Origin of the sequence: Treponema zioleckii (assembly GCF_014737315.1) — a bacterium.
Taxonomy (GTDB): domain Bacteria; phylum Spirochaetota; class Spirochaetia; order Treponematales; family Treponemataceae; genus Treponema_D; species Treponema_D zioleckii.
Map to the genome: position 1 here is coordinate 1 of NZ_JPUF01000018.1, position 57,671 is coordinate 57,671.

Annotated in this window: 48 protein-coding genes and 1 pseudogene (1 of these 49 running past the window's edge); 34 read left to right on the forward strand and 15 right to left on the reverse strand. The window is 39.9% G+C overall.

Translation table 11 applies throughout. The features are described 5' to 3' along the window. Positions 1-206: 206 nt before the first annotated feature. The 12 genes from JI65_RS06285 (at position 207) to leuA (ending at position 16,411) form a co-directional block, all read left to right on the forward strand. Positions 207-1,796 (forward strand): type I restriction-modification system subunit M, encoded by a 1,590-nt coding sequence (locus JI65_RS06285; RefSeq protein WP_191014531.1) that lies wholly within the window; start codon positions 207-209, stop codon positions 1,794-1,796. Between the two features lie 45 nt (positions 1,797-1,841). Next, the gene (locus JI65_RS06290; protein WP_191014532.1) at positions 1,842-2,315 is read left to right on the forward strand and encodes a CdiA C-terminal domain-containing protein; all 474 of its coding nucleotides are present in this window, start codon (positions 1,842-1,844) and stop codon (positions 2,313-2,315) included. A gap of 222 nt (positions 2,316-2,537) precedes the next feature. After that, on the forward strand, positions 2,538-3,638 hold the full coding sequence (locus tag JI65_RS06295) for a PDDEXK nuclease domain-containing protein (RefSeq protein WP_191014533.1): 1,101 nt from the start codon (positions 2,538-2,540) through the stop codon (positions 3,636-3,638). 212 nt (positions 3,639-3,850) lie between these two features. Beyond that, a complete protein-coding gene (locus JI65_RS06300) occupies positions 3,851-5,248 on the forward strand; it encodes a restriction endonuclease subunit S (protein WP_191014534.1) in 1,398 nt (465 codons plus the stop codon). A 29-nt stretch (positions 5,249-5,277) separates the two neighbouring features. Further along, positions 5,278-5,805: a restriction endonuclease subunit S gene (locus JI65_RS06305; protein ID WP_277950589.1), complete on the forward strand. Its 528-nt coding sequence runs from the start codon at positions 5,278-5,280 to the stop codon at positions 5,803-5,805. Next, positions 5,802-7,742 (forward strand): DUF262 domain-containing protein, encoded by a 1,941-nt coding sequence (locus JI65_RS06310; RefSeq protein WP_191014535.1) that lies wholly within the window; start codon positions 5,802-5,804, stop codon positions 7,740-7,742. Before JI65_RS06305 ends, JI65_RS06310 begins: the two co-directional genes overlap by 4 nt. 15 nt (positions 7,743-7,757) lie before the next feature. Beyond that, on the forward strand, positions 7,758-10,877 hold the full coding sequence (locus JI65_RS06315) for a type I restriction endonuclease subunit R (RefSeq protein ID WP_191014536.1): 3,120 nt from the start codon (positions 7,758-7,760) through the stop codon (positions 10,875-10,877). Between the two features lie 15 nt (positions 10,878-10,892). Continuing rightward, positions 10,893-11,420 carry a macro domain-containing protein gene (locus JI65_RS06320; protein ID WP_191014537.1) on the forward strand — a complete coding sequence of 176 codons (528 nt, stop codon included), beginning with the start codon at positions 10,893-10,895 and terminating at the stop codon, positions 11,418-11,420. A gap of 95 nt (positions 11,421-11,515) precedes the next feature. Beyond that, positions 11,516-12,571, forward strand: coding sequence for an RES family NAD+ phosphorylase (locus tag JI65_RS06325; protein ID WP_191014538.1), 1,056 nt, complete (start codon positions 11,516-11,518; stop codon positions 12,569-12,571). Between the two features lie 464 nt (positions 12,572-13,035). Beyond that, positions 13,036-13,164 (forward strand): YraN family protein, encoded by a 129-nt coding sequence (locus tag JI65_RS17360; protein ID WP_242457179.1) that lies wholly within the window; start codon positions 13,036-13,038, stop codon positions 13,162-13,164. 439 nt (positions 13,165-13,603) lie between these two features. Continuing rightward, positions 13,604-14,245: a hypothetical protein gene (locus JI65_RS06335; RefSeq protein ID WP_191014539.1), complete on the forward strand. Its 642-nt coding sequence runs from the start codon at positions 13,604-13,606 to the stop codon at positions 14,243-14,245. A 486-nt stretch (positions 14,246-14,731) separates the two neighbouring features. Further along, positions 14,732-16,411 (forward strand): 2-isopropylmalate synthase, encoded by a 1,680-nt coding sequence (gene leuA, locus JI65_RS06340; protein ID WP_191014540.1) that lies wholly within the window; start codon positions 14,732-14,734, stop codon positions 16,409-16,411. A gap of 214 nt (positions 16,412-16,625) precedes the next feature. Here the strand turns inward: leuA and JI65_RS06345 are convergent, their stop codons facing one another. Further along, positions 16,626-17,909 (reverse strand): O-acetylhomoserine aminocarboxypropyltransferase/cysteine synthase family protein, encoded by a 1,284-nt coding sequence (locus JI65_RS06345; protein WP_191014541.1) that lies wholly within the window; start codon positions 17,907-17,909, stop codon positions 16,626-16,628. A gap of 324 nt (positions 17,910-18,233) precedes the next feature. Here JI65_RS06345 and JI65_RS17765 point away from each other — a divergent pair, with 324 nt between their 5' ends. Beyond that, a complete protein-coding gene (locus tag JI65_RS17765) occupies positions 18,234-18,443 on the forward strand; it encodes an arsenate reductase/protein-tyrosine-phosphatase family protein (RefSeq protein WP_191014542.1) in 210 nt (69 codons plus the stop codon). An 83-nt stretch (positions 18,444-18,526) separates the two neighbouring features. Then, positions 18,527-18,781 carry a hypothetical protein gene (locus JI65_RS06355; protein WP_191014543.1) on the forward strand — a complete coding sequence of 85 codons (255 nt, stop codon included), beginning with the start codon at positions 18,527-18,529 and terminating at the stop codon, positions 18,779-18,781. 203 nt (positions 18,782-18,984) lie between these two features. On the opposite strand, the gene JI65_RS06360 is transcribed toward JI65_RS06355, so the two are convergent. From JI65_RS06360 to JI65_RS06390, 7 genes are all read right to left on the reverse strand, one after another. Further along, on the reverse strand, positions 18,985-19,722 hold the full coding sequence (locus JI65_RS06360; protein ID WP_191014544.1) for a hypothetical protein: 738 nt from the start codon (positions 19,720-19,722) through the stop codon (positions 18,985-18,987). Between the two features lie 6 nt (positions 19,723-19,728). Then, on the reverse strand, positions 19,729-20,049 hold the full coding sequence (locus tag JI65_RS06365; protein ID WP_242457180.1) for a Trp family transcriptional regulator: 321 nt from the start codon (positions 20,047-20,049) through the stop codon (positions 19,729-19,731). A gap of 89 nt (positions 20,050-20,138) precedes the next feature. Further along, positions 20,139-20,288, reverse strand: coding sequence for a hypothetical protein (locus JI65_RS06370; protein ID WP_191014546.1), 150 nt, complete (start codon positions 20,286-20,288; stop codon positions 20,139-20,141). Then, positions 20,272-20,592 (reverse strand): DUF2147 domain-containing protein, encoded by a 321-nt coding sequence (locus JI65_RS06375; RefSeq protein ID WP_191014547.1) that lies wholly within the window; start codon positions 20,590-20,592, stop codon positions 20,272-20,274. Before JI65_RS06375 ends, JI65_RS06370 begins: the two co-directional genes overlap by 17 nt. A 41-nt stretch (positions 20,593-20,633) precedes the next feature. After that, entirely contained in the window at positions 20,634-21,074 is a 441-nt protein-coding gene (locus tag JI65_RS06380) for a hypothetical protein (RefSeq protein WP_191014548.1), read from the reverse strand. Between the two features lie 13 nt (positions 21,075-21,087). Next, positions 21,088-22,062 carry an oligopeptide/dipeptide ABC transporter ATP-binding protein gene (locus JI65_RS06385; RefSeq protein WP_191014549.1) on the reverse strand — a complete coding sequence of 325 codons (975 nt, stop codon included), beginning with the start codon at positions 22,060-22,062 and terminating at the stop codon, positions 21,088-21,090. 118 nt (positions 22,063-22,180) lie between these two features. Continuing rightward, entirely contained in the window at positions 22,181-23,716 is a 1,536-nt protein-coding gene (locus tag JI65_RS06390) for an acyl-CoA carboxylase subunit beta (RefSeq protein ID WP_191014550.1), read from the reverse strand. 838 nt (positions 23,717-24,554) lie between these two features. Between JI65_RS06390 and JI65_RS17365 the strand changes: the two genes are divergently transcribed. Both JI65_RS17365 and JI65_RS06400 read left to right on the forward strand, forming a co-directional pair. Beyond that, entirely contained in the window at positions 24,555-25,253 is a 699-nt protein-coding gene (locus tag JI65_RS17365) for a hypothetical protein (RefSeq protein ID WP_242457181.1), read from the forward strand. Further along, a complete protein-coding gene (locus JI65_RS06400; protein ID WP_191014551.1) occupies positions 25,238-25,798 on the forward strand; it encodes a hypothetical protein in 561 nt (186 codons plus the stop codon). The genes JI65_RS17365 and JI65_RS06400 overlap by 16 nt, the downstream gene beginning before the upstream one ends. Before the next feature lie 342 nt (positions 25,799-26,140). Here the strand turns inward: JI65_RS06400 and cbiD are convergent, their stop codons facing one another. Next, the gene (gene cbiD / locus JI65_RS06405) at positions 26,141-27,331 is read right to left on the reverse strand and encodes a cobalt-precorrin-5B (C(1))-methyltransferase CbiD (RefSeq protein ID WP_191014552.1); all 1,191 of its coding nucleotides are present in this window, start codon (positions 27,329-27,331) and stop codon (positions 26,141-26,143) included. A 102-nt stretch (positions 27,332-27,433) separates the two neighbouring features. On the opposite strand from cbiD, the gene JI65_RS06410 reads away from it, so the two are divergent. The 5 genes from JI65_RS06410 to JI65_RS06430 all read left to right on the forward strand — a co-directional run bounded on the left by JI65_RS06410 (position 27,434) and on the right by JI65_RS06430 (position 34,643). Continuing rightward, positions 27,434-29,179, forward strand: coding sequence for a hypothetical protein (locus JI65_RS06410; RefSeq protein ID WP_191014553.1), 1,746 nt, complete (start codon positions 27,434-27,436; stop codon positions 29,177-29,179). A gap of 137 nt (positions 29,180-29,316) precedes the next feature. Then, positions 29,317-29,892: an LPP20 family lipoprotein gene (locus tag JI65_RS06415; RefSeq protein WP_191014554.1), complete on the forward strand. Its 576-nt coding sequence runs from the start codon at positions 29,317-29,319 to the stop codon at positions 29,890-29,892. Positions 29,893-30,085: 193 nt separating this feature from the next. After that, the gene (locus tag JI65_RS06420) at positions 30,086-30,853 is read left to right on the forward strand and encodes a hypothetical protein (protein WP_191014555.1); all 768 of its coding nucleotides are present in this window, start codon (positions 30,086-30,088) and stop codon (positions 30,851-30,853) included. Between the two features lie 140 nt (positions 30,854-30,993). Continuing rightward, on the forward strand, positions 30,994-32,727 hold the full coding sequence (locus tag JI65_RS06425) for an ABC transporter ATP-binding protein (RefSeq protein WP_191014556.1): 1,734 nt from the start codon (positions 30,994-30,996) through the stop codon (positions 32,725-32,727). A gap of 14 nt (positions 32,728-32,741) precedes the next feature. Beyond that, positions 32,742-34,643, forward strand: coding sequence for an ABC transporter ATP-binding protein (locus tag JI65_RS06430; protein ID WP_191014557.1), 1,902 nt, complete (start codon positions 32,742-32,744; stop codon positions 34,641-34,643). A gap of 165 nt (positions 34,644-34,808) precedes the next feature. Here the strand turns inward: JI65_RS06430 and JI65_RS06435 are convergent, their stop codons facing one another. Next, positions 34,809-37,601, reverse strand: coding sequence for an ankyrin repeat domain-containing protein (locus JI65_RS06435; protein WP_191014558.1), 2,793 nt, complete (start codon positions 37,599-37,601; stop codon positions 34,809-34,811). Between the two features lie 52 nt (positions 37,602-37,653). Continuing rightward, positions 37,654-38,115 (reverse strand): Fur family transcriptional regulator, encoded by a 462-nt coding sequence (locus JI65_RS06440; RefSeq protein WP_197971918.1) that lies wholly within the window; start codon positions 38,113-38,115, stop codon positions 37,654-37,656. Positions 38,116-38,604: 489 nt separating this feature from the next. Between JI65_RS06440 and JI65_RS06445 the strand changes: the two genes are divergently transcribed. After that, positions 38,605-39,513, forward strand: a complete 909-nt coding sequence (locus JI65_RS06445) for a hypothetical protein (protein ID WP_242457182.1) — start codon at positions 38,605-38,607, stop codon at positions 39,511-39,513. Positions 39,514-39,667: 154 nt separating this feature from the next. On the opposite strand, the gene JI65_RS06450 is transcribed toward JI65_RS06445, so the two are convergent. Continuing rightward, complete coding sequence (locus JI65_RS06450; RefSeq protein ID WP_191014560.1) at positions 39,668-40,063, reverse strand: helix-turn-helix domain-containing protein; 396 nt, start codon at positions 40,061-40,063, stop codon at positions 39,668-39,670. Between the two features lie 155 nt (positions 40,064-40,218). Here JI65_RS06450 and JI65_RS06455 point away from each other — a divergent pair, with 155 nt between their 5' ends. The 4 genes from JI65_RS06455 (at position 40,219) to JI65_RS06465 (ending at position 43,130) form a co-directional block, all read left to right on the forward strand. Continuing rightward, a complete protein-coding gene (locus tag JI65_RS06455) occupies positions 40,219-40,650 on the forward strand; it encodes a hypothetical protein (protein WP_191014561.1) in 432 nt (143 codons plus the stop codon). Positions 40,651-40,766: 116 nt separating this feature from the next. Next, positions 40,767-41,837: a hypothetical protein gene (locus JI65_RS06460; protein ID WP_191014562.1), complete on the forward strand. Its 1,071-nt coding sequence runs from the start codon at positions 40,767-40,769 to the stop codon at positions 41,835-41,837. A gap of 574 nt (positions 41,838-42,411) precedes the next feature. After that, positions 42,412-42,666: a Bax inhibitor 1 family protein gene (locus tag JI65_RS17370; protein WP_242457183.1), complete on the forward strand. Its 255-nt coding sequence runs from the start codon at positions 42,412-42,414 to the stop codon at positions 42,664-42,666. After that, complete coding sequence (locus JI65_RS06465; protein ID WP_242457185.1) at positions 42,657-43,130, forward strand: Bax inhibitor-1/YccA family protein; 474 nt, start codon at positions 42,657-42,659, stop codon at positions 43,128-43,130. Before JI65_RS17370 ends, JI65_RS06465 begins: the two co-directional genes overlap by 10 nt. Positions 43,131-43,144: 14 nt before the next feature. Here the strand turns inward: JI65_RS06465 and JI65_RS06470 are convergent, their stop codons facing one another. Continuing rightward, positions 43,145-43,813, reverse strand: coding sequence for an SAM-dependent methyltransferase (locus tag JI65_RS06470; RefSeq protein ID WP_197971919.1), 669 nt, complete (start codon positions 43,811-43,813; stop codon positions 43,145-43,147). Positions 43,814-44,094: 281 nt separating this feature from the next. On the opposite strand from JI65_RS06470, the gene JI65_RS06475 reads away from it, so the two are divergent. Beyond that, complete coding sequence (locus JI65_RS06475) at positions 44,095-45,123, forward strand: hypothetical protein (protein WP_191014563.1); 1,029 nt, start codon at positions 44,095-44,097, stop codon at positions 45,121-45,123. 1 nt (position 45,124) lies between these two features. Then, positions 45,125-45,958 (forward strand): sugar phosphate isomerase/epimerase family protein, encoded by an 834-nt coding sequence (locus tag JI65_RS06480; RefSeq protein ID WP_191014564.1) that lies wholly within the window; start codon positions 45,125-45,127, stop codon positions 45,956-45,958. A gap of 103 nt (positions 45,959-46,061) precedes the next feature. On the opposite strand, the gene JI65_RS06485 is transcribed toward JI65_RS06480, so the two are convergent. Beyond that, positions 46,062-46,376, reverse strand: coding sequence for a hypothetical protein (locus JI65_RS06485; RefSeq protein WP_191014565.1), 315 nt, complete (start codon positions 46,374-46,376; stop codon positions 46,062-46,064). A gap of 140 nt (positions 46,377-46,516) precedes the next feature. Beyond that, positions 46,517-47,857, reverse strand: a complete 1,341-nt coding sequence (locus JI65_RS06490; protein ID WP_191014566.1) for a DUF763 domain-containing protein — start codon at positions 47,855-47,857, stop codon at positions 46,517-46,519. Between the two features lie 103 nt (positions 47,858-47,960). Between JI65_RS06490 and JI65_RS06495 the strand changes: the two genes are divergently transcribed. From JI65_RS06495 to JI65_RS06520, 6 genes and pseudogenes are all read left to right on the forward strand, one after another. Beyond that, positions 47,961-48,824, forward strand: a complete 864-nt coding sequence (locus tag JI65_RS06495) for a PD-(D/E)XK nuclease family transposase (RefSeq protein WP_191014567.1) — start codon at positions 47,961-47,963, stop codon at positions 48,822-48,824. 650 nt (positions 48,825-49,474) lie between these two features. Continuing rightward, positions 49,475-51,385: a hypothetical protein gene (locus JI65_RS06500; protein WP_191014568.1), complete on the forward strand. Its 1,911-nt coding sequence runs from the start codon at positions 49,475-49,477 to the stop codon at positions 51,383-51,385. Between the two features lie 404 nt (positions 51,386-51,789). Then, a complete protein-coding gene (locus JI65_RS06505) occupies positions 51,790-53,733 on the forward strand; it encodes a glycoside hydrolase family 36 protein (protein ID WP_191014569.1) in 1,944 nt (647 codons plus the stop codon). A 232-nt stretch (positions 53,734-53,965) separates the two neighbouring features. After that, positions 53,966-55,336: pseudogene (locus JI65_RS06510) on the forward strand (DUF6938 domain-containing protein); the annotation flags it as partial. Next, a complete protein-coding gene (locus JI65_RS06515) occupies positions 55,317-56,009 on the forward strand; it encodes a TetR/AcrR family transcriptional regulator (RefSeq protein ID WP_191014570.1) in 693 nt (230 codons plus the stop codon). The pseudogene JI65_RS06510 and the gene JI65_RS06515, both read left to right, overlap by 20 nt. Positions 56,010-56,218: 209 nt before the next feature. After that, on the forward strand, positions 56,219-57,671 hold the 5' portion of the coding sequence (locus JI65_RS06520; protein WP_191014571.1) for a hypothetical protein. The gene runs 140 nt beyond the window's last position; the window shows 1,453 of its 1,593 coding nt (coding positions 1-1,453); it begins with the start codon at positions 56,219-56,221; its stop codon lies beyond the right edge, outside the window.

The window sequence follows — 57,671 nt, forward strand, 5'->3', positions numbered from 1 at the left end:
CAGTTTTATAAAGGGGGGGGCGAATTCAAGAATTTGTTTTACAATCTCAACAGCTTCTTTTTGCTTATCCTTTGATAAATCTTCTAATGTTTCGAAAAGTGTCAATTTTGTGCTATAATGCTTTATTACTGATTTGAGATTTTTTTTAACGTAGTGTCATTCTTTGACACAAATGGGATATATAATTCTCTTGTAGGATGATAAAAATGGCAGACAACAAAAAAGAGACTGAAAGAGCGGAACTCCACCGTACAATCTGGGGTATTGCAAACGACCTTCGTGGAAGTGTAGACGGATGGGATTTTAAGCAGTATGTGCTTGGAATGCTCTTTTACAGATATATTTCTGAAAACTTAGACCATTATATTTCAAAAGGTGAATGGGAAGCAGGAAACAAAGATTTCCGTTATTCAAAACTTTCTGACAAAGAGGCGGAGACAGCAAAAGACGATATTGTAAAAGAAAAAGGATTCTTTATCCTTCCTTCGTGGCTTTTCTGCAACGTACTTGAAAAAGCAAATAAAGATAATACAGACCTGAACGAAAAGCTTGAAAAAATCTTCAAGGAAATTGAAGGCTCAGCTCTTGGAACTGACAGCGAAGACGACTTTAAAGGCCTGTTCGATGATATTGATGTAAACTCAAACAAGCTTGGTGCAACTGTTACAAAAAGAAATGAAATGCTTGTTAAGCTGATGAACGGCATTAACAGCATGAATCTTGGTAACGGTGATTATAATGACAATACAATCGACGCGTTCGGCGACGCTTACGAATACCTTATGGGCATGTACGCTTCTAACGCGGGAAAGAGCGGTGGCGAGTATTACACCCCGCAGGAAGTCAGCGAGCTTCTTACAAAGATTACGCTCGTGAACGGCGACGGAAGCATGAAAAAGAGCGTGAACAAAGTCTATGACCCCGCGTGTGGCTCAGGCTCGCTTCTTTTGAAGTTCGCAAAAATCTTGGGTGCTGATAATGTTCGTCTTGGATTCTACGGGCAGGAAATAAACATCACGACTTACAACCTTTGCCGTATCAATATGTTCCTGCATGATGTAAGTTATGACAAGTTCAATATCAAGCTTGGCGATACGCTCATAGACCCAAAACATTGGGATGATGAGCCTTTTGAAGCAATTGTCTCAAATCCGCCGTACTCGATAAAATGGGAAGGCGACGACAACCCGATTCTTATAAACGACCCGAGATTTTCTCCTGCGGGCGTTCTTGCTCCGAAGGGAAAGGCCGACCTTGCTTTTATCATGCACTCACTTTCTTGGCTTGCAACTAACGGAACTGCGGCCATCGTTTGTTTCCCTGGCATTATGTACCGTGGCGGAGCTGAGCAGAAAATCAGAAAGTATCTTATTGATAACAACTTCATCGACTGTATCATTCAGCTTCCTGACAATCTTTTCTTTGGAACTTCTATTGCAACCTGCATCATGGTTTTGAAGAAAGGAAAGACAGAAAGTAAAACCCTCTTTATTGATGCTTCAAAAGAGTGCGTAAAAGTTACCAACTCAAATAAACTCACCGAACAGAATATTAAAAACATTCTCAAAGTCTTTACCGAACGTAAAGAAAAAATAGACTATGTAAGCCGTCTGGTAAATAACGATGAAATTGCCCAGAATGAATACAACCTTTCTGTTTCAAGCTACGTTGAAGCCGAAGACACAAGAGAAGTAATTGATATTAAAGTTCTGAACGCTCAGATTGCAGAGATTGTGGAAAAAGAAAACAATCTCCGTGCAGAAATCGACAAGATTATTGGGGAGATTGAAGCATAATGAGCAAGCAAATGCAATTCATAATGCACAATGGAGAATAGAGAATTGAATTTTATAGACATTTCTTTTGACAAAGCAACAGAATTATTTCCAGACGAAGTTTGGGCAGAGGAATATAAAAATGTTTTTGTCGCAAAAAGTCGGCAGCCCAAAAACAGCGAGCAAAAATCTGTTTTTGAAAAAGAAATGCTTATGGCTCGTATAGCAAGCGATAACGGTCATACAGTATATCTTTTGCCAGAACTGCCAGAGCAAAAAAATGCAGATGCAGTTATGGACGGCATATTAACGGAATTTAAAGCTGTCACAGGCGGAGAAAATGCTGTTTCTCACCGATTTCGCGATGCTCTTCATCAGGGGTACAATGTGTATCTGAAAATTGACAGCGACATAAAAGAAAAGCGTGTCAGGCAGATTTTGCACGGAGTTTTAAAAGAAAAAGATTGTGACGAACTTGTTTATTGCTATCTTACAGTAAAGAATAAAATGTATTGCTGGAAAATGAACGATTTAAAATAAATACGGCATCGACGAATCGATGCCATTCCGTTGCCTCAGGCTGGTTTCCCAGAACTCAGACAACTATATATTACAATAAGAATGGAGAACTGTCAAATGAGCAAGTTAGATGAACTGATTGCTTCGACTACATCGACTTGCTTCGACAAGCTCAGCAACCGATGAGCAACCAAGAAATGCGGTCATTGAGCGGAGTCGAAATGACAAATGAGGAATTTAACTATGTCTAAACTTGATGAACTGATAAACAAAGAAAGTGATTTTTCAGAATATAAAGGTTGGTTAAAAGAGCTAAAAAATCGCTACAGAGAAGCACAAATAAAAGCCTCTGTCGCCGTTAATGCAGGGCTTCTTGAATATTATTGGCATCTTGGAGAAGATATTGAAAAGAAATCTTTTGCAAATATGTATGGTTCAGCTTTTTTTGACAGACTGAGCAAAGATTTAAAAAAGGAGCTTGAAGAAGCTCAAGGTTTTTCTCCAGTAAATTTACGATATACCTACAGATTCTATATGCTCTACAACCCAATTCTTCAACAACTTGTTGAAGAATCTGAAAAAAACAGTTTAGTTGAATGTCTTAAAAGAGTTCCATGGGGGCATCATCAGAGAATTATTGACAAATGCAAGAACGAATCCAAAAAAGCACTCTTTTATATTCGTAAGACTATTGAAAATCATTGGTCGCGAAATGTTCTGTTGAATTTTCTTGATACAAATCTTTATGAGAGAGAAGGAAAAGCTGTTTCAAATTTTCAGAATCTTTTGCCGCCTGTGCAGGGGGAACTTGCCCAGCAGATGACAAAAGACCCGTATTCTTTTGATTTTTTGACAATGAGGGAAAAATACGAAGAAAAAGAATTGAAAGATGCTCTAATTGCAAACATTGAAAAATTTCTTCTTGAACTAGGAAAAGGTTTTGCTTATATGGGGCGTGAATACAGGCTTCAGATAGGAAACACGGAACAGTTTTTAGATATGCTTTTTTATAATACAAATCTCCGTTGTTATGTAGTTATAGAAATAAAAACTGGGCAATTTGAAGCCTCTAATATAGGGCAGCTCGGAACTTATGTAACTGCTGTGAATCATATATTGAAAACTGAAAACGATAACCCTACACTAGGACTTTTGATTTGCAAAGAAAAGGATAATGTTCTGGCAAAGTTTTCATTGGAGAGTTCAAGAGAACCGCTCGCAATATCCGAATATGAGCTGAGCAAATTATATCCTGCAGATTTCAAATCTTCATTGCCGACAATCCAAGAGATTGAAAGCGGAATAAAGGAACTTTTGCAAAAAGATGACGGAGCAGAAAAATGAGCAAGTTAGATGAACTGATAAATAAGCTTTGTCCTGATTGTGAGCCGACAATTTTTGCTTGCGCGAAAATTGCGGTAAAATCCGCTATATCGGGATTCGTGCCGAACCCGATAAGTTAATTTGTGAGCCGACAAACCTTGCGGTTTGCGGTTAAAATCATAGAAAAATGTCATGCTGAACTTGTTTCAGCATCTGTTTGAAGGAATGAAGGTATGTCTAAACTTGATGAACTGATAAAAGAGCTTTGCCCTGACGGGGTGGAATATAAGACACTTGAAAATATTTCCTTAATAAAAGCTCGAATTGGCTGGCAAGGTTTAACAAAGGATGAATATCTTAACAGTGGTGATTATTACTTAGTTACTGGTGTTGATTTTAAAGATGGCTTGGTTGATTGGGACAATTGTCATTATGTGACTAAAGACCGTTATGACCAAGATACTAATATTCAAATTAAAAATGATGATGTGTTGGTAACAAAAGACGGTACATTGGGAAAAGTTGCATTTGTACAGGGACTAAAAAAGCCTGCAACATTAAATAGTGGTGTATTTGTAGTACGAAGTACGGATAAGAATATAAGCAATAAGTTCCTATATCACTATTTGAAATCGCCTTATTTGATGAAATTTGCAAATAGCAAATTGACGGGTGGAACTATAAAACATCTGAATCAGTCTGTTATAACTCAGTTACCAATCCCCGTACCACCTCTTCCCGTGCAGGAGGAAATCGTGCGAATCCTCGACAAATTTACGTCGCTTACAGCGGAGCTTACAGCGGAGCTTACAGCTCGTCGCAAGCAGTATGAATACTACAGAGATTCTTTGCTTTCTCCAGAATCAAAATTTCGCGCGAGTTTGCTTGCAAACTCGTTAAGGTCGGGCAACGCCGACCGACACTCGCTGTTAACAAGAGATACTAAGGTTGAAGTTAAGAAGCTCGGTGATTTTGCAACTATTACACGTGGTGGAAACTTCCAGAAAAAAGATTTTGTAGAAAGTGGTTTGCCTTGCATCCATTATGGCCAGATGTACACTCATTTTGGCACATGGACTGATAAAACTCTTACCTTTGTTGATAAAGATGTTTTTGATAAATCAAAACAGGCTCAGCCTAATGATATTGTAATGGCTGTTACAAGCGAAAATGTAGATGATGTTTGTAAATGTACTGCATGGGTAGGCAAAGAGCCTATTGCTGTTAGCGGACATACTGCAATTATTCATCATAATCAGAATGCGAAGTATTTATCTTATTATTTCCAGAGTTCTGTTTTTTATAAGCAGAAAGTAAAACTTGCTCATGGGACAAAAGTTATTGAAGTAACTCCAGATAAATTGAATGACATTACAATTCCGCTTCCGCCGTTAGATGTTCAGGAACGTATTGTAAATGTTCTCGATAACTTTGATTCTATCTGTACGGACTTGAAAATTGGTCTCCCTGCGGAAATTGAAGCGCGAAAAAAACAATATGAGTATTACCGAGATTTGCTGTTGACATTCGCAAGTAGCGGAAACACAATCTTGTCAGAACAGAACAGAACAGAACAGAACAGAACAGAACAGAACAGAACAGAACAGAACAGAACAGAACAGATGAAATAAAGCTGCTTCAATATGTTTTTGGTTATGCGATTGTTCGTTTGGGCGAGATTGCGAAAATAAAAAATGGGAAGGATTATAAAGCGTTAGGAAGTGGAAACATTCCTGTTTATGGTTCTGGCGGTATTATGACTTATGTAGATAAATCCGTTTACAATAAGCCGACCGTTTTGATTCCACGAAAAGGAAGCCTTGCTAACTTGTTTTATGTAGATAGTGAGTTTTGGAATGTAGATACAATTTTCTATACGGAAATAAATCAGGAAATTGTAGTTCCAAAATATTTGTTTTATTTGCTTTTGAAAGAGCATTTAGAAAACTTAAATAAGGCAGGTGGAGTTCCTAGCCTGACACAAGAGATTTTGAATAAAGTTGTTTTACTTGTTCCATCTTGTGAAGAGCAGGAAAGAATTGTAAAAATTCTCGACCGCTTTGACAGCCTTTGCAACGATATTTCTTCAGGCCTTCCTGCGGAAATTGAAGCAAGGAAAAAACAATATGAGTATTACAGGGATAAGCTATTATCCTTTGAAATAAAAAAGAATGGAGTGAATAAATGAAAGTTCAAACAAAGTCATTGAATTTTTTGCGTAGTGAAACAAAAATTGAAATCCCGTTTTTTCAGCGTCCTTATGTATGGAAGTATGAAAATGCGAAGTTGCTGCTGCAGGATTTGTTTAGAACTAATGGAAATCATTTTTTAGGCTCGATTCTCTTAAAACTCGAAGATAATGATTCTGAGGATGAGAATGTGACACCATCAAAGCAAGTCGTTATAGATGGACAACAACGATTAACCACATTGAGTATCTTGGTGAAAGTTATGTTTGATTTTTTAAGGGAAAACAGAGCATTGTCTAATCCTGAAATCGTTGATGGACAGAGAGCTCTGTTTTATCTAGAAGATAACGGGTATATAGCACATCTAGAAAATTCATATCATGATAAAGATAACTTCAAAAAAATAATAGGAGAAGTAAAATCGGTAGAGATTCAGGGGCATCCATTTGAAGAATATACAAAACCTGAATTTGATTCGGTAAATGCAGAATTAGTCGAAGATATTAATCTTACAGAAGATGAATATGAGAAAAAATATAACGAAAGCGAAAATCTATTGAGACAGTGCTATAAATATTTTATCAAAGAAATATATTCAAAAAATGTGGATACTGTAAAACAACTTTGGACTAAATTGTTCAGTGAATCTGTCAATTTATTAGTTATCATTCGACTTGATGCAACTGACAAAGAACAGGAAATATTTGATACTATTAATAGTGCGGGGATGCATCTTTCGTCAACAGATATAATAAAAAATCATTTGTATCAAAAACTAATGAGTACAGGAGTTTCTCAAAAGAAAGTTTTAGAAAAATACAAAAAATCATGGGAACAAACCTTTGAGAATGAATCAAACTATTCCTTTTGGAATAAAGAAAAAAATGTAGGTCGCAATTTGCGTTCTAATATTGAATTGTTCTTTCAAGCTTATGGTATTATTCATGAACCAAAGATATATGATGTTGAAGAAGACACAATTGCAGATTTGGCAAAAAAATTTAAGGAATATCTAACAACATTACATACTACGGAAGAGGTTGAGAACTTTATTGATGATATAATGAATACAGCTTCAATTTATCACTCTCTACCTCATTTTTCGAGTACAGATGCTATAAAGTTTGATGAAATTGGTAAACGAGTTGCTTGTATAATGGATATTAGTGACAACACAACATTTACTCCTTATTTGTTATATCTATATAAAAGATATGATACAGAAGATACTCAAGAGGAATTGAATGCTAAATTAACTTTTGTTGACAATGTTTTAATGCATTATATTGTTTCAGGCAATTCAAACAAAAACTTTAACAAATACTGCACTGATCTAATTGATGATGATAAAAATGGTAGTTCAAATTCTAGTTCCCTAAATGACATAACACTTGAAGATTTACAGAAGGGTATAAAAATCAGAAAGAATAACACTCTTGCAAAACTAATTTTATACTTTATTGAATTACACAGGAATTATAAACTTGAAGGTTCAGACAAGAAATATATTTCGCTTCAATTCACTAATGAAATGGAGCTAGAACATATTTTGCCAAAAAAGTGGGAAGAAAACTGGGGGCCTGATAAAACACCTTATGTTTATGACGATGGAACTTTAATTCAAGATGCTGATGAGGGAAGAAAGAATAGAGAATCTCGATTGCTATCTCTTGGTAATATGACAATATTATCAAAAAAATTGAATATTAAAATTAGTAATGAAAACTTTTACAACAAGATTAAAGGCAAGGATACAGGAAAGAAGAAGGTTAAACATATTGAAGGAGTTAGAGAACTTAGTTCATTTTCAATTACAACAGAGTTCTTACCAGCAGAAACAGCTAGAATCGATGAATATGTTTGGAATGAACAAACAATTTCAAATCGTGAAAACAATCTCTTGAATGAAATAATTGAGATCTGGCCTTTACAATAAATCAGGAGATGCAAAATGTATAATATCATAGCCGAAACAAATGAAGCGACCGTTGTATCAGAATATATTCCGCCTGCCCGTCGTAAGCGTTCATACCAGAGCGAAGCGGAGCTTGAAAAGAACTTCATCGAAGATTTGCAGGAACAGGGCTATGAATACCTTACAATTAAGACAGAAGACGAACTTGTAGAAAATCTAAAAAAGCAAATTGAAAAGCTCAATAAAATTACATTCAGCGAAACAGAATGGGCGCGTTTTTATGGCCATTATCTTGCAAACGATACAGAAGGAATTGTAGAGAAGACTTTTTCCATCCAGAGTGACTATATAAAAGTTCTTCCTCGTGATGATGGCTCAACTAAAAACATTTACCTGATTGATAAAAAAAATATTCATAACAATTACTTGCAAGTAATAAATCAATTCACTCCAGAAGGTGGGCGATATTCTAACCGCTACGATGTAACTATCCTTGTAAACGGTCTTCCTCTTGTGCATTGTGAATTAAAGAGGCGTGGTGTAAATATCCGCGAAGCTTTTAATCAGATTCGCCGTTATAATCGTGACAGCTTCTGGGCGGGATCTGGCCTTTTTCAGTTCATCCAGATTTTTATTATTTCAAACGGAACAAATACAAAGTATTTTTCTAATACAACTCGTGAAGCAAGTATTAAAGAACAGACAAGCAAAAAAGGAAGCGGAAAGAAAACAAGCAACTCTTTTGAGTTCACATCTTATTGGGCTGATGCAAATAATAAAATCATCAACGACCTTGAAGACTTTACTCGTACTTTCCTTGCAAAACATACAATCTTAAATATCCTTACAAAGTATTGTGTCTTTGATACAAACAACACGCTTCTTGTAATGCGACCTTATCAAATTGCGGCTACTGAGCGCATTTTGAATAAGATTCTTATTTCAAGCAATTATCACAAAGAAGGAACGATTGAAGCAGGCGGTTTTGTCTGGCATACAACGGGAAGCGGAAAAACTCTTACATCTTTTAAGACTGCAATTCTTGCAAGTCAAATGGACTGTATCGACAAAGTTTTGTTTGTTGTAGACCGCAAAGACTTGGATTATCAGACAATGAAAGAATACGACCGTTTCCAGAAGGATGCGGCTAACTCAAACAAGTCTGTGGCCATCCTCAAAAAACAGTTGGAAGATGATAACTGTAAGATTATTATTACAACAATCCAAAAGCTAGGAATATTCATCAAAAAGAATAAAGGCCATCCAATTTTCCTGCGTCACATTGTCCTGATTTTTGATGAATGCCATCGTTCTCAGTTTGGAGAATTGCATAAGGACATTGTAAAGTCATTCAAGAGATTCCATCTGTTCGGTTTCACGGGTACTCCAATCTTTCAGAAAAATGCGGGTGCAAATGGAGCAGGCGGAATCAGAACTACGGATCAGGCTTTTGGCGAAAAGCTTCATACTTACACTATTGTGGATGCAATCAACGACCATAATGTTCTGCCTTTCCGCATCGATTATATAAAAACAATCAGGATGAAAGACGGTGTAAAGGATAAGGATGTAGCAGGAATCGACAAAGAAAATGCTCTGTCCGCTCCTGAGCGTATTTCTGCCGTTGTTTCATACATAATCGAACACTTCGACCAGAAAACAAAACGCAACACTCACGGCGGTGTGTATGAGTTCAAGGCTCTTACAAATATCGCTGAAAGTGCAAAGGCAAAAGACAGAGGAAGCGTAAAAGACCAGAAAGAACTCAAGCATATTTCCGGATTCAATTCAATGTTCTGTGTTCAGTCCATAGAGACGGCCATTAAATACTATGCAGAATTCAAAAAACAAATAGAAGAGAATCCTGCATGCGGTCTGAAAGTCGGCATGATATACAGCTTTGGCGCAAATGAAGCAGAAGACGAAAATGGATTTGTAGACGATGAGAATTCAGACGATACAGCTGGTCTTGATGTAGTAAGCCGTGATTATCTTGAAAGTGCTATCAAAGACTATAATGCAATGTTTCACACGGATTATGACACTTCTTCTGATAAGTTCCAGAACTATTACAAAGATGTTTCCCTGCGCATGAAGAATAAGGAACTGGATATTCTTATCGTTGTAAATATGTTCCTCACAGGCTTTGATGCTACTACTTTGAATACTCTCTGGGTAGACAAAAATCTCAAAATGCACGGACTGATTCAGGCTTATAGCCGTACCAACCGTATTTTGAATTCAATAAAGACATTCGGAAACATTGTTTGTTTCCGTGACTTGTCTGAAAAAACAGATGAAGCAATCGCATTGTTTGGTGATAGAAACGCAAAGGGAACAATCCTTCTGAGAAGCTTTGATGATTACTACAACGGCTTTACCGATGAAAAAGACAAATATCATAAAGGCTATACTGAACTTGTGGAGGAACTTTTGACAAAGTTCCCGCTTGATGGCTTCAAAAACAATGTGATTACACAGGAAGCTAAAAAAGAATTCGTAATGCTATATGGTGCAATTCTCCGTATGCGTAACATTCTTACAACATTCGATCAATTCGATGGAGATACACTTCTTGAAATAAACGACTTGCAGGATTACCAGAGCCATTACATTGACATTCATGATGAAATCAGACCAGACGAAAAAGGTGAAAAAGAAAACATCAATGATGATATTGTCTTTGAGATGGAGCTTATCAAGCAAGTAGATATAAACATAGATTACATCTTGATGCTTGTTGCAAAATACCATGATTCTAATTGTCATGATTCAGAAATTCTCGTAGACATTAAGAAGGCTATTGGCGGAAGTATCGAGCTTAGAAGTAAGAAACAGCTCATTGAAGACTTTATCGCTCAGATAAACACTTCAAGCAATATTCAAAAAGACTGGCAGAGTTATATTGCTAAAAAAAGGGAAGAAGAACTTGCTGCAATTATTACGGAGCAAAAACTTAAACCAGAGGAAACGAAGATTTTTATTGAAAACTCTTTCCGTGATGGTGTACTTCGTACAACAGGAATTGATATAGACAGAATTCTTCCTCCTGTTTCCCGCTTTGGCGGTGGTAATGGCGGGGTAAACCGCAGCGAAGTAAAGAAGACTGTCATTGAACGGCTTAAAGAATTCTTTGAGAAGTATTTTGGTGTGTAATATATGGAGGCTTAAATGTCTGATTTTAAATTAATTCATGGAAGCTGTGCTGACCAGACTGCTGATGCCGTTGTAAATGCGGCTAACTCAGGTCTTAGAAAAGGTGGTGGAATCTGTAAAGTTATTTTTGATAGATGTGGAACAACAGAATTAACACAAGCGTGTTCTAAAAAACAGACACCTGTAAAAGATGGCGATGCAGTAATAACTCCTGCTTTTAATATGAAAAATGCAAAACACATTATCCATGCAGTCGGCCCAGATTTTGGCAGAACTCCTAAAGCATTTCTTGAACTTTTTAATGCTTACTATAACTCTCTTGTTTTACTAAAAGACAATGGCTTGCATAGTATTTCATTTCCTTTAATTAGCTCTGGTATCTTTGGGGGCAATCTTCCTAATCCTGCAGGGGAATCTGCAAAACAATGTGGAAGAGCATATAAAAAGTTTGTTCAGGATTATCCTGATTATGATGTTTATGTAATGCTTTGTGCATTCAATTCTTCAGAATATCAGGATGCAAAAACTGAACTTGGTATGTAATAATGTAGCTATTTTCAATTTAATAAGTTTATTGCATTTAAGCTATTTATTTCCATGCTTTATTCTATAACAAATTAAAGCACAGGAGTATGTAAATGGGAATACTTAACCTACACAATTACAAAAATACTAAAGTTCCAGAAGAATATTGGGATTGCATAGCTGATTATCTTAGTTGTTGTGAAAACGAGATAAACGACATTTCTGAAGAATCGTATTCTAATATTCGTTGGAATGAGAAAAAAGTTTGTTTTCAAGCTTTATTATATTCTCTTGGGATACCTAATGGAATTCATAAACAAATTGAAAAAGAGATACGTTGTCCAGAATGTGGTAGAAAGATAGAATTAGAATCGGTTGTTTCAATAAATTATGGATATCAATCTAAAAGAACCAGACAAAAGTTAGAAGCAAAAATCAATAAAGATGTACATGGCAAAATTAAAAATTTCATAAAGTTTTTGAAAAAATATCCAATGTTGGGATTGCTTGATGATACAGGAAAAGAAATTGAAAATGCAATTAGAAGTACTAAACTACAAATAATTGATAATGAGATTTGGTATAGAGCAAGGAAACCTGATAAGAATAATCCGCTAAAAATATTTACTCAGAAAGAGATGGGTAAACCGCCTGTTGATATTACTCCTGAAGGAAGATTTAATCATTATGGGCAACCTTCTTTGTATTTGGGTAATTCAGATTATGTATGTGCAAAGGAAATAAATGACGGAAATTTTCAGGTTATTTGTTGGATTCAGAAAGTCTATGTTAAAAAGGCAAAAATATTGGATTTAACTGATTATTCTACTATTAATAAATTAGGTGAGTATCCTTTACTTGTTGCAGGTTTGTTAATATCTGGAGAACTTGAAGAACATAATGAAAAGCATAAGGGATTCTATAAACCTGAATACGCAATAACACGTTTTATTGCTGATTTATGTAGGGTAAATAATATAGATGGAATTAAATACGGTAGTGCTGTCAGAAATGAGACTGACAAAGATAGTATTAATTTAGTTTTATTTAATGATAATTGCTATTATTATGAGGGAGAGCCTACCCTTTATAGTGGAAATGAGAAAATACTCGCTAGATGTGGAATAGAAGATGATGAAATAATATTTTATTGTCCGACTCAGAAATAGATAAGGTGGATTAATGAAAATAATACAGTGTCCAATTTGTCATAATGAAATGGTAGAAGAATCTCTCCCGTAGAAGAGAGCTTTTAAGTATGAAACATGTATCAGAAAATGTTTAAATTGTCGTATAGGTGCTTCTAATAGCGAAAAAAATCCGACTTTTATTTATGAGGATTTTCATAAAAATATTCCTTCTGAACTATTGGAAAACTTAGATTATACACTTAACCATAGTAATAATAATCGGAATCATTTTAGTAAGAAAATAAGGATTGGCTATTCAACTTCGGAAGATGCGGTATCTTGGATTTTTATAAAGTATTTCATCAAAAATCAAAAATTGAATATTTTACAAGAAATATTCAATTGTAAAAGTAAAATTACTGAAATTTTAATGTGGGGTGTACCACAAATAGATAAGCAATATGCAAATCCATTAAAGGATATTTGTAGAAATCTTGGAGAAAATGAAAACTCTTTTTTCAGAACCTGATATTATTGTAATTACTGAAGAAGAAGTAATTTTCATTGAGGTAAAAGTAAAAGCTAGTAATGATAAGCAAGATCCAGATAAAAAAACTTTGATAGATATCTGAATAATGATTTTTATCTAGATAAGAATTTAGCAAAGAAATCAAAATATTATGAGTTAATCAGGAATTGGACTATAGCACATTTCTTTTCAATCGATAAGAAAATTAGATTGATAAATTTTGCTCCAAGGAAGTTGTTTTATAAAGAAAGTAATCGTGACTTTTCAAACTTTATATCATCATTAAAGAATAAGAAAAACTTTGAGCAACTGTCTTGGGAAGATGTTATTCAAGTAATGATTGATAATTCCATAGATAATAAATTTTTGGATGAATTAAAGAAAAGAAATGGATTAATTCGATAAGAAAAATGGCATTGCTGAATAATCAATTTAACAGTATACTGCAATGATTTGAGGTGCGTTGCTTCTCAAATGGAAGGTTAGGGGAAAATAGAATTGTTATTTTAAACAATTCAAAACTTTACCAGAAGGAGCAATTTATGTACCACTATGTACGCAATTCTGTCGTCAAACCATGGCGAAGTTTTACCGCTGACAAAATGAATCGAGTGAAACAGATGCTTAAAGCTGAATATAATCTCGATACAGATTTCTACCTTGTCGGAAGCGGTGCAAAAAATCTTGTTACACAAAATGAAAACGAACCTTTTGATTTAGATTGGAATCTTGAGGTTTATAATCTTGCAGAACCAACAAAGAATGCGGAATGGCTTAAAACAACGGTTATGGATTTCTTGAATGAAATAATGGAAGACACTCCATTTCGTAACTGTCAGGATTCAACGGCCGTAATAACTTCAAGATGGACAACGGAAGAAGGTTTGAAGTTCAGCTTTGACATAGCAATTCTTGTAGAAAATTCAAATGGAATTTTCTGCCGTATGATTCATGATAAATTTATGAACCGCTTTTATTGGACAGAAGTTCCTGATTCTAAAGATGTCTATGATAGAATGGATAAGCTGAAAGAAAATGGATGGTGGCAAGAAATAAGAGATACATATCTCGAAAAGAAGAATATGTATCTTAGACGAATTGATAGGGATAATCATCCTTTATTCAATATTTTTGTAGAGACTATCAATGAAGTCTGGTATAAGGCTTGTCACCAAAGGAGATAGAAGTCCAGAAGGCTGGCCGTCTGGCAGATAATCCAAAAAGACAGAGTCTTGTTGGCGGAGGTTTAGAAAGGGTGGTGGAATCTGCAAAGTTATTTTTGATAGATGTTGAACAGAATCTTTGTGTTCGTGTTGTCAACAATGTTCTTCCCCATGCAAAAAGGAAAACTTGCAGCAAAACTTGGACGAAATATTTGGAATGTAGGCGAACAACAGAAACGGTCATGCATTTGCAAGGTGAGACGCTTTGAGACTCAATGAACCGTTTAACAAAATGCTACTTGATTAAACTTAAATAAAGGATTAGTATTTTCTCCATGAATAATTTTTCACTACTACTACTATGCAATCTTCTCGTTAAATGCAGCTAAAAGCTCAAGTAGTGTGGTGTTCATTATTTTTATAAATTATAACATTACAAGACCTGTTGCTTTGGCGGCAGGTCTTTTTTGTTTATAAGACGATTTTAATCTAAAAGGAGATTCAAAAATGAATGCAAAAAAGTACAGACCTTTCCCACAGCCGGCAATGCAGACTCGCGAATGGCCTTCTAAGCGTATTGAAAAGGCACCAATCTGGTGTTCCGTTGACCTTCGAGACGGAAATCAGGCTCTAATTGACCCGATGGGAATCGAAACTAAACTTGCTTATTTTGATCTTCTTGTAAAAATCGGTTTTAAAGAAATTGAGATTTGCTTTCCTTCTGCTTCTGACACAGAATTCGATTTTTGCCGACGGCTTATCGAAGAAAATCACATTCCAGAGGACGTGACGATTCAGGTTCTCTGTCAGGCACGGGAACATCTTATTCGCCGCACGATGGACGCAATCAAATGGGCTCCTCATGTAATCTTCCATATTTACAATTCCACTTCTCCTGCTCAGCGAAAATACACTTTTGGCAAATCAAAAGAAGAAATCATTCAGATTGCCGTTGAGGGCGTAAAGTGCATAAAAGAATGCATGAAGGATTTGTCAGAGGACGAGAGAAAAAGAATCCGGCTTGAATATTCGCCAGAAAGTTTTTCGATGACAGAAATTGACTATGCGATTGAGATTTGTGAGGCTGTAAAAAAAGAGTGGGGCACTTCAAAAGACAACAAGATTATCTTCAACTTGCCGACCACTGTTGAATGCTACACGGCGAACGTTTACGCGGACTCAATCGAATATTTTGCAAAGCACATCACCGACCGCGAGAACGTGATTATTTCCACTCACTGCCACAATGACCGCGGAACCGGAGTCGCTTCGTGCGAGCTTGGACTTCTTGCCGGTGCGGACCGCGTTGAAGGCTGTCTTTTTGGAAACGGCGAGAGAACTGGAAATCTTGACATCGTAACTGTTGCGTTGAACATGTTCAGCGAGGGCGTTGACCCAGAGCTTGATTTTTCTGACTTGCCGGAGATTGCGGACGCTTACCAGGAATTTACAAAAATGGATATTTCTCCGCGAAGCCCGTATGCGGGCGGACTTGCTTACACGGCTTTGTCTGGCGGGCATCAGGACGCGATTGCAAAAGGACTTGCCGCCCGCGCAAAAATGGCGGAGGATTCCGTCTGGGACGTTCCGTATCTTCTTATTGACCCAAAAGACATTGGACGAAAGTACGAGGGAATTATCCGAATCAACTCCCAGAGCGGAAAGGGCGGTGCTTCATTCATTTTGGAGCACAATTACGGCTATTCGATTCCGAAGGCAATGCAGCCTGCAATCGGCGATTTGATAAAAAGCGAGAGCGACAAGGCGCAGCGTGAACTTAAGCCAGAAGAAATTCTTGGATTCTTTGAGCATCAGTGGCTTTTGAACAAAGAAAAACTTTCAATCGTTGATTTTGCTTCAACGCAACTTGAGGGAAACAAAGATTCAGGTGCGCCAGAACATGTAAGTTGCCGCGGAGTTATTAATTATGCTGGCAAGCAGATTTCGATTGGCGGAAGCGGAAACGGTCCTCTTGATGCTTTCGTTTCTTCACTCGCAAAAACGGAACTTCCAAAATTCAATATCGTGGCGTTCCACGAGCATTCTATTGGACAGGGAAGCGACACGAGCGCGATTGCGTATGTTCAGATTGCCCGTGAGGATGGAAAGAAAATCTGGGGTGTCGGAAAATCCAGCAACGTCGGTCGGGCCGGAATTGAGGCTGTAGTTTCTGCCTTGAACCAGTAAAAATATAGTCATTCTGAGCGCTGCGCCACGACTGCACGCCGGTTACGCTCGTGGTGTCTCAGAATCCCAAAAGAAAGATTCCGAAACTAGTTCGGAATGACGGTTAATTATTCGGCAACGAGTTTGGAATGCCAGCGAATTGATATTCAATGCGCTGGCTTTTTTGATTAATTCGATTTTTAACTTTTGATTTTTACATTCATATTTTCAAGTTTTATTTGAGTGCCGCAAAGCCTCCTTCAAGGTCTGCGATAATGTCATCGATGTGTTCAGTTCCGATTGAAAGACGGATTGTGTTCTGCTTGATTCCTTGGTCTGCAAGTTCTGCGTCGCTTAGCTGCGAATGGGTTGTGCTTGCAGGATGAATTACAAGGGACTTTACGTCGGCAACATTTGCCAAGAGACTAAAAATCTTTAGGTTGTCAATGAACTTCCAAGCTTCCTCGCGTCCGCCTTTAATTTCAAATGTGAAAATCGAAGCTCCCCCGTTCGGAAAGTATTTTTCGTAAAGGGCGTGGTTTGGATGCTCTGGCAAAGAAGGGTGATTCACTTTTTCTACCAGCGGATGATTTTTTAGAAACTCAACAACGCGTTTTGTGTTTTCTGCATGCCGCTCAAGACGGAGCGAAAGCGTCTCGGTTCCTTGCAAAAGCAAGAATGCGTTGAACGGACTTATTGTAGCTCCTGTGTCTCGGAGCAAAATTGCCCGAATGTACGTTACGAATGCTGCAGGTCCAACTGCATCGTAAAAAGAAACTCCGTGGTAGCTTGGGTTTGGCTCTGCGATGTTCTTGTATTTTCCGCTTTTTTTCCAGTCGAACTTTCCGCTCTCAACGATTACGCCGCCGAGCGTTGTTCCGTGGCCGCCAATGAATTTTGTTGCCGAGTGAACAACAATGTCCGCTCCGTGCTCAATCGGACGAATCAAATATGGCGTTCCAAAGGTATTGTCGATTACAAGCGGAATTGAATGTTTGTGAGCGATTTTTGCAATCTCATCAATATCAGGAATATCGCTGTTCGGATTTCCGAGGGTTTCAAGATAGATTGCGCGTGTATTTTCTTTTATTGCGCCTTCAATCTCCGCCAAATTGTGTGCGTCAACAAAAGTCGTTTTGATTCCGTACTGAGGGAGCGTGTGCGAGAGCAAGTTGTACGAACCGCCGTAAATTGTCTTTTGTGCCACGATGTGTCCGCCATCCGCAGCCAGTGCCTGAATCGTGTATGTGATTGCCGCCGCGCCAGAAGCTACCGCAAGGGCCGCGCTTCCGCCTTCCAAGGCCGCTATGCGTTTTTCAAAAACGTCTTGCGTGGTATTTGTAAGGCGACCGTAAATATTTCCGCTGTCTGCAAGCCCGAATCGGTCTGCCGCGTGTTTTGAATTATGAAAAACATACGAAGTTGTCTGGTAAATTGGTACTGCCCGTGAATCTGTAGCTGGGTCTGCGTTTTCCTGTCCAACGTGCAACTGTAAAGTTTCGAATCTGTAATTTGCCATAATAGTGTCTCCTTATTTTTATTCTGTTTTGTTTTTATAAAGCCTTGTGGCTTAAAGAGTTAGTTTGAACATAAATAAGAACAGAGGCACATCCGTCCGTTTCGAAAATTTTCGCGAACAAGTTTTTCAAAGTAAATCGCCATACATACCTCCAGATTTTTGCTAATTCCTATCGTTTAGATAGGAATACTTTATTTTATATTACCTACTTTGTCAATAGGGAATGTAAAATAAAATGTTTTTTTTGTGAGAATCTCTAGCGGCGGGCAAAAAATATTAAATACCCCCTCAACAATCGTCGATATTCTATGTATAATCAACGCTATGACCAGTTTTTTACGAGTATTGTTTGTTTGTTCTGATGACATTTGCCTTGCGCCTATGGCCACACAAATCCTTTTGAACATGGTGCGCAAGAAGAAAATCAACAGTCGTTTTTTTATTTCGTCGGCAGGTGCTATGCTTACGGAAAACGATTTTGATAAAGAAATGCATGAGAAGTCAAAAAAAATGTTTAAAAAATGCAAATATTGATATTGGTGTTCACACATCGGTTAAAGTTAAAAAAAGAGGATGCAGAGAAATACGATTGGATTTTGTGCATGGATGAAGCTTGCATGAAAAAATGTTTTGCGATTCTCGGTGACCATGCGGTTTACGTAACTCCAATTGATGTAAAAAAGATTTTTATTATGAATCCGGCTTCGCCAATCTCTTTGAACGGAATGATTAAGGCTCGTGTTTGCCGCCTCATGGATTTTACGGGGCTTTCCCGCGATATTGATAATCCTCTGCTTACAGGTGATTTTTGGACTGCTTACCGGGAAATTTATTCTGGTTGCGCATCTTTTATTACTTTGGCAACCCGATAGTTTGTAAAATTCGCTTTTTGCACGGCAGAATCCCTGTCGTGCCATTTTATGATGCTGGATTGTATTTCCAGCGATTTTTTTTGCGGTTTTCTGTCTCGTCTTCCTCTGAATCAGATTTTTCGATTTTTTCTTTTGTAGGTTCCGCTTCGTTTTCGGCTTGTTCGTCCGTTTTTTTGTCGGAAGGTTCTGCGGCTTTGTCAGGCTCATCGGCATTTTTTATTTTCTTCGTCGGCTTTCGGCTGCACTGGAACTTTTTTAGTCAATTTGCCTTTGATTTTTAAAATGCCATTTTTGTATGAAGTTTTTAATTTTCCTGCAAAAGCCAAATCAATATCCTTGTCGAACGAGTCGTTTTCAAAAGTGAATTTTGTCCAGTCGGCATTCTGCATTTGATTTTTGTCGGTACCTTCTGTTACAAAATCCGCTTTTAGAGAAAAGATGCCTTTTTCGTTCTCCGCAATGTCTTTTGCGATATAAAATCCGTTTTCAGCGTCGGTGCGCTCCGAAAAATCAAAATATCCTTTTTCATTCGTGCTGATTTTGTAGGCAATCCCTCTGTGGATAAATTGAATCGTGAGCTTTTTTCCTTGCGAGGAGATTTTTAAATCATCGTTTTGCAAAAATTCCGGGGAAGAGACTGCAAACAATAAAAGCGTGTAAAGACCTTTTGGCATGGCTTGCTTTTTTGATTTTGAATCAATATAAACTTCCCGAAGCTCTTTTGTGGAGTGCTTTTTTGAGGCACTTGAAACTGCATCAAAAAAATCCTTCGTTGTCGTAACGGTTGTTGTTGTGTTTGCCGTTGATTTTAAAGTCCAGTTGAGATGATTTTTTGTTTTGGCGTTAGCGTTTGTGTTAAGCTGAAAGTCAATCGACAGAGTTTGCGCAAAAACAAAAATATTGGTGAGTAAAAGAATTAAAATCAACGTAAATTTTCGCATGATTTTTTAGGTCCGCTTTTTGAATTCAGAATAATCTTCAAAATCATCAAAAATCTTTCTGAACGCGCTGTTCGGGTCTTTTAGAACTTTAGAGCCTCGTGTTATTTTGCAAAGTGAAATGTGAAATTTCTTTGCGATTTCGCGTTGCGGTGTGCCTTTTTCGATTTCTTTTACAGTAATCCATCTCGTTGCCATGTCGTTTATTTCTGCTGGCGTAAGAAGACAGTTAAAAAAGTTTTCAACAAAGTTTACGTCGTCCACTTCCGAAAGAATTTTTATTATTTCCTTAAAAGAAGTTTTGCGTTCCGTTTCAATTTGATTTTCCAAGTTTTCGTTTCCGTTCATAAAATGTGAATTTAAGTCTATTTCTTTTGCATTAAGATTTCAACAGTTGCCGTTTCGCCTAAGCGAATGTCCTACTGTTTTTGCATTACAAGTCTAATAGCCGCAGTTTCGCCCTGAAAAGAAACCCCTGTATTATAGAAGACTTTTGTTTTTGCTTCGTTCACGTACAAGTTTTGTGAACCTGTAATTTCTGCGCCATTTGATTCAAGTTGTTTGAACATATTGCCCAGCTCCAGAAATTGTGCAAAAAAATCTTTTATTTTTTTTAGAGTTTCTGCAGTTTCTTTTCCGTTGCTTTCGGTTATTTTTACTTATCGAAGCATCGTTATAGCCTGTGATTTCGAAAGTGGCAGGCTCGCTTATGTTTTGACCGAAACCGACAACTTGAGCTTCAATCGTCCAAGTGCCGATAATCCACGGTTCGTTAAAATTCTCCACCGAGATGATTTTGTCGCCGGCAGACTGCGCGAATGTTGCTGCAAGTGCGAACAAAAATATTGCTAGAATGCTAAAAAGTTTTTTCATAAAATCTCCTGTTTGGGCTGCGACTTTTTACTTAAATGCTGTTATTTTAACTTTAGCATTGTGATTGCCGCGTCAATTGACTGCCCGTTTTTCGTAATTCCAAATTTGTAAGTGACCGAGGTTTTTGGGGGATTCAAAAATATTCGGTTCGTGCCTGTAAAAATTGCACCGTGTTCTTTTAGGACTTTTAAATTTTCTTCTGGAATCATAAAGTCTTCAAAAATCTGTTTTAGGTCCGCGAGCGTCATTGCAAGTTCGTTTCCGTCTTGCGTGGTCATTAAAATTTGCGAGTTGTCTTCTTTTGATTTTATTACGACAACTCCCTGCGCGGCTTCGGGACCATTTATGAGCGTAAGTTTCCACGTTCCCACAATCCAGTCTTCGTTAAAATTCGCCGTGGTAATTTCTTTGTCGCCAGGTGCCGCAAATGAAGAAAGTATACAAACGATAAAAAAAATGGGCAAAATCAACAGTTTTTTCATAATTCCTCCGGTTTTATTCAGCAACGCCCAGATAATGGCATCTCGCTTTGTGATTTTTGTCTATGTTCTTCCATTCTGGAATTTCATTTTTGCATTTTTCGGTGGCTTTTGGGCATCTGTGGGCAAAAGGGCAGCCCGTAACGTTTTTAAGGACTGTTTTTACTTCCCCCGCATTCAGAGTGCCTTTTCCTGCCGAGCCTTCAAAGAGCAATTTTGTGTAGGGATGCGCTGCCGTTTTGTACAAATCTTTTGCGGGTGCTTCTTCCAAAAGCATTCCTGAGTACATTACGCCGATTGTGTCGCAAAAATAGCAGCTTACGCGCAAGTCGTGGGCAATAAAAAGGAATGAAAGGTTCCTTGAGTTTTTTATGTCCAAAAGAAGGTTCAGAATCTGCCCCTGAATGCTAACGTCCAGCGCGCTTACGATTTCGTCGCAAATCAGAACGTCTGGCTTCATTATTAGCCCGCGCGCAATCGAGATTCTCTGTCTCTGCCCGCCGGAAAATTCACTCGGCCGCCTGTCAAGGTCGCTTGGATCAAGGCCCACTTCTTCCAAAAGCGTTGCCGCCTGCTCCCGTGCAGCCGTCTTGCCCGGAAAAGATTTTGAATATCGGTATGCGTTGGTAAGAATAGAGCATACGCTCATTCGCGGATTTAGCGAGCGTGATGGATCTTGAAATACATATTTTATTTTTTCGCGGTATTCGCGGAGTTCTGTTTTTGAAAGTTTCGTAACGTCGCAAGCAGGTTTTTCGCCCTGCGGATTGTAAATTATGCTCCCGGAATTTGCTTTGTACATTTGCACCAAAAGACGGGCAGTGGTGGTTTTCCCGCACCCAGATTCCCCTACAAGCCCGTAGGTTTTTCCGCGTTCAATTCCAAAAGAAACATCGTTCACCGCATAAACTTTTTTGTCTGCCTTGGCAAAAAATCCTGCGTCGAGCGAAAAAGTTTTTGTTAAATTTTTAGCTTCAAGAATAAAATCCATTTTTATAGTATAATTTATTTTAAGCAAAAAAAAAGACCGAAGCTACATTTTGCAACGGTCTTTTTTGTTTTTAATCATGCTGAATTTATTTCAGCATCTATTCAGCATTTATATTTGATTACAGCGGAATATTTCCGTGTTTTCTGTGAAGAATCTCTGTGGAAGTTTTTCCTTTGAGAAGCTCAAAACTCATTGCAACTCTTGCACGTGTTTCTTCCGGTTCAATTACAGCCGAAATGTAGTCACGCTGAGCGGCGATTGTTGGAGTCATAAACGTCTCGCGGTATTCTTTTCCCTTCTGCTCGACCAAAGATGCATTTGCCGGGTCTTTGAGCTCTTTTGCGTACAAAATTCCGATTGCGCCTTCCGCACCCATTACGGCAATCTCTGCTTTTGGCCAAGCATAAACAAAATCCGCGCCGAGGTGCTTTGAACACATTGCGATGTAAGCTCCGCCGTAAGCTTTTCGTGTGATTACTGTAACTTTTGGGACCGTAGCTTCTGAGTATGCGTAAAGAACCTTTGCGCCGTGGCGGATGATTCCTTTCTGCTCTTCCTGTGGGCCCGGCAAGAATCCTGGAACGTCAACGAAAGTGAGGAGCGGAATGTCGTAGCAGTCGCAGTAGCGAACGTGACGAGCGATTTTGTCCGAAGCGTCGCTGTTCAAAAGTCCGCCGAAGAATCCTGGGTTGTTTGCAACGATACCGATTGTTTTTCCCTGCATTTTTGCAAAACCGATTACTGCGTTGCCGGCGAATTCTGGCATAATCTCAAAGAACGAGTCATCATCAACAACATCGCTGATTACAGATTTGATGTCGTATCCTTTTTTTGTGTCTTCAGGAAGAATTGATTTGATTGATTCAAGCTTGCTTTCGGTGAATTTGAATTCTTCTTCTGTTTTTGTGCCGAAGAGACCAGATTTTACGTTCTTTTTTGATTCAAGAGCCGACTCGTCTCCGTAGTAGTGCGGAATGTAATCCAAAAGTTTTCTAACCTTTTCGTAACATTCGTTTTCTGTTCCGCATCTAAAGTGAGCAACGCCCGATTTTTGAGAATGAATTGCGGCTCCGCCTAAATCCTCTGCCGAAATGTCCATGAACATAACTTGTTTTACAACTTTTGGTCCTGTGATGAACATCTGAGAAATATTGTCGATTGTGAAGATAAAGTCTGTGAGTCCCGGAGAGTAAACTGCGCCGCCTGCACATGGACCTGCGATAATCGAAATCTGCGGAATCACGCCCGACGCGCGGACGTTCTGATTGAAAATTTCGCCGTAGCCGCAGAGCGCGTCAACACCTTCTGGAATTCTCGCTCCGCCCGAATCGTTAACGCCGATTACAGGGCATTTCATTTCAATCGCCATTTTGATGATTTCTGCAATCTTTTCGCCGTGAACTTTACCGAGCGAACCGCCCTGAACCGTAAAGTCCTGAGAGTAGATAGCGACCTTTTTACCGTTGATAGTTCCGAATCCTGTGATTACACCGTCATACGGAAGCTCTTTTTTGTCCATTCCAAAGTTTGTGCACTGGTGTCTAGCTCCTGCGTAAATCTCCATGAAGCTGCCTTCATCCAAAAGTGCATTGATTCTTTCAATTGCGTGAAGCTTTCCTTTAGCGTGCTGTTTTTCCAAATCGTATTCAGCCATTTGTATCCTCGTCTGTTAATTTATTCAAACAGATTCCTTTATCTGTCAAACTTCTGCAAAAATTGTAATAGCAACATATTTTTTCGTCAATATGACATTTTTTGAATTTTTGTCAAAATAAAATTTTTTCGCGAAAGTGGAAATGTTCGGATTGTGTGCAATAAAGTTGGTGATTTTGAGAAAAAAGCCAGCTGATTAAAAATCTTATTTTAATAAATAACAATCCCCGGTAAACGATTATATTTAAAGAAAAAATAACTCAAAACGTAGCATATAGAAATTATCATTATGCCAATAAACACACCTAGTTTTGTCATTTTTTTTCTTGTACGAATTCTGTGAAACATAAGTCCAAATAATATTGATACTATCAACCCAATAGCAAACATATTTATTCCATTCCAATTCAAGTTTATAACAATATTCTTTTACATTTCTGTAACTTTTACCTAATAACTATGAGCAGCCAAGTTATTGTTAAGGAAGTTTTTTTTGATTTCTTCAATAAAAAACATACGGAGTTTTAAAAAATTCTCGGCGTGTTTTAAAAAATTCTCCGTATGTTTTTGGGTAAAACTCGGCGTGTTTTTTTTGAAAAATCCAGTGTAATTCCGCCCCTGCTTCGAAGTCCTTCATACAAAATGCAGTATAGATGCCGAAATAAATTCGGCATGACGCAATTTTTTAGACAAACTCTCCTTAGCGGTACTGTCATTCCGAACTTGATTCGGAATCTGCGCAAATCGGTGCCAATCCAGTTAAGTTCTGCAGAATTGAATCAACCAAGTTTTATATTGTTAATACTCATTTAAGAATTGTAATTTAGTATAAAAACCGCATGTGGATTAGCACAGCCCCTGCTCTGGGAGATTACATTCCTGTTGCGCCTACAAATGACGAGGCAAAACAGCATAATTCCAAATTGCCGGGCATGGGCGGTGTGTTTAATCACATCAATCTCAATTGTTATCACTACGCGGGGAACAACCCGGTGAAGTATGTGGATCCGGATGGAAGAGATATTAAAAATCCAACTAGCAAATATATTTTAGGAAAATTGGAAGATCCTATCACAATTGGAAAAGACAGCAATGGTGTAGATATAAAACTCAGTTTTTTAATTATTGCACCGGGTGAAACTGTGAAAGGCCATTTCGATGGAGCTATCTTGAAAGATGGCACCATTGTAAAAGTATCCGCGGAATCTAAATTAAACGAAAATGTTAATTTTACCATATTGGAGAATGATAAAGGAGAAGTGGATTTCGATTTTTCAGATTACGCTAGTTTTTGTACTGATAAAAAAAATAATGACATAAAAGGAATGTTAAATTTTCTGCCTTTTTGTGGTGAATACGATTATTCAGGTAAATATTCAGAACAAAATAAAAAAGGTGCTACTTTACACAAATGGTGGGCAAATGCTTCATCGCCTGAAGAATGCGGTACTCCGGAGAACTGGGATAAAAATGGTATGGCATCTGAGAAACAGCAAAAATTGCGAAGGGAGGTCGAAAAAAAATGGAAAAACGACTAATCTACAGCATAACAATTTGTGCAGTGTTATTATTTATATTTGTTTGCGTGCTTAAAGGCTTGTTTGGAGTTGCAGATGTTGATTACATAATCAAAGCGGTAACCAAAATTGACAAAGCTGACAAAATATTAAATAAATCTATGTTTAATGACCATATTGAATCGGCTGATTTTAATCTGTTATTGAAAGATGGACAAGAAATTTATGTGGGAGATGTTACCTGTAATGACAATAAATTAACCTACGGACATATTTTTACGGTGAATGATTATCATTTAAACTATTGTCAATATGATTCTGAAAAACAGAGCTTTGAGATTTGTTCAAATTCTGGATTCAAGGAATTATTTTCCTTGGACAGCAACTTGCTTCCAGAACTCATAGATAAAATCTGTTTTCATTCTAGGATTGAGGCGTATATCCCCATCATTTCTGCTGACGACTTTAGTGAGCGCAAGATACTTCTAGAAGAAATATCTGAAATCTACACAGAAGATGAATTAAAAAGTGGTGAAAAAAAATATTTTTTGTGGCGGGCAAATTGAAAATATCTGACAGGTATTCAAAAATTTTCTTCCCACAAATCGCGATTTGCAGGAAGAACGACTCACCTGAAAAATCGTTAGATTTTTCGGAGCCGTGTGGCAAAATACAAAAACTTGCTTGCAGTTGCGTTATTTTTTAGTGAATCATGATTTGTAATGTCGGGAACTATCGCACAAGACTAAGCCTAGCCCAGATTGTAGTGGTTGCGTAGCAAAACCGCGTAGCGGTTCGGAGGCGAAGGCCGTAGCCACGAAAAGCTGGGAATGCCAGTTGATAAGTGGCGACGGTAAATTTTATGCGTGCTCTAAAAGCTAGATTTGCTCCCTTTTCTGCGGGAACTTTTAAGGAAGAGTTTTTTTGATTTCTTCTATTATATAGCTAAAATTGTTTGTTTCTCCGATAATTCCGCGGTCGTTTGTGAACATTAGGATGCCGAGTTTGCATTTGCCTTGCGTAAAGTGTGCGAGGCGCTTTTGGGAGGCTTTTAAGAGGCTTTTTGTCACGGCGCTTGTCATGTTCGATTCGTCAAGGATTTCTAGAGCCGCGTCCACTGTTGCCGAAGAAAAAATCCGTGCAATATCGAATTGCTCAACTCCGCAAAGGGCTGCGTGCGCCGCAATAAGTTCCAGTCGGCAATCTGCGTTGTGGGAATGTGTGTTCATAATTCCGCCTGCAAGTTTTACGAATTTTCCAGCGTGCCCAACAAGAAGAATGTGCGTGAATCCATAAAAAAGTGAGAATTCAATGGCCTTTCCAATAAAATTCGAACATTTTTCTACGGGAATATTTTTTAGCTCCGGGTAAGTGCTTATAAAATCCGTTCCGTAATTTCCTGGAGTCAAAATGATTGGTCGAACGGAAGATTTGCCCGTAAAATTTTCGGCCAGGAATTTTATTTCGACTTCAATCGATTCAATCAGTGCGTTTTCGCTCATCGGCTCTACGACTCCCGTGGTTCCGAGAATCGAAATTCCGCCTTCAATCCCAAGAATCGGGTTAAAAGTCTGTTTTGCGATTTTTTCGCCTTCTGGAACTTCAATTTGAATTTCGGCCTCCCCAAAAAATCCGTGTTCGCTGCACGCTTTTTGAACGGATTCCGTAATCATCTTTCGGGGAACGGAATTTATGGCGAACTCGCCGGCTTTTTGGTCAAGCCCGCTTTTTGTTACCGTTCCAACGCCCTTTCCGCCAGTTATGCGCACGACCGTGTTTTTTTGCGAATCGCAAGTTGATTTTTTTAGGCAGACCTTTGCAAAAATGAGAATTCCGTCAGTCGCATCAGGGTCATCGCCAGCATCTTTTTGAACCGCGCATCGGGCAGAATTTTCATCAATAAATTCTCCTTCTAAAATTTCTGCCGCCGCATACCAGCCTTTTGGCGTTATGATTTTTGAATAGCTCGGAAATTTTTTCGTAAGAAGCGCTTCTGTTGCTGCCATTGCCGCGATTGCCGCGCAAGAGCCTGTCGTAATTCCGCAGCGAAGTTTTTTTGAGCCAAAAATAACATATTGTTCGGTCGCGAGTTTTTGCATTAAAACAGTTTACAATAAAAATTAGATTTTTGCCGAGAGTTTTGATATTTCATCCGTATTATAAACTTGCCGAATTTGAAAATCATTACTAAATTCTTCGTTATGAGTAATGAATCGAAAACTAACAAAATCCTGCGGATTGACGATAAAATTTGGCTTTCCAGCGGACTAAAGCCTGAGGAATTTGCCAGAACAAGACTTTCCGCCGCTCTTGATGAAAAGGGCGTGATTGCAGAAATTGCTGGCGAAAAAGTAAATTTTACGGAATATAAATTTGGCGGAACCAAAAATATTGATAACGAAATATTTTTTGAAGGTGATTTTTTTGACGGACTTCCGCTGAACAGTATTTTTGAAGGCGCGGAGATTTCTTGCGGAAAGAATAATGCTTTCTTTGCTGTTGAAAAGGCTCTTACCGCCGCCATTTGCGAGAACTTAAAAATTACGTCTCTGGGCGGTGAAGGAATAATGGTTTCGAAGGACGCAAAAAAAGTGCTGTTTTTGCCAGGTAAGCTCTATGAGCAGTGCGCTCTGTGCGTCCCGGCTGTCTATTCGGAAGTGCAGGGAAAATTCCTGAACAAAGCCCTAAAAGACAAAGATGCGTTGATGTTCACCCGGTCTGTAATTGCCTACAAAGCTTTGACGGGCAGTTTTCCGTTTGAAAAAACAGACCTTTCTGAGCGGCAAGTTGATATTTATGATAACGATTTTCTTCCATTAAGTTACGCTGTTAACGGAATCAACAAAAATCTTTCTGAATCAATTGATAATGGCTTAATGCTCACCACGCCGCAAATTTTCCATTCAGGAAAAAGAGATTTTACCGACGCAAAAAAAGAAGCTAGACGAAAATTGATTTTGGAAAAAGCATCGGCTTTTAATCCTGAAGATTTTCTTTCGGAACTCGAAAATAAAAATCGCAGTTTAGAAATGAGCGAAGCTGACTTTGCGCTCCGCAAAGAAAAATGGCTTTCTTCAACAGAAAAACGGTTAAAAATCGTTCGCTTTACTCGCCGCAACAAAAACAGAATTCTTGCAGTTTTTGCAGTGTTTGTAATTGGATTTTGGGCAGGCCACAGTTTTTACAAAGAGAATCTGAACCGGGCTTCCACAAAAGGACTCACTCCGTTTGAGAGCGTGCAGTCTCTTTACACTCAGATTAATCACGCTGACGTACCGAATTTGCAGGAAGTTGTTAGCGGAAAAAAGACCGACGCTCTGATTCAGATTGTGAGCGGATATTTTATTACCGCAAAGGAGCGGCTCACGACCGACGATAAGGCTGGAACGTACACGCCGGGCGAGTGGCTTTTGATGAAGAACAAAACGACTTTCTGGCAGTACGGAATTACGAACCTAAAACTTGACGGACGCGAGGCCGATTGCAATTATGATTTTCCTTGCCGAAAAGACAAAAAAGCCGCTCTGACCGAGTGGAACGGAAAGCCGCTCAAAAATGGCGATACTACGAGCGTTCTTGCGGATTATTATTTTATTCACAGCGACGGTGCCTTGATTCATGTTGCGCACAACGTTGAGACCGTAACTCTCACATGGAAAGGAAAGTGCTGGCTTGTAACAGAAATTACCGGTAAAAGTGATGAGGAGAAGGTAAAACTCAAAGACTTCAAAGCGATTTACCAAAATATTCTTGACGCGAACAACGGTGATTTTGAGTCTTCGGTTGCTTCTCTTCGCGAAAAATATGCATGGATTCCGACTGACCTTGAACTTTTCAGGGATTCAGAATCAGTGCTGGAAAAATATGAAATCGAAACAGCCAGAGATTTTGTGAACGCTCATTCATCAGAATTTTCTAAAAGGCTCAATTCCGAATTTCAAAACTAGACAAAAAATTTGAGTTTTTGGAAATATAAAAAAAATACTGAAAATTAGATAAAAAAATTGAAAATTAAACAGTATTGAGTTATAGTTAAAGCATATCTTTTTAATATTGAATCGTGATTTTTACATGGAGGTTTTATATGAAAAAATCATTTCTTTTTGCTGCTGGACTTATCGCTGCTACAACATTTGTAAGCTGTGGTTCAACAAGCGGTGCTACTTCTAACTCAGAGTCGGCATCTGCTGCTGCTGCTCAGAAACAGGTAATCGGTGCAGAGGGAATCGCTCGCCCGGCTTGGGTTGTAATGGGACGCGAGGCAGAGGATGGTCTTTATGCAGTTGGTTCTGGAAAAATGAGCACTTTGCAGAATTCTCTTACACTTGCTAAGGCTAACGGACGCACTGAGCTTGCGAATACATTGCAGGTTAGCGTAAAGAATGCTTTGCAGACGTATACACGTGATACAGGCGTAAAAGAAGACGTTCTTACTTATATGGAAGCTGCTTCTGTTCAGAAGTCAGACGCAATGCTCAAAGGTTCAAAGCAGGTTGACTACTGGCTCGGACCTGATGAAACAGCTTATGTTTTGATGTTCCTTCCATATCAGGCAGTTGTTCCTGAGTTGAACGCAGTTGTAAAAGAGTACACTCAGACAGAAAAAACAGCTTTTACAGTTGAGACAGCTCACGATTTTATCAAAGCTAACATCAACTAACTTTTAGATTTTATTATTTTATGTAAAAATAGGTCGGATGGCAGTTTGATTTTTGTCGTTCGGCCTATTTTTTTTTAATTTCACTTTTTGTCGGAAGGTAATGCAATGAAAAAGATTTTATTTTGGCATTTTGATTATGTTTTTAGTTTCATCAGTTTTTGCGTTTCCTTTCTTCCAAAAAAAGAAAAAAGCAGTGCCGAAAGTCGAAGAAAAAACTGAGCAGACAAAATCTGTTGTGGACACTTTTTCGGACGTGAATTTTTCGCTTCTTCCGTGCAACATTCTGATTGCGATTGTTCAGCCTTACCGTAGCGAAAAAAAACAGGACGAGGCGGCAATTGACGAGGCTGTTAATCAGATTGAGATGTTTATGCTCACCACCGAGTTTCAGGCGGCTTACAAGTTGAACAAAATCAATTCGGCTTCTTTTGTTGATACCGACTACAAATATTCTGTTGGCAACAGTTCCCAGCGAGATTTGTGGAAAGAAAAATGCAAAATCCTCGGAAAAAAAGAGAATCTTTTTGGCAGCTGGATTTATTTTATAGAATTTGAGGGGCTTCCTGCCTCAACTCGGCGCGAGTATTTTTCTTTGGATTCAGAGATTTTTGAGTGGTCGAACAAGGCCGGACAAATTCCTGTTTGGCTAAAATACCAGACAGAGCATCTTCCTTCAGATGAATTCAATTTTGCAATCGGGTGCAAAAAGCAAGACAGAAATTTTTCCAAGACGATTCTTGAGTCGTTTATGAACGGACTTTGCGAAATCGTAAAAGACCGCAATACACAGCTCGTAAATTTTGAGACAAACAAGCAGTTTCAGACTCAGAATACTGGACGAGTTGACAAAACTGACTTGATGGTTTCGTATTCATCTGCAAGCCTGACGAATGTTTTTGTAGTTGACAGATTTATTGACACAGACGGAACTGTCTACACTTTAACGGCTTGCAAACGCTAATTTTAATTGAATCTCTGATAGGTTCAATTTTGAGTTTCAAAGCTGGACAAAAAATGCGGTAGCGGCATTTTTAAGCTGACTAAAAAACTCCACATTCGACCTGATAGAAAAAGAAGCGGATTCTTTGTAAAATCATTTTTATGCGTCTAATTAAAAAACTCACTTCGGGCATGGAAAGGCGATATTGGGCTTACACGGCAATTTCGCCTCTATTTATGGTTTTTGAAGTTCTCATGGAAAATACGATTCCTCTTGTAATGGCAAAAATCGTTGATGTGGGAATTTACAACAAAGACACGGCGTTCGTTACGAAATTCGGGCTATTGATGATTTCGATGGCATGTTTTTCGCTTTTTTGCGGGGCAATGTGCGGTCGCTCTGCGTCTGTGGCGGCGTTCGGGTTTTCTAAAAATCTTCGTAAAAAACTTTTTAGGCGTGTTCAGTCCTTTTCATTTTCAAGCATCGACAAATTCGGCACTGGCTCGCTCGTAACAAGACTTACAACAGACGTTACGAACTTGCAAAATATGTATCAGAACGTTATCCGTTCGATGATTCGCGCTCCTCTTATGCTTTTGAGCGGGACCGTAATGGCTTGCCTTATAAATATTCGGCTTGCAAGCATTTTTTTTATCGTCATTCCGTTTTTGTCGCTCGTTCTTACGGTGATTGCGCTAAAGGCGTATCCGCGTTTTAAGAAAATGTTTGAAAAATACGACAAACTCAACATGACTGTGCAGGAAAATTTGATTGCAATCCGGGTGGTAAAGGCATTCGTGCGTGGTGAGTTTGAGAACGAAAAATTTGATTCTGTGGCGGAAGATTTAAGAAAAAATCAGCTTTCGGCAGAAAAAATCGTAATTTTAAATCTTCCCGTAATGCAGCTTATGATTTATGCCTGCATCGTTTCTGTTTTGTGGCTCGGCGGCAACATGATTTTGCGCGGAAGCATGAAAGTCGGTCAGCTCATAAGTTTTATCACTTACATCACTCAAATTTTAATGAGCCTTATGATGCTGAGTCGGCTTTTTGTAATGTTCATAATGACTCGTGCGTCGATTTCTAGAATCAGCGAAGTTCTTGATGAAGATGGCGAGGAAATTCTTGATTCAAGACGAGAAAAAATCCAGCTTGAATCCGGCGAAATAGAATTCAATCATGTTTATTTTAGTTACACGAACGACAAACAGAATTGTGTTCTTTCAGATATCAACTTAAAAATTCCTTCGGGGGCCACGGTCGGTATTCTTGGTGGAACGGGAAGTTCCAAAACTACGCTCGTTTCCATGATTCCGCGTCTTTATGATTCTCTTGAAGGCTCCGTAAAAGTTGGCGGGCACGACGTTCTTGATTATGAGCTTGAGACTCTCCGAAAATCAATCGGCGTGGTTTTGCAAAAAAACGTGCTTTTTAGCGGTACAATCGGCGAAAATCTTCGCTGGGGAAATATGAATGCCACTGACGAAGAAGTGATTGCGGCGAGCAAGGCGGCTTGCGCCCATGATTTTATAAAGTCCTTCCCGAACGGATACGAAACGAATTTGGGGCAGGGCGGGGTGAATCTTTCGGGCGGACAAAAACAGCGGCTTTGTATTGCGAGGGCGATTCTAAAAAATCCAAAGATTCTGATTCTTGATGACTCGACCAGCGCGGTTGACACTGCGACCGATTTGCGGATTCGTTCAGCGCTAAAAAATCTTTTGCCAAAGGCTACAAAAATCATTATTGCGCAGCGGATAGCATCCGTACAGGAGGCTGATTTTATAGTGCTTCTTGATGACGGAAAAATAAATGCCGTTGGCACGCACGACGAGCTTCTTTTGACGAACGAGATTTACAAAGAAGTTTATGATTCTCAGATGAGCAAAAGTTAAAAAAGAGGAATAATATGCCACCTGTAAAAATGAGGGGAACTCAAAAACCAAAAAATACAAAACGTACGATTTTAAGACTTTTTTCGTACATGGGAAAATTCAGGCTTCTCTGGCCGGTCGTTTTTTTGTGCGTAACGATTTCGTCACTTGCGGGCGTGGCCGGAGCCTATCTTTTAAAGCCTGCCTTGAACGACTATATTTTGCCTTTCATTGGCTCTGAGTCCCCGAACTTAAAGCCGTTTGTTCAGCTGATTTTTACGATGATTGGAATTTATCTTTTGGGTGCCGCTTCGTCGTTTATTACCGAAAGAATTCTCATTTACATTTCCACAAAAACGCTTTGCAATATTCGAAAGGATTTGTTTCATCATCTTGGAAAATTGCCGCTAAAATATTTTGATTCAAAACCTCACGGCGTTTTAATGTCGCTTTTTACGAACGACACCGACACTTTGCGCGACATGTTCAGCCAGAGCGTCCCTCAGCTTCTTTCGATGTTTTTCCAGGTGACTGGAATTTTCGTTATGATGATTTTTTTGAGCGTGCCGCTCACGGTTCTGATGGTCTCGACGATTTTTTTGATTATGCTTCTTGCGACAAAAATCGGAAAAAAATCTGGACAGGCATTTCGTTCGCAGCAGGCGAATATTGGCGCGGTGAATGGCTTTATTGAAGAATTGATTGAAGGCCAGCGCGTGGTAAAGGTTTTTAACCGCGAACAGGAAGCTTACCGCCGTTTTGACGAACTTAACGAAAAACTCCGGGAGGCCGGAACGCGGGCAAACACTTATGCAAATATTCTCGGCCCGATTATGAATAATCTTTCGCATGTTCAGTACGCGCTTACGGCAATTCTAGGTGCGTTCCTCGTGATTTGGGGGCACAGCGACATTGGCACGATTGCGACTTTTTTGCAGTCCACAAGAAAATTCTCGCAGCCGCTCACTCAGGTTAGCCAGCAGATTAACTCGATTTTAAATGCACTTGCAGGAGCTGAGCGTATTTTTTCTGCGATTGACGAGAAAGTTGAAGAAGATGACGGGCAGGTTGATTTGGTAAACGCCTATGAAACGCTGGCAAATCTTGCAAAAGACGGCGTTTCTCATTTGGTGGAAAGTTACGCACCTACAGGTTCCTGGGCTTGGAAGATTACTTCTACCGGACAGCTCAAAAAATTAAAGGGCGACGTGGTTTTTAAGAACGTGAATTTTTCTTATGAAAAAGATGTGCGGGTCTTGAGTGATATAAATCTTCATGCAAAGCCTGGGCAAAAAATAGCCCTTGTTGGTTCAACCGGAAGCGGAAAGACTACAATCACGAATCTTTTGACGAGATTTTATGATATTGAGGATGATTACGGCTCGATTACTTACGACAGCATTCCGATTCAGGACATAAAAAAAGACGCTTTGCGTCGTTCTCTCGGAATGGTTTTGCAGGACACTCATCTTTTTACGGGGACGATTCGCGAAAATATAGCTTACGGAAATCTTGAGGCGAGCGAAAGTCAGGTTCTTGCGGCGGCAAAATTGGCCAACGCACATTCGTTCATAAAGCATTTGCCACATGGCTACGACACTGTGATTACCGGCGACGGGGCGAGCCTTAGCCAGGGGCAGCGTCAACTTTTGGCGATTGCAAGAGCCGCGTGCGCGAATCCTCCGGTTTTGATTCTTGACGAAGCTACAAGTTCAATTGATACGAGAACAGAGGCTTTGATTCAGTCGGGAATGGATAAATTGATGAGCGGACGAACCGTTTTTGTGATTGCACACAGACTCAGCACCGTTCGGAATGCCGATGAAATTATTGTTCTTGACCACGGAAAGATAATTGAGCGCGGAAATCACGAAGAACTTTTAGCCAAGGAAGGCATGTATTACAAACTCTATACAGGCGCGTTCCAACTCTCGTGATTTTCTTATTCTACAAGTTGACAAAAAAATGGGCGGTAGCGTAGGGTTTGGCAGAAAAATGATTTTGACCGTTCGCGACCGAAGGAAGTCGGATACTTATTACGGTCATCATCATTTTTTCTGAACCCCGAAGCGAACGCCCCTAAGATTTTTATGATGGCGAGGTTATTTTAGCAATGCCGCGATTTCTGGTCTGTCCCAGCGGGCAGCCATTTGTGCAGGCGTTTCGCCAGAAATATTTTTTGCAGTCTTGTCTAGGTTCAGCGAAACAAGATGCTTTACAACTTCTTCATCCGCTGTGCGAGCTGCATAATGCAAGATTCCGTCACCTTGCTTGTCAGTCTTTTTGCCAGCATATTTTACGATTTCATCAAGAATCTGCAAGTTTTTTGTTTTGAATACGCTTGTGAGCGCGTTTTCGCCGTTATTAGTTGCAAGGTAAGGATCTGCGTTGTATTCAAGAAGAACCTGCGAAAGCAAGCGTGAATTTTTTGTAACGGCTGTGTTCAAAGCTGTAACGCCTTTTCCGTTTCGTGGCGTTGCCGGATAGCCGATTTTTAAAAGGCTTGTGAGTAAGTCTTTGCTCACGTTCTTTTCAACGGCAATGTGAATCGGAGTGTTTCCGTCTGAGTCAACGATTGTTGTATCAGTTCCCAGAACGGCTTTTATAACGTCAAGTTTGTATCGGAGCGACAGAGAGAACGGTGTGTCACCCTTTGAATCCCTTGCGAGAGGATTTCCGCCCGCGTTGCGAATCAAATTGATAATGCTTACGTCGCCAATTGCGGCCGCATCATGATAAGCTGTTTTTCCGTACATATCCTGAATCTGCGGTTTTGCCCCGCTGTCCAAAAGAAGCTTTATCATATCTGCGTTTCGACCAAGAACTGCATCCATAAGGATTGTGCGTCCGGTTGAATCCGTGGCATTTACGTCTGCGCCGTTTTTAATCAGCAATATTGCCATGTCGCGTTTGTTCGCGCGGCAAGTGTCGCTCAAAGCTGTTTTTCCGCTCAAATTCTGTGCGTCAACATCGATTCCTAGCGCGATAAGCTTTTCCGCTGATTTTGTGGCGTTCCATTTTACGGCAGCGTGGAGCGGAGTGTTTCCCAAATGGTCGCGGGCTAGATTGCTTGAAGTGTCGTAAACCGCACCGTTGTCAATCAAAGTCTGAATTATTCCCTGATTGTTGCCTTTTACGGCAGAAAAAAGCGGAGTCTCGCCGTTAGCGTTTTCGGCATTGATTTTTGCACCCTTTTTGATGAGCGAAGTCGTAGCTCTTGAAAGCTGCCATTCAGCTGCGTAGTGGAGCGGGGTGTTTCCCGTACCGTCAGTCTGGTGCAGCGTTCTTGAAGTTATGAGCCAATCCTGAATCGGGCTTCCTTTTACGAGCGCGATTCTGAGTGCCGAGTTGTTCTGCATGTTCGAAGCGAAAATATCAGCTCCCTTGTCGAGGAGAAGTTCACCTGCCTCTTTTTTGTTTTTCTGAACGGCAATAAAAAGAACCGAGTCACCGTTTTTGTTTCGTGCATTTACATCTGCACCCGCGTCAACGATGTATTTTACATATTCAATAGAAGCATTTTTTTGCAGCGCGATGTGGAGAGGCGTGTTTCCTTCTGAATCTTTTGAACTTGCGTTTTCTTTTGTAACGAGAGTTTTTAAGATTTCAGGAGATTTTGATTCAAGGGCTTTTGAAAGCGGAGAATTGCCTTTCATGTCTTCGGCGTACAAGTCAGCACCGTTTTGCGCATAAAAAGTTACGTGCGACGGAACGTTCTGCTCGATTGCGAGCGCGAGCGGCGTAACTCCCTGCTTGTTTCGTTCGTTCACAGAAACTCCGTTGTCAACTAAAAGCTGAAGAACGCTCACATCAACCTGATTCATTGTTGCTACGTGAAGAACTGTGTCTCCGTACATATCTTTTTGATTTACGTTAGCTTTGTATTTAATCAAAGTTTCGTAAATATTTTTTTGAGATTCCTTTGGAATAATCAGAAGAATCGGTGTTTTTCCGATTGAGTCTAGAGCATTTACCTTTGCACCGTTTGCAAGGAGCATTTGAACAATGTCTGCTCGTCCGTTTCGTACAGCGTCATGCAAAGGTGTTGCGCCAACGATGTCCTGCGCCGCGAGAATGCTGTCCAGGCTTATAGAAGAGCGTTCTTTTAAAATATATTCAACAATACCCGTGTGTCCCTGAATCGTTGCGAGGTGAAGAGGAGTCTGACCGTCTTCAAAACGCATGAGCATGTTGTGATTTCTTACGGCCTGCTCAAAATAGAAAAAATCTCCGCCTACAGGAGCCGCACCTTTTCTAAGAAGTGTGGCGGCTATTCTTATTGCAGCCGGATCCTGTGCGTTTTCGTAGGCGAGTGCAAGCGGAGTCTTTCCGTTGTTATCCTCGTCCGAGAGCGAAAGTCCTTGCTTTATGCAGTGTTCAATAGCCTTTTCGTTTTCGGTCTTTACAAAATAGTGTACGATGGATTGACCTTCCGTGTTGCGGATTTTCCCAGTCTGCTGTGTGATTGTCGCATCATACCACGGGGCTCCTTTTGCGAGGGCCAATTCGAGTGCAGTATTTCCCGCCGCATCCTTTGAGAAAATGTCCCCATGAACTATAGCGAGAACTTTTGTAGATTCGAGATTATTATTTTTTATTGCGACATGAAGCGCCGTGTCACCGGCATTGTTTTTGATTTCTGTATCAGCGCCCTTTATTATAAGAAAACTTACAAGATCGGCTTCGTTTACTTTTGCGGCAATATGAAGAGCCGTGTTTCCTTCCTCATCACATTCATTTATGTTAGTTGATGTATTAAAAAGTGCTCTTGCTTCATCATAGCGACCCTGCAAAATTAATTCCTGGAGCGAAGCCGTGTGCTTTGTTGAGGCACATGCGGACAGAACTAGGACGGTTGCAAAAATCGGCAATGATTTTGATAAAATTTTCTTCATTATTACTCCCACAAAAAAGTTTATCCTTTCAATTATCGGAATTCTAATTTAGTTATAAACCTTTTTTTGTAGATTCGCAGTTTGCGCATCGCCCCCAGATGCAAGTTTGAATAGTTGAACCGAAGAATCCTGCCGGAAGAAGCTTTTCGCATGAATCATTTAGATTTTGAATTTGCTCGTCCGCAAAAATATCGTAGATTTTATTGCATTCAACACATTTAAAATGAATGTGTGGCTTGGTTTCTACATCGTAGCGAAGTTCATCATCCTCAATTTTTACGACCTGAACCAAATTTTTTTCGGCAAAAAGCTTTAGCGTATTGTAAACCGTCGTTTTAGAAAGCGTGGAATAAAATGGCGAAAGCTCCGTGTAAATCATATCGACCGTCGGATGAGTGCGATGATTGTAAAGATACTCATAAATCATCGTGCGCTGAACCGATGGTCGAATTCCTTTTTCTTCCATTAATTTAGTAATTTTAGAAATTTGTTCTGCATTAGATTGTAACGTCATATAAAACCTTTATAAAAATGATTATCTTACAATTTTATAATTATTACAAATATTGTCAATTTAGGGAAGAAAACTTGGTTAACCTCAAATGCGAAAAGTTGACGAAACACATAAAGTGAACTAGAATGCAAAAAAGAAAGACGCAATCAAGGTTACGGTTGGTCTTCATACATTTGGTTAAAAAACCGCCTGTGTTTTGGAAGACGAGGCGGTTTTTTTATGCTTCCTTACAAAAATGTTCGAAGAGAGGCACGTTACCAGACAGGATAACCGAGCGAAAAAAGCACGATTATCACTAAAATCATAAAGATTTTTCCTACTGACACCGCACGCCCTCCCGGCTTTAAAATACGACTTTTGCCGTGCAGCTACTTGCCACTAGAGCCAGAAAGACCAACCGCAAACCTTGTCGGAACTAATAAAGGTTCCTATGATTGCGCCGATTTAGATTGTCGGTTGTTTTAGCGACAGAACTTCATGGAGATTGCCTTGCAAAATCAGAACAAAGTTACTGCATATTATCATCTTCCGGGGCTTTTTGAATTTTATGAGCTTTACAAAACTTTTTTGCCGATTTTTCGCGAGAACCGGGAATTCTTTTATGATTGGTGCGAAATCGGCTCGATTTACGGTGCGCCTGAAGGCTCGCTTTGGGGCGGGGGACGCACGAGTTTTGGGAGTGCGAATGCGAAAGACGTTTTTGGACTGATGAATGACTTTAAAATATCTGCGCGCCTTACGTTCAGTAATTCGTTGCTGCGGCAAGAGCATCTTTCTGACGAACAATGCAATTCGCTTTGCTCGTTGTTTGAAAAATCTTGCGTTCAAAGTGGCGTAATCGTTCATTCGGATTTGCTCGCGGACTATCTAAAAATCAACTTTCCGAATCTTTATCTGGTCTCTTCAACAACGAAAGTTCTCACGGATTTTGAGGATTTGCGCAATGAACTTGACCGCCCGGATTTTAAATATGTCGTTCCAGATTTTAGGCTCAACAAATCTTTTGAAAAGTTTTCTTCGCTTTCAGATTCACAAAAGTCCAAAGTGGAATTTCTTTGCAACGAGTGCTGCAATTTTGGCTGCAAAGACCGCAAGGCTTGCTACAAAAATGTTAGCCAGAAAAATTTGTGCGAGGACGTTCCTGATCACAAATGCACTGCGCCAGATGCCGCTGGCGGCTACCGATTTTCAAAGGCAATGAAAAATCCCGGATTTATCGGTATTCAGGATATTCTGGATTCTTACTTGCCGTTTGGTTTTTCTAATTTTAAGATTGAAGGAAGGGGGCTGGGCAGCGCAGTTGTGTTTGAGTTTCTTCTATATTATATGACAAAACCTGAGCACATTCTTGAAGTGCGCGAAAAAGTCTATCTTGATTCAATGTTGGATTTGTTTTAGCGAATCTTTTCAGCAGGGATTCCGAAACAAGTTCGGAATGACATAAGTCATCATGCAGAATTTACAAACTCCGTCATGCTGAACTTGATTCAGCATCTATGCTTTGAGATTTTGAAAAGAACTCTGAATGGCAATTTTTTAACAGGCTCTAATCTTAGAGTTTTTCTTTTAGAATCTCCCGAATTTCGCTTAGTTCGCTCGAAAGAATCGCGTTTTTTCGCGTTAGTTCATTTACAAACATGCTCATCAAAATTTCGCGGGTTTTTGTGATTTCTTTTTTCAGTTCGTCGCTTGAACCGCCGAACAAATCCCCCGGAGCCACGCGAAGCGTCTTTGAAATTTTACCGATTAGCGTTGCCGAGGCAAACTGAGTTCCCGTTTCGATGATAGAAAGATGTTTTTGCGAAATCCCCAATTTTTCAGAAAGTTGTTCTTGTGTTAATCCAGCCATTTTTCGGTATTTTTTTACGTTTCCGCCAAAAAGTTTGGAGATGGGCTCTGTTGATTTTTCTGTATTTTCTGTTCCGGGAATTTCAGTGTTTTCTTGCATAATCAAAAATTATTATCGTGAACAAATTAAATAAAAACTTGTATATAGGTAATAAAAATACCTTCTAAGTTATAAAAATATTGTTTTTAGAAAATTTTAAGATTATAATATTACTTCAAGAAAGGAAAAAATTACTTTTTACGAGGAGGTGAGTTATGATTCTTAAGAAAATCTTTTTTGTCCTTTTTTCAGCTTTTCTGCTTTTTGTACCTCTTGGTTGTTCCGACGGCAGTGGCGACTCCGAACCGACGGTAATAAAATGCGGCTACAAAATGTGGACGAGTACAAGCAATGGCGGAAATGCTCATAGGGTAACAAAATATATCGCAGTTGAGACCGGACTTGGTTCATTCGACGTAAAATCTTTTTCCGTGCATTATTTTATGACCTCAAATCCGATTTACAACGTTGCTTCGGGTTATGAACTTTGCGATATCGTAGAAAAGAATTCTGTTGAACCGACTGTGACTAAAACTTATTCTCTCACAAAAGATTCTACAGGCACTCTGACCTATTCTTCGACGAATGAAAAGGAGTTCTTTTACATGAAGGCTGGTCTGTCTTACACGGTAAATTACTATTTTTAAAAATAATATGAACCCCGTATAAAAAAGGTGACTAAAAATCTGTTCTGGTGTTAACGAAGGCCAGCAGATTTTTACACCAGCAAGTTTATAATTTGGAATTCATTTTAGGAGCGTGTATGCGAAAAATCTTTTCGGACTTCATTTTGATTCTCGTTACCTTCGGTGCATTTGCCGAAATTCGGTATGTTGACGCGGATTCTGGAACGAATTTTTCTGCTTCTTCAAGCGTGGTCGTAAAAAATATTGATGATTTTGAATATCTTATCAAAACTCATAAAGTTCAGACTCTTTTTCTTGGGTATGGCGGAGCTGGGCGGGCAAATTCCTCAAAAACTGTCGAGACGTTTTTTATTGTCAATGGTACAGTTTTTCGTTTTTTGATTGAAGGCTACAAAAATCTTGAAGATTTTAAAAAAGGCAAATCTTTAGGATTCAAGACTTCTGACGATTACGAAGAGGCAATGTCTCTCAGAATCACTGACAAGGATTTTTTCTATTTTTACAAAGCAAATCGTTTTGAAAGTCTTCAGGAAGGCGATGCCGCGTTCAAAAACGGCTTTAAAAATTCCAGTGACTTTTACGCGGCAAAAAAACTTGACTTAAAAAAATATGATGATTACAAAGAGTATCTTGAATATACGGCAGCTGGTTTTGAAAGCAAAGCTGAGTACGCTCGTGCAAAATCAAAAGGTTTTTCCCGTGCGGATGAATTTAGGGCAGCCACAAAAGGCGGTTTTTCTAACTGTGACGAATACAGGGCGGGGCAAAAACTGGGGCTTCCCACAAAAAGCGACTTGTTGGAATACGAAAAAATTACAAGCGCGGTTGAAGACTTAACCGAAAAACTAAAAACCGACAAACGAAACGCGTTCATCTATTATTTTATTTCGTGTTTGCCAAAAGGCGAGATGTCGCTACAAAAACTCTCAGAGAAAGTTGACGAAATGTTTTCAAAAAAATCGGCTGCCTTAAAATCTTCATTGACGGTTTTTATTTCCCCTCAGCAGGAAAAAAGACGTTCAAGTTCTCTTATGCACTCTGATTTGAATTACTATTCAGAAAACTTCGGATACAATCCTGTGCACTCTATTTTTTCCGTTGGCAACTTGCAAGAATTCATCAAAAAAGTCAATTTTTCCGAAATCGCCACCTACGACCCGACCACAGACATTTTTGAGAGAAAATAATCTTTTTCTTCCTCCGAATTTGGAAAACTCAGTGTAGAAGAAGAGTTGACTAAAAATCTGTTGGTCGGTAGCGAAGGCGAATAAAAAAATGATTCTGAGCGGTGCGAGCGAAGCGAGTCAGATACCTATTCCGCTCAGCCATCATTTTTTTAGGCGACGTAGCGGACGACCAACAGATTTTTACATCGGAGAGTATATAATGCTGAACACATGAGTTTTCCTGTTGTAGCGTTTCCTAGCCGACTGTCATGTGAAATAAAAATTCCACAAAAATTGCACGCGGTGCGCGGGCAATAAAACTGCTTCTTAAAATCGTGGCAGAGCTTGTCGCCGCGATTTTAAAACACCTGCAAGCTCACCCACCAAAGCACGAGTTTTGCCATTGCAAAACTTGTGGGAAACGCACAAGAATACTTAAAGTTGTAAAGTAGATTTGTAGCGTTTCCGAAAACGCAGAAAGTCAACTCAAACTTTAAAACTCAACTTGTAGCGTTTCCAATTCTGCTGTAAGATTTTTTAGGGATTTGTTTTGCAAATTCCTGTATTTTCGCCTTTAAAAATGGAGGTATTAAAAATGGAAAACGTTGTTCTCACAACGGACGTAGAACGCTCTCGATTTCTCGGAAGAACTTACGGCTGGATGGCATTGGCTCTTTTAATCAGCGCGGTGTCTGCCTTTGTTACTGCAATTTCAATCGTAAATCCTTATGGTCAATTTACAGCATTCGGAAAATTCCTTTACGGTGGCAGATTCGGATTCATCGTTTTGTTCCTCGCGGAACTCGGACTCGTCTGGTATCTTTCTTCTGCATCAGACGAATTTCCGTAACGGCAGCTACGGTTGGATTCGTAGTATATTCAGTTTTGAACGGAATTACACTCTCTTCAATCCTTTTCCGCTACCAGCTTGAATCAATTTTTGCCGCATTCTTTTCTTGTAGCGCAATGTTCCTCGTAATGTGCATTTACGGCGCCACAACAAAGCGCAATCTTGCCACCGTGGGACGCTACTGCATGATGGGCTTGTTCGGAATCGTTATCGCGACAGTCGTTGAATTCATCCTTTCGTTCTTTATGGCTGTTACGATTCTTGATTTTGGTCTTGCAATCCTCACTGTAATCGTGTTCACAGGGCTTACGATTTATGATGCACAGAAAATCCAGAGAGTTGCCGAGAACGCAAACGGTTCTGATGATTTCAAAAAAGTTGCGATTCTCGCGGCTCTTGACCTTTATCTTGATTTTATAAATCTCTTCCTCGCGCTTTTGCGAATTTTCGGAAAACGCCGCTAGGCATTTAGGCTATTCTATTTATATAGAAGAAAAATAGTCGGAATTTTTTCGGACAGGAATTTTTCAAATTCTTTGTCCGAATCTTTTTTTTGCAAAAGTTTTTTCCATTCCTTTATCGACTTTGTAGAAATAAATTCCTTTTCCGTTGTGATTCCGCTGGCTATGCAAAGCAAAGTTTCGCCCTTGCACGCTTTTACGATAGATTCAACCATTTTTGCGTTTCGGTACGGAGTCTCAATAAAAAGCTGAGTCTGATTCTCTTTGTAAACTCTGTTTTCCAAAGTTTTTAATTTGCTTTCACGTTCGTTGTTTTTTACAGGAAGATAACCGTTGAATGCAAAATTCTGTCCGTTGAATCCGCTTGCCATAATCGACATTATCATTGAATTCGGGCCGACCAACGGAATTACCCGAAGATTTTTTTTGTGCGCCATTTCCACCGCACGGCTTCCAGGGTCTCCAACGGCAGGGCAGCCCGCATCGCTAATAACGCCCATCGGCTCGCCTTTTTCGAGCGGAATGAGCATTTTAGAAATATCAGTTTTTTCGTTGGTGTGTTCGCTAAGTTCTGTAAAAGTGCAGTCGTCAATCGGAAAAGATTTGTCTAGCGAAATCAAAAATCTTACGGCTGATTTTCGGCTTTCTACGATAAAATATCGGATTTTTTTTACGTATTTCGGCATTGCCCGCTGGAAGTGAATAAAAATCACTTTGCGAATCAAAATTTTCTGTGAGCGGGACCGGGATTAAATAAAGAGCATTTGTCATATTGGTATAATAGGCTCAATTCTGAATTTTGAAAATAGTCAGAATTCTTATTGTTCAAGTCTGAAAACTAAAAAGAAAACTGAATGATTTTTGTTATAATCCCGATAATTACAATGATTTTGTTCAATTCAAAAAGTCTTTAGGTTATCTCAAAATTGAGAGACCTTTGAAAATTTAATCTTAGGACAACCTTCGTATGAAATCTAAAAATGCACTGTTCATACTCTGCGTATCTTTGCTTTTTGTAATTGGAATTGTATTTTACGTTCTGCTGCTTTTTGTTCCTGACATTTATGATTCGTCGTCGTTTTTGTTAAAGCAAGAAAGTACTGCTCAAATGCTCGAAAATTTGTCGAAGCTCCCAAAAGTTGAAGAAGTTGTTTTGGTAAAAGACGATTCTCTTGTTCAAAGGGAATCTGGGTATTTGTGCAATTCCGCTGAAATTTATCTTAAGGACGGAAAGTTTATTTCCGTTTCTTCGATGGGGGAAAATCTCGGCGGAAAGAATTTTGGGGTCGATAAAATTGGCGATTGCGAAGTTAAGATTTTTTATTATAATCCGCAGAGAATTCCTGAAGACAGCAAGGCTGTCGCGGATTCGTTTTTTTTCAGCAACAATCCCGTCGGAAATGCGTCGATGATAAAATTCGACAACTTGAAAACTGTGATTGACGAGTATGATTTGATTCTTCTTGATATTCTTCGCCTTCCGAACGTGCCGGAAGATTTTTCGTTCCTAAAAAAAATCAACTTGAGTGACGAATCCTATTTTTTTATGAAACAACGTTCTGCTCCGCTGTATCTCAGACGTTCTGAACTTGAAGAAAACTTAAAAAATCAGCCTGGAGTCAAAACAGTGTCTTTTTCCGCTCTTCCGTACAGTTACGAAGAAAATTATACTTTTAACATTGAAATGGCTGACGGAAACAAGATTGAATTTGTGACGACTGCCGTAAAAAAAGACGATTTGGCTTGGAGTGAAGAAGAAAAATCGTTTGTTCACATAAAAGACACTTGCAAATTCCATATAAAAAAATTCAATGACAAAGAACTGAGAATCCACATGGCAGATTGGAGCAATCTTGAAATTAGCAAATATTTTTCTAATGAAGATGTTACGATTCTGACCGGAAAAATTTGTTTGTCGTATAGTGATTTTTTTGAAAACTGGGATTTGATGAAACTTGTGATGCGCGGAAGGCATCATATTCAGAATAGGAGTTGATATGAAAATTTTAATTCGCCCGCATGATATTGGAAAGGGAAGTGCCGACTGGCTTGGTTCGACAGCCCATGAATGGGGTTTTGACGGTGTTCAGCTTGCGATAGCGAAGGCCGTTGAGGGGCAGAACGGAAATCCTGGAACGCTCACGCCGGAAGTGGTTTCTGAAATCCGCGAGGGATTTAATTCGCACGGTGTTGAGATTCCTCTTTTGGGCGCATATTTTAATCCTGTTCACTCGAACAAAGACAAAGTGACTTTGGGAGCTGAAAAATATGCCGACCATCTTCGTCATGCGTCTGAGTTCGGGGCGAAATTCGTAGCTTCGGAGACTGGTTCTTATAATGATGACAAGTGGACTTACAATCCTAAAAACCAGACCGAAGAGGCTTTTGAGGAAGTAAAAAAGATTTTTGCCCCTATGCCGGCAATTGCAAAAGAGTCTGGAGTTTGCATGGCTCTTGAAGGTGCGTGGGGACATTGCATGTACAAGCCTGAAGTTCTCAAACGGCTTGCAGATGAAATTGATCCTGGTCAGGAGAATTTTCGTTTTATTGTTGACGTTTACAACTATCTTTATATCGGAAATTATGAAAAGCGCACCGAGATTTTTGAGACTTGCCTAAAATTGTTCAAAGGAAAAATCGCAGGTTTTCATCTTAAGGATTTTGTCGTAAATGGTGACGCGCTTGAATTCGCGCCGCTCGGACAAGGCATTATGGGATGGAAAGACTTTTTGCCGGTGATTATGAAAGAAGCACCTGACGCTTATCTTATTTTTGAAGGTGTAAAAGACGTTCCGTCTTCATTGAACTTTGTCCGCTCGATTGTCGGCTAGCATTACAGAACTGTTTATTGTAAAACTGTTTGCCACTGAAAGGATTATCGGGCCATACTTCGGTAAACTCTCTAACCGAGCCCGATAATTTGTGGTGAACGCTCTATTTGCAACGCAGGAATTTGTATTCAACTTGGTAAGCGTTCTGTGTGTTTTTATCTAGCACGCGGCAGGCTGGAATTGTGCCGTAGGTTTCTTTCATGTATTTGTTTAAATACACTGCGGTGCTATTTTGGGCTTTTTTGAATGAATCGTCGGCCGGGTCTATGGTTGATATTCTGACATAAATTATTTCAGCATCAAGTTCTTCAATATGAATTGTCGTTGAATCTGAGAATTTATAGTCTTTGCCCTTTTGTGCGAAAGCTGCAAGACTGCATAAAAAAAAGAATGCAATCAATACAAAAAGTTTTTTCATTCTTAGTACCTTCTTTTTTTAAAATGATAGAAGAAATAGTACTGTAAAATCCAAAAATTTGCCATTTTATGAAATAAAAATACTTCAGAATTTTTTGATTTTTCTTAAAGAGTAAATCAATAACTCCACTAACTCTAAAATTAAGAGAATCCAAGACAGGTGCGTCCGCCCCAATTGTGGCTATTTTGGCGTTCGTGGGCTAAAGTTGCGTCAAAATCGGCGAGAGGGTCACAGTTCTGCTCTATTTGGAGGGCTGTTTTGTTCAGTCGTTTTAGGCATTCGGATTTGTCGTTGTAACCGAGTTTTGATTTTTCAATTGATTCGCCAAGAATCCTTATGGATTCGTCGTAGATTTTGCATGGAACTGGAAACGGATGTCCGTCTTTTCCGCCGTGGGCAAAACTGAATCTTGCAGGGTCTGAAAAACGGCTCGGAGTTCCGTAAATTACTTCGCTTACGAGGGTAAGGCTCTGCAATGTTCTTGCTCCCAGGCCTGGAGTGAGCAGAAGGGATTCAAAATCCTTGGTGTCGTTTTCGTAGGCGGTGGCAAGAACCGCCCCAAGTCGCTTTAAGTCAACGTCCTCGGCTTGCACTTCATGGCGGGAAGGCATTACGAGGTTTCGGTCATTTTTGAGGAGAATTGATTTTTGGGATTCCGAAGAAAGCTCTGTCTGACTTCGCGTGAATTCTGAATGTTGGTGCGCAGGTTCCTTTTCGTGGCTCGTTAGTAAATTTTCATCATCAAAATTAAATTCCAGCTGCCTTGAAAAATCTTTCCCCGAAATTTTTGCGATTTCTTTTATCATTCTGTCAGGATTTTCGTGGCTCAGCGTGAGAATTGAACTTCTGGTTTGGCTTGCGCCGGAATCCGTGAGGTTCAGTATTCGGCCTTGGTTCTCTCCCGTTACGGCAGAGTGAGGTTCTTCCACGAAGGATTTTACGTTCTCAGAACTCCAGTGGTATCGGCGCGCGGTTTTTGTGAGCGGATTCATGCCTTGCTGGACTACTGCCCAGTCTCCTTCGTCGCTCAGAATAAAATTGTGCATGTAAAGCTGAAAACCGTCCTGAACGGCGGTGCTGTCAACTTTTGCGGAGAGACGGCTCGCTTTTACGAGTTCCGTTCCGTTGAGTCCTGTGGCATCGGCAAGATAAAGAAGTTCTTCGGGTGTTTTTCTGGAATACTTTCCGCGTCCGCCGCAAATGCAAAGCCCGAATTCGTGCGCGCGTTTGTTTATGCCGCGTTTTAGGGCGTACATTACGCTCGTGGTGATTCCGCTTGAGTGCCAGTCCATGCCGAGCACGGCGCCAAGTGACTGAAACCAGAGCGGATCAGAAAGCCTTGTGAGGACTTCTTTTTTTCCGTAGTTGATGAGAAGGGCTTCAATAATTTCTGTTCCCAAAATCATCATGCGGTCGGCAAGCCATTTTGGCACCGTTCCGTAGTGCAAGGGTAAATCTGCGTATCCAGAGCGTTTTATCATAATTGTAGTATAGCGAAGCTTCAGCTGTTTAGGAATTCGTAATGGGCACTTCGAAAAGCCTCTAATGTGTGCAAAACAAGATAAATCCTGTAGAATCTTTTTTATGAAAAATAGTTTTATTGAAAAAATTGACCCGAAGATGTTCGCTCGTATTCAGGCATTGCGGCTCATGGATGACGATTTTATGACCGTTGTGTTTGACGGCGACACGGAGCTAACGGAGTTTTTGCTTAAGATTTTGCTTGACCGCACGGATTTGCAGGTAAAAAGCGTTATGTCGCAGAAAGAAAAGCGTAATTTGTTCGGTCGTTCGGTCAGGCTTGATATTGTGGCAACTGATACTGGTGGCAGACTTTACAATATTGAAGTTCAGCGTGCGGATAAAGGCGCTTCTCCGAAACGGTGCAGGTATAATCTTGCAATGCTGGACAGTCATAGTCTAAAAAAGACTGATGATTTTGATGCTCTTCCAGAAACTTATATCATTTTTATAACAGAAAATGATTATTATGGTTATGGCGTGCCGTTTTATAAAATCAAGAAAACTGTTGCGCTTTGCAACGGTGTTTCTGCTGATTTGCCTTTCGAAGATGGCTGCAATATAATTTATGTGAATGGCACATATCGGGGCAACGATGCGATTGGGAAGCTTATGCATGATTTTTGTACACCTAACGCGGACGAAATGAATTATAGGGAACTTGCAGACAGAGTTCGTCATCACAAGCAGGAAGAAAAAGGAGTTGAAACTATGTGCAGGATTTTTGAAGAATACGGAAATGAGAGGGCTGAAGAAGGTCGAGCGAAGGGGCGAGCAGAAGGTAGAGCAGAAGGAAAAGTGCAGGGAAAACTTTCTGCTTATTTTGAACTCATAAAATCAGGCTTGCTTTCAATAAAAGATGCTGCGGTAAAACTTGGTATGAGCGAAGATGAGATTCGTAGGCAAATGCTGAGTTTTGAAGGGTGACTCGCCACTGTTTCAGGGAGGGAAAAGGTTTGTGACGGCTCGGTTCCGCACAATCTTTTCTCAAAATACTGCCAAAACATATTTCTTGTATTGTAAGCCAGCGCAATTTCGTTAACTTTGGGAAGGCTGCCTAAAAATTGCCGTTATGCCGAATTTATTTCGGCATCTGTACCATCTGTAGTGTAATACCCCCGAATCAAGTTTGGGGTGACACTGGAAAATTGAGTTTTATACGGCCTGAGAACGGGTGAGCGTGGCAAAAACGCTTGATTGCACATTTTTACAGGGGTATGACTGTTAACTAATGGCTTTGGTAAGTCATAACGAATTTATTTTTGCGGAAATGCGATGTTTTAAGTTCTGCTATTTTCAGGACTTAAAACTCGCAGGCATCTAAAAAATTTTAACTTTTTAGAGACGCCCTTATTTTTTACGCTTTCATTTTTTTGAATATATCCGCATCATCTTACGTGTTTCTGTTTTAAAAACTTATTTCCATGCTTTTTAAATTTTTTATTGACAGATTATCTTACTGATATTACTATGCTTATAGTGATAGTAATGCTATCATAAAGATATTGTTTGTCTCATTGAGAGGCTTGGGACGAACAGTATTTTAGGTCAAAAAGTAAACAAAAATGGAGGATACTATGAAAATTTCTAAAAAGAGATTGATGGCTGGTGCTGCTGCCATTGGTATGCTTTGCTCTTCGGCTTTTGCCGAAACAAATGAGACGTTAAAGGCTCACTCTCTCAAGACTGGTGTGGGAGATATTACATTTGGTGCATGGGGACGCTCAACTTTCAATATTGGACACCAGAGCACAAGCACAAAAATTACTGCGGATACGACTTCAACAGGAAATACTGCTGTAACAGCAGGAACTGCTGCAATGACTGCGTACGACGCTGGTGACGGCTCTGTTACGCTTGCTGCTGATGGAAGTAATGCTGGAGCTTATGCAACAGCTGTTGGTACTTATGCTGCAACTCAGTGGGCAACTGCGAATGCCGCAGATTTGACCGCTGCCGCTACTGCTGCTGGAGTTGATGCCACTACATATATTCAGGCTGCTGCTAATGAATATGGTACTAAGATTGGAAATGCTGTTGCAGGGACTATTCTCGTAAATACTCTGAAAGGTCTTCAAAAAGACACTTCTGACTCAAGCAACTATGCAGGATTGGACCCGGACTGGTCTTACGGCGCACGTGTTGGATTCTGGATTGTTGGACGTACTCCGGACGAGCACTTTGGATTTGACTTGAATCTTGATGCAGATGCAAGGGCTTTGTTCGTACACAAGTTGTGGGATTCTACAGAGTCAACTGCCGACACAAATTACAACGAAGACGGAAAATATGCCGTTGCTATCGGTGACCAGGCAAAAATCTGGGGATTGTTTGACAATCCTCTTTTCCAGACAAAAGTTGCATTTGGCCGTATGCGCGAAAATGAACTCCGCGGTTCAATCGGAGACTTCGGTCAGCGCGAATCTAGCGACGTAAAATCAGAAGATGATATTTTCCAGGAAATCTGGACTGCAACAGGTTTGTTTACTTCTGTAAAAGGTAATGAAGATTCAGTCCTCAAGGGATTCTATGCAAACGCTGCAATCGACCTTGCAGGAAACATCGGCCTTACGACAGACAGCAACAGCAATACTGTTTCAACAAATGCCAGTGCCGCTGATACGGACAGCGACAAGGCTATCGGCTTGTATGACGCATTCCGCACGGCACAGGCTGGTATCGGTTACACCCTTCCAGGACTCTTCCAAGTTAAGGCTCAGTATTGGGGCGACTCAATTGCAGCTTCAAACTACCGCTACGAAGCAAGCAAATATCAGACTGCACGTGCTGCCGGCTATGGCATGAACGATTACTACGGACGTGTAGAAATCGGTTTTGACTGGCTCGGATTCATGGGGGGCGCTTCTGGTCTCGGTGACGTTGACCTTGAAAAAACTCCAAACGCAAATCTTATCGAAGCCGGCTTAAAACTCCCTATCGTAACTCGTGACGGTCTTCGCGACTACGACCCGGAGAAATTCTACAACTGGTATGCTTGTGTTGGAACAATGGGCGTAATCCAGAAGGGATTCATCTTGTACAAAGGCCACATCTGGGGCGGACAGGGAACTTCTAACCTCGCACAGTACTCTTATGACCTTGTAACAATGGAAAAAGGTTACGGTGCAGACATTCTTATGGCAGGTGCTGACTTCCTTACAGAAGTTTGTGTAAACCCATTCGGCAAACAGGATTTGTTCGTAGGTCTTTCTGGAAACTACAACATCACATCTGCAAATGCGGACGGTAAATTCACTTACTCTGGAAACAGCCTTAACATTGCTGATTTGAACCTTATGCAGCACAAGTTTGCGGCAGAAGTTTACGTAAAGAAGACTTTTGCTGCAAACAACTACATGTTCGCAGGTCTCTGCGGAAACTTCACTTTCCAGTCAATGGAAGGAACTGTAGAGAACGTTGTTGACCTTTCTTACAAAGCGAACACAAAGAAATTCTACATGCCAATCGGTATTGAGATGTTCTTCTAAGATATAAAAGGAAACGCCACGAGTGGACTCCTAAACTAAAAGTTCACTAGTGCGTTTCCCGCTAGTTTTTCTGGCGAAAAACTAGCGCTTCATTGGGCACTTTTAGTTGCTTCCAAGTCGCGGCGCAAAGGAATACAGTGACTTTAAAAATGCAGTTTTATTGCTCGCGCGGTGCGAACAATCTTAAAAAAAGTGTTTCGGAGAGAAAAATATAAATCTCGAAAAAGGTTTTCGGGCGAGAGAGTTAGTTTTTTACATCAAAAAATAGGCATTGGAGAGTGCTTATCTTTTTTCTGCGTTGGAGAAGTTACGTGAACCAGCGCAGAAAATTATTTTTTTATCTGTTATTGATAGTAATACTATCAGTATGATAATATATATAATCAAAATCAGGAGAAGTCATTATGGAGAGTACGGCTTTAGGAAATGAATATTTTTATGAGGGGACTGGCGAAACAGACTCTTGTAACCGCGAAGTAACGGTATTCTCGATTGACGAGTTAGTTGACTCATGTGTTCCGGAAGACAAAAAATCCCTTTGCCGCCAAAATGACTTTTTCTTCTATGGTTCGGGCTGGCAGAGCTGGGGCTTTGGCGGCGAAATTGAACCGAACAAAAATCAGGACAGATACTTTCCGATTGTTCCGCAGTGGAAGCGATATTTTTCTTTCCCTGGAAAGTTGCCTAAAAAAATCTTCAAAAACAAAAATCCAAAAGACAAAAAACTTCTTGCAGGTTGTTTTATAATTTATTTGCGCTGGACTTTTGAATCAAAAAATGTTTATTTGGCACTTTGCTCAACTGGAAACATAAAAAATGATGAATCTAGCAAAGACTTACCGCCAGTAAAATTCTACGTTGACAGGGCGACTCGGCAGATTTCTGTTACGGTTTACGCGGACGGAAAAACTTGGAAAAAAGGCGACAAAATCGCGAGAATCAAAATCTTTTCTGCGAATGATTTTTTTGAACTTCGCGAATCGATTCAAAAAATGTACGCGCCGAACAAAAAAAATCGTTTTGGCTCGTTGCAATTTCTCAATTCAAACAAAAACGAAGACAAAATCGTGGTCGGCGGCTGGGAAAGCTGGTACAACCACTATGCAGACATAAATCAGACTCTTATAAGCGAGGACTTAAAAGGACTCGGAACGACTGAGAATCTTATAAAAACATATTTTATTGACAACAAAAAGCCTTGCGTTTTTCAGGTTGATGACGGCTGGGAGCAAGGGTTAGGGCAGTGGGATTCTTTGGAAAACAGATTTCCGTGGGGCATGGCGGAGCTTGCTTCTACAATTTCCAGAAAAGGCTATGTTCCGGGGCTTTGGGTGGCTCCGTTCATAATCGACTGGCGCACGGAATTTGCAAAAGCTCACCGCGAGTGGATTTTGCGCGACGGAAAAAACAAGCCCGTTCAGGCAGGTCTTAATCTCTTGTGGGGCGCGGCGTTCGGAAAAGAGCAGCCTGGTCTTCCTTATTCATATTACTGCCTTGATTTGAGCCGTGACGATGTTCTTGAGTATCTTGATAGGCTGCTCGAAAAAGTCGTTAACGATTGGGGCTTCCGTTATATCAAGCTGGACTTTTTGTTCGCCGGAATGCTCCGTGGAAAATTCAAGAATGGCGGAAGTGCCTACGAATGGTATGAACGGGCGGTAAAAGTGCTTACCAAACGAAAAGTGAACAAAAAGGGCGAGAACGTTGCTTACCTCGGCTGCGGAATGCCTTTTGAATCTTCGTTCAACTCGTTCCCGCTTTCAAGAATCGGGCCGGACACAAAAGAGGACTGGGACGTTGATTATCTTAAAAAGTGCCGCTTTCCGGCGCGCACGAGCGCATTTGCGAACATGCAGAGCACGCTCGGTCATTCTTTCTGGGATCAGGGCGTTTTTATAAATGACCCGGACGTTGTTTTTTTGCGTTACACGAATATTTCGCTCGACGACAAAGAAAAAATGCTCATCGCTCTCGTTAATTATCTTTTTGCGAGCCAGATTATGCACTCGGACGACCCGGTTAATTTTAACACGCAGAATGAGGGCTATTTTACGAGCATGGTCGAAACGCTTTACGAAAAATTCGAGGGCGAGGAATTTGGTCACGTGAACAAAACTTCAACGGAGTATTTTATCTTTAATAAAAAAGGAACCTTCACGGGATTTATAAATCTTGGCGACGAAAAAGTGCGCGTAAAAAAATCCGATTTGCGACTTGCAAACGGCACTGTTCCGCCGGAAGCAAATCTTAGCCGTGTGGTTGAGTTTGGCTCTCGCGAGATTGAGGGAGAAATCGAATCCTTTGTTTTTGAGCCTCATTCAATTTCGATTTACGAGATTTGCAATTAAAAGTCACGCTGAATCGACTTCGGAATGACACTTTTGAGCGGACTACAGAGTACCTGTAAGTTGATAAAAAACTCGGCATTCGACCTAGAAAAAATAAAAAGGAGAAGCATAATGAATATTACAGACAGATCATCGGTTATTTTTGGAAACAAAATCGACAGAAAAACTTTAAAAAAAGACTTGCGCTCAGCAAAAGAAATTCCTTAAAAAATTCGGTGATGACAGAAACACACAGTATCATCTTGTTGCTGTTGATAACGATGTGCTTACTCCTGCTTTTGGAGCAAAAGTTTTAAAACTCTCAAAAGAGCCTTTGGGCGAACTTCCAAGAAAGCCTATTATCGTCGGAAATATCCGAATGGGCTTTGGTCATTACAGAATCTCAATGGCGATGGCAAGTGCGGCTCATGCGTTGGGATACACGCCGCTCTGGCTGGATTTAAATTCTTTCCCGGAAACGACTTGCACCAAAATAATCGGCTATCAGAATAACTTGTATTCAATGGCTTCAAGACTTTCTCAAAAATCAAAACTCTTCAATAAGCTTGTTTGGGACCCGCTCAACACCGAAGGATTCAAAAAACTCACTTACAATGCGGTTGACCAAAAAACTGCCGAACTTATGGCTCCAGTTTTGAACGACCTTCCAAAAGACATTCCGTACATTGCGACCCACGTTTGGCCAAGCCAGGCCGCTATTCATGCGGGACTTACCCATGTTGTGAACGCGATTCCGGACAACTGGGCAATGGCTCTGCATCTTTCGGAGGGAGCGCTCCACCTTGTTCAGACGCCTTCTTCGTATTTGTGCTACAGGAGCCTAAAAGGTTTTGCAGGCGAAAAAGTCTTAAATCCTATGGGAAAGGACGACATTGTTTACGCAGGGCACTATATTGACGACGAGCTTGTAAAAAATCTTGAAATGGATACTCGAAAGCGACTTGCCCGCATTTCAGAAAAAAAGCCTCTTCGCTTTCTTTTGACGATTGGCGGAGCCGGGGCGCAGGGCGACTATTTTGCGGGACTCATAAAAACTTTGATTCCGTACATAAAAGAACACAAAGCAATTCTCTTCCTTAATATTGGCGATTATGAGAACGTTTGGAATATGTTCAAACAAAAAATCCCGGAAGTCGAGTCGCTCTCAGAGACTCATTTTAACGACTGGGCGTTCACAAAATCCTTTGCTGAAAAAGCACTGAACGACGACTCGATTTCTGGAATCCACGTTTTTTGCCACAAAGACATTTTTGCCGCTGTTTACGCAACGAATCTTCTTATGCGAAGTGCGGACGTTCTTATGACAAAGCCTAGCGAACTTGCGTTCTATCCGCTTCCAAAACTCATGATTCAGCACGTTGGTGGCCATGAATGTTGGGGAGCGATTCGCGCGTCTGAAATTGGCGACGGCACGCCTGAGTGTCAGTCACTTGAATACGCGCAGTTTATGATTCGGCAGTTCATTGATTCACCGGACATTCTTGAAACGATGAATAAAGCTGTTCTTGCCAATAAAAAGGCAGGAATTTATAATGGGGCATACCATGCCGTAGAATTAGCTGACGGAAAAAAGGAGAGCCTGTATGCCTATGCTGGCCGCTGAAAAACGAAAGGTTGAGATGGAAAATCTCAAAAATGAACGACGAAGACATATCATTGAATGTTCCTTTGGGCTTTTCGCAGAAAAAGGAATTGAAAACATTTCGATGAACGAAATTGCCTCGCAGGCAGAAATTGGCGTAGCCTCGCTTTACAGATATTTTCAGACAAAAGAAGATTTGGCGATTGAGGTTGCGGTTTACGCATGGAAGCTTGAGTCCCAAATATTCGAAAATGAATTTTCTTCGAATGATTTTGGACTGCTCAGCGGTTTTGAGCAACTCCGAAATCTTCTTGAAGTCTTTCAGTCTGCAGTTGTGAGCCAAAGGTCATTCTTTAGATTCGTTTATTATTTTGATTCTTTTATCACAAAAGCCGGAATCAGCCCGGAAAAACTAAAACCCTACGAAGATACGGTCAATTCCACAAACATGCTCGTAATCAACGCGTTTCAAAAAGGTAAATCCGACGGCTCAATCCGCTTTAGCGATTCAAACAACTTTGTGATTTCAGAATCAACCGACATAGAAATGTGCTTTACGATTATGCACTCGATTTTTTGCGTAGCGCAAAAACTTGCTATTTCTGGAGAAATATTGAATCTTGACCGTGCGGTAGATGGCAGAAGACAAATTGAAATCCTAATAAACGTGCTTCTCCACGCTATTCGCGCCTAATAATTTCCTTTTTATCGTTCTCTATTTTTAATAAAAAGCGCATTATGAGTGGCGGACTAAAAAATTGTCGGAACGATTTTACGGTGGTGCAGACAATTTTTTAGTCCGCAAGTTTTTTAATGCGTTTTTCTGCTTATGATGACATTTCTATTTGTTTTATGCTAAAGTGTTAAAATATTCTTTTATTTTTTTCTAAAGAGGAAGATTTTATGAAAAAATTAGTTTCAACACTTACTGCAGTGCTTTCAGCTGCGGTTTTGTTTGTTTCATGCGGAAAGCAGCAGACACCTGACGAGCAATTTAAATCAGCAATTCGCAACAGAATTATGGGCACAACTGAAAAACTCGTTGGCGGCGTATCTGATTCTTGTAGCGGAGTTGATTTTTCAAATTTTGGCTCAAATGGAAAAGTTAAACTTTCCCTCGATGAAGGAACAGCTGCTTTGATTCAAGGGCTTATTGCAACACAGTTGCCAAATATTGATGTAAGCTGGTTCAAATCTATAAATTTGGACGTAAACGCAATTCTTAATGACGGAAAACTTAAAGAGTCCTTGGGCTTTGGCTTGAACGACACAAACATTGTCACTTTTGATTTGCTCTTTGAACTTGAAAATGGAAATTTTTACTTCCGTGTTCCTGAACTCCTAAAAAATTATTTTAAAGTTAACGGTTCTACTTTGGGTATGCAGGATGCAATGAAAATTTATCTTGCAGAAATTCAGTTGTTCAAATCTGCTCCATCAAAAAAAGTCTTTACAGGATTTGTTGATGAAGTTTTGACAGCAGTTCTTGCCGGTGTAAACGGTGTTGAGCGCACAGAAGAAACTTTAACTGCCGGTCTTGATGTTGATGAGTCAAAAAAAGTTTCTGCAAATTACAACGCTCTTCTTTTCAAACTTACACCTGAGTATGCAACAGCTACAGCAGAAAACGTTAAAAAGGCTGTTTCAGAAAGCAAAAATCTCCGCACGCTCCTCGACTGGATTATTCCTGTTGTAAACGACTTGCAGATTGCAGGCAATTTGAATGCTGATGAGGTTACAAACAAATTTGCTGAAGCGTTGGCAGAAGTTTTTGCATCTACTGCTGAATTGGAAGATGTTTCTGTTATCGTTTATGCTGATTCTAAATCTAACATGCAGGGCTACAAAGTTGCTCAGGCTGAAGGAAGCGCTTTTGAGTCAATTTTCACTCAGAAAGGAAACGACTTTGGCTTTGAGATGAAAGCTACTGAGCCTGAATCAGAAGTCTTTGCAGTTAACGGTTTTGGCTCACTTTCTGGCGGAAAAATGACAGGAGACTTTAAAGTTTCTGCTTACAAAGAAAACGTATTCCTTTTCTCTACAGACAAACTTGACGTTGAAGGCTTAAAGTCTTTCAAAGGAAATGGGGCAATCACATTACGCCTTGCAGACAACTATCAGAGAATGATGAAAGAAACTCTCCAGTACAGCGTTGGTGAAAGCGCAGTTGCACTTGCAAAGAATCTCGCTCTCACGCTCAAAATGGAAGAGAAAAGTGCAAAAAAAGGTTCATTTGAACTCATTCTTGGTGACGGAGAAAAGGCTTCTTACGTAACATTAAAGTGTGATTCTGAATACAAAAAAAGCAACAAAATTGAACTGCCAGCTGAGTCAGTTGATGTTGAGACAATCGGCG

Excerpts from the sequence above, each read along its gene's own strand:
- JI65_RS06285 (WP_191014531.1), top strand. The coding sequence starts at position 207 with ATGGCAGACAACAAAAAAGAGACTGAAAGAGCGGAACTCCACCGTACA.
- JI65_RS06295 (WP_191014533.1), top strand. The coding sequence starts at position 2,538 with ATGTCTAAACTTGATGAACTGATAAACAAAGAAAGTGATTTTTCAGAA.
- JI65_RS06300 (WP_191014534.1), top strand. The coding sequence starts at position 3,851 with ATGTCTAAACTTGATGAACTGATAAAAGAGCTTTGCCCTGACGGGGTG.
- JI65_RS06310 (WP_191014535.1), top strand. The coding sequence starts at position 5,802 with ATGAAAGTTCAAACAAAGTCATTGAATTTTTTGCGTAGTGAAACAAAA.
- JI65_RS06315 (WP_191014536.1), top strand. The coding sequence starts at position 7,758 with ATGTATAATATCATAGCCGAAACAAATGAAGCGACCGTTGTATCAGAA.
- JI65_RS06320 (WP_191014537.1), top strand. The coding sequence starts at position 10,893 with ATGTCTGATTTTAAATTAATTCATGGAAGCTGTGCTGACCAGACTGCT.
- JI65_RS06325 (WP_191014538.1), top strand. The coding sequence starts at position 11,516 with ATGGGAATACTTAACCTACACAATTACAAAAATACTAAAGTTCCAGAA.
- JI65_RS17360 (WP_242457179.1), top strand. The coding sequence starts at position 13,036 with ATGAAAACTCTTTTTTCAGAACCTGATATTATTGTAATTACTGAAGAA.
- JI65_RS06335 (WP_191014539.1), top strand. The coding sequence starts at position 13,604 with ATGTACCACTATGTACGCAATTCTGTCGTCAAACCATGGCGAAGTTTT.
- leuA (WP_191014540.1), top strand. The coding sequence starts at position 14,732 with ATGAATGCAAAAAAGTACAGACCTTTCCCACAGCCGGCAATGCAGACT.
- JI65_RS06345 (WP_191014541.1), bottom strand. The coding sequence starts at position 17,909 with ATGGCAAATTACAGATTCGAAACTTTACAGTTGCACGTTGGACAGGAA.
- JI65_RS17765 (WP_191014542.1), top strand. The coding sequence starts at position 18,234 with ATGACCAGTTTTTTACGAGTATTGTTTGTTTGTTCTGATGACATTTGC.
- JI65_RS06355 (WP_191014543.1), top strand. The coding sequence starts at position 18,527 with ATGAAAAAATGTTTTGCGATTCTCGGTGACCATGCGGTTTACGTAACT.
- JI65_RS06360 (WP_191014544.1), bottom strand. The coding sequence starts at position 19,722 with ATGCGAAAATTTACGTTGATTTTAATTCTTTTACTCACCAATATTTTT.
- JI65_RS06370 (WP_191014546.1), bottom strand. The coding sequence starts at position 20,288 with ATGTTCAAACAACTTGAATCAAATGGCGCAGAAATTACAGGTTCACAA.
- JI65_RS06375 (WP_191014547.1), bottom strand. The coding sequence starts at position 20,592 with ATGAAAAAACTTTTTAGCATTCTAGCAATATTTTTGTTCGCACTTGCA.
- JI65_RS06380 (WP_191014548.1), bottom strand. The coding sequence starts at position 21,074 with ATGAAAAAACTGTTGATTTTGCCCATTTTTTTTATCGTTTGTATACTT.
- JI65_RS06385 (WP_191014549.1), bottom strand. The coding sequence starts at position 22,062 with ATGGATTTTATTCTTGAAGCTAAAAATTTAACAAAAACTTTTTCGCTC.
- JI65_RS06390 (WP_191014550.1), bottom strand. The coding sequence starts at position 23,716 with ATGGCTGAATACGATTTGGAAAAACAGCACGCTAAAGGAAAGCTTCAC.
- JI65_RS17365 (WP_242457181.1), top strand. The coding sequence starts at position 24,555 with ATGTGGATTAGCACAGCCCCTGCTCTGGGAGATTACATTCCTGTTGCG.
- JI65_RS06400 (WP_191014551.1), top strand. The coding sequence starts at position 25,238 with ATGGAAAAACGACTAATCTACAGCATAACAATTTGTGCAGTGTTATTA.
- cbiD (WP_191014552.1), bottom strand. The coding sequence starts at position 27,331 with ATGCAAAAACTCGCGACCGAACAATATGTTATTTTTGGCTCAAAAAAA.
- JI65_RS06410 (WP_191014553.1), top strand. The coding sequence starts at position 27,434 with ATGAGTAATGAATCGAAAACTAACAAAATCCTGCGGATTGACGATAAA.
- JI65_RS06415 (WP_191014554.1), top strand. The coding sequence starts at position 29,317 with ATGAAAAAATCATTTCTTTTTGCTGCTGGACTTATCGCTGCTACAACA.
- JI65_RS06425 (WP_191014556.1), top strand. The coding sequence starts at position 30,994 with ATGCGTCTAATTAAAAAACTCACTTCGGGCATGGAAAGGCGATATTGG.
- JI65_RS06430 (WP_191014557.1), top strand. The coding sequence starts at position 32,742 with ATGCCACCTGTAAAAATGAGGGGAACTCAAAAACCAAAAAATACAAAA.
- JI65_RS06435 (WP_191014558.1), bottom strand. The coding sequence starts at position 37,601 with ATGAAGAAAATTTTATCAAAATCATTGCCGATTTTTGCAACCGTCCTA.
- JI65_RS06440 (WP_197971918.1), bottom strand. The coding sequence starts at position 38,115 with ATGACGTTACAATCTAATGCAGAACAAATTTCTAAAATTACTAAATTA.
- JI65_RS06450 (WP_191014560.1), bottom strand. The coding sequence starts at position 40,063 with ATGCAAGAAAACACTGAAATTCCCGGAACAGAAAATACAGAAAAATCA.
- JI65_RS06455 (WP_191014561.1), top strand. The coding sequence starts at position 40,219 with ATGATTCTTAAGAAAATCTTTTTTGTCCTTTTTTCAGCTTTTCTGCTT.
- JI65_RS06460 (WP_191014562.1), top strand. The coding sequence starts at position 40,767 with ATGCGAAAAATCTTTTCGGACTTCATTTTGATTCTCGTTACCTTCGGT.
- JI65_RS17370 (WP_242457183.1), top strand. The coding sequence starts at position 42,412 with ATGGAAAACGTTGTTCTCACAACGGACGTAGAACGCTCTCGATTTCTC.
- JI65_RS06470 (WP_197971919.1), bottom strand. The coding sequence starts at position 43,813 with ATGCCGAAATACGTAAAAAAAATCCGATATTTTATCGTAGAAAGCCGA.
- JI65_RS06475 (WP_191014563.1), top strand. The coding sequence starts at position 44,095 with ATGAAATCTAAAAATGCACTGTTCATACTCTGCGTATCTTTGCTTTTT.
- JI65_RS06480 (WP_191014564.1), top strand. The coding sequence starts at position 45,125 with ATGAAAATTTTAATTCGCCCGCATGATATTGGAAAGGGAAGTGCCGAC.
- JI65_RS06485 (WP_191014565.1), bottom strand. The coding sequence starts at position 46,376 with ATGAAAAAACTTTTTGTATTGATTGCATTCTTTTTTTTATGCAGTCTT.
- JI65_RS06490 (WP_191014566.1), bottom strand. The coding sequence starts at position 47,857 with ATGATAAAACGCTCTGGATACGCAGATTTACCCTTGCACTACGGAACG.
- JI65_RS06495 (WP_191014567.1), top strand. The coding sequence starts at position 47,961 with ATGAAAAATAGTTTTATTGAAAAAATTGACCCGAAGATGTTCGCTCGT.
- JI65_RS06500 (WP_191014568.1), top strand. The coding sequence starts at position 49,475 with ATGAAAATTTCTAAAAAGAGATTGATGGCTGGTGCTGCTGCCATTGGT.
- JI65_RS06505 (WP_191014569.1), top strand. The coding sequence starts at position 51,790 with ATGGAGAGTACGGCTTTAGGAAATGAATATTTTTATGAGGGGACTGGC.
- JI65_RS06515 (WP_191014570.1), top strand. The coding sequence starts at position 55,317 with ATGCCTATGCTGGCCGCTGAAAAACGAAAGGTTGAGATGGAAAATCTC.